The sequence below is a fragment of the Dactylosporangium sp. NPDC000521 genome (assembly GCF_042898305.1).
Taxonomy (GTDB): Bacteria; Actinomycetota; Actinomycetes; order Mycobacteriales; family Micromonosporaceae; genus Dactylosporangium.
Genome location: NZ_JBIAYW010000008.1, coordinates 145987 through 203081, shown reverse-complemented (window position 1 = coordinate 203081; position 57095 = coordinate 145987). Strand labels below are relative to the sequence as shown.

General features: G+C 72.2%; 48 protein-coding genes (1 of these 48 running past the window's edge). 21 read left to right on the top strand and 27 right to left on the bottom strand.

Annotated features, from left to right (window positions below; all coding sequences use genetic code 11):
- Together ACFY3L_RS26515 and ACFY3L_RS26510 are read left to right on the top strand one after the other, a co-directional pair.
- Positions 1-593, top strand: the 3' portion of a protein-coding gene (locus ACFY3L_RS26515) for a sulfotransferase (RefSeq protein ID WP_389329305.1). It extends 331 nt beyond the left edge of the window; only the last 593 of its 924 coding nucleotides appear in the window; its start codon lies beyond the left edge, outside the window; its stop codon occupies positions 591-593.
- The gene (locus ACFY3L_RS26510) at positions 590-1516 is read left to right on the top strand and encodes a glycosyltransferase (RefSeq protein WP_389329302.1); all 927 of its coding nucleotides are present in this window, start codon (positions 590-592) and stop codon (positions 1514-1516) included. The genes ACFY3L_RS26515 and ACFY3L_RS26510 overlap by 4 nt, the downstream gene beginning before the upstream one ends.
- Before the next feature lie 942 nt (positions 1517-2458).
- Here the strand turns inward: ACFY3L_RS26510 and ACFY3L_RS26505 are convergent.
- On the bottom strand, positions 2459-3676 hold the full coding sequence (locus ACFY3L_RS26505; protein WP_389329299.1) for an NADP-dependent isocitrate dehydrogenase: 1218 nt from the start codon (positions 3674-3676) through the stop codon (positions 2459-2461).
- 64 nt (positions 3677-3740) lie between these two features.
- On the bottom strand, positions 3741-4154 hold the full coding sequence (locus ACFY3L_RS26500) for a hypothetical protein (protein WP_389329296.1): 414 nt from the start codon (positions 4152-4154) through the stop codon (positions 3741-3743).
- Between the two features lie 89 nt (positions 4155-4243).
- Between ACFY3L_RS26500 and ACFY3L_RS26495 the strand changes: the two genes are divergently transcribed.
- The 3 genes from ACFY3L_RS26495 to ACFY3L_RS26485 all read left to right on the top strand — a co-directional run bounded on the left by ACFY3L_RS26495 (position 4244) and on the right by ACFY3L_RS26485 (position 8239).
- A complete protein-coding gene (locus ACFY3L_RS26495; protein ID WP_389329293.1) occupies positions 4244-4789 on the top strand; it encodes a CGNR zinc finger domain-containing protein in 546 nt (181 codons plus the stop codon).
- A 20-nt stretch (positions 4790-4809) separates the two neighbouring features.
- Positions 4810-6375 carry a PQQ-binding-like beta-propeller repeat protein gene (locus ACFY3L_RS26490; protein ID WP_389329290.1) on the top strand — a complete coding sequence of 522 codons (1566 nt, stop codon included), beginning with the start codon at positions 4810-4812 and terminating at the stop codon, positions 6373-6375.
- Between the two features lie 1051 nt (positions 6376-7426).
- Positions 7427-8239, top strand: a complete 813-nt coding sequence (locus ACFY3L_RS26485) for a tat pathway signal sequence (protein WP_389329287.1) — start codon at positions 7427-7429, stop codon at positions 8237-8239.
- 39 nt (positions 8240-8278) lie between these two features.
- Here the strand turns inward: ACFY3L_RS26485 and purH are convergent, their stop codons facing one another.
- Both purH and purN read right to left on the bottom strand, forming a co-directional pair.
- Positions 8279-9811 carry a bifunctional phosphoribosylaminoimidazolecarboxamide formyltransferase/IMP cyclohydrolase gene (gene purH / locus ACFY3L_RS26480; RefSeq protein WP_389329284.1) on the bottom strand — a complete coding sequence of 511 codons (1533 nt, stop codon included), beginning with the start codon at positions 9809-9811 and terminating at the stop codon, positions 8279-8281.
- Entirely contained in the window at positions 9804-10415 is a 612-nt protein-coding gene (purN, locus tag ACFY3L_RS26475) for a phosphoribosylglycinamide formyltransferase (RefSeq protein ID WP_389329281.1), read from the bottom strand. Before purN ends, purH begins: the two co-directional genes overlap by 8 nt.
- 209 nt (positions 10416-10624) lie before the next feature.
- On the opposite strand from purN, the gene ACFY3L_RS26470 reads away from it, so the two are divergent.
- Positions 10625-11206, top strand: coding sequence for a DUF4190 domain-containing protein (locus ACFY3L_RS26470; RefSeq protein ID WP_389329278.1), 582 nt, complete (start codon positions 10625-10627; stop codon positions 11204-11206).
- Between the two features lie 281 nt (positions 11207-11487).
- Here the strand turns inward: ACFY3L_RS26470 and ACFY3L_RS26465 are convergent, their stop codons facing one another.
- The 4 genes from ACFY3L_RS26465 to ACFY3L_RS26450 form a co-directional block, all read right to left on the bottom strand.
- Positions 11488-12789 (bottom strand): DUF6350 family protein, encoded by a 1302-nt coding sequence (locus ACFY3L_RS26465; protein ID WP_389329275.1) that lies wholly within the window; start codon positions 12787-12789, stop codon positions 11488-11490.
- Between the two features lie 63 nt (positions 12790-12852).
- Positions 12853-13740, bottom strand: a complete 888-nt coding sequence (gene sucD / locus ACFY3L_RS26460; RefSeq protein ID WP_389329272.1) for a succinate--CoA ligase subunit alpha — start codon at positions 13738-13740, stop codon at positions 12853-12855.
- Positions 13741-13745: 5 nt separating this feature from the next.
- Positions 13746-14921 (bottom strand): ADP-forming succinate--CoA ligase subunit beta, encoded by a 1176-nt coding sequence (sucC, locus tag ACFY3L_RS26455; protein WP_389329269.1) that lies wholly within the window; start codon positions 14919-14921, stop codon positions 13746-13748.
- Positions 14922-15268: 347 nt separating this feature from the next.
- A complete protein-coding gene (locus ACFY3L_RS26450) occupies positions 15269-15673 on the bottom strand; it encodes a cobalamin B12-binding domain-containing protein (protein WP_389329266.1) in 405 nt (134 codons plus the stop codon).
- 260 nt (positions 15674-15933) lie between these two features.
- On the opposite strand from ACFY3L_RS26450, the gene ACFY3L_RS26445 reads away from it, so the two are divergent.
- Positions 15934-16620: a M23 family metallopeptidase gene (locus tag ACFY3L_RS26445; protein WP_389329263.1), complete on the top strand. Its 687-nt coding sequence runs from the start codon at positions 15934-15936 to the stop codon at positions 16618-16620.
- A gap of 935 nt (positions 16621-17555) precedes the next feature.
- Here ACFY3L_RS26445 and pcrA read toward each other — a convergent pair.
- Positions 17556-19967 (bottom strand): DNA helicase PcrA, encoded by a 2412-nt coding sequence (gene pcrA, locus ACFY3L_RS26440; RefSeq protein WP_389329260.1) that lies wholly within the window; start codon positions 19965-19967, stop codon positions 17556-17558.
- A gap of 208 nt (positions 19968-20175) precedes the next feature.
- Between pcrA and ACFY3L_RS26435 the strand changes: the two genes are divergently transcribed.
- Positions 20176-20532: a chorismate mutase gene (locus ACFY3L_RS26435; RefSeq protein ID WP_389330099.1), complete on the top strand. Its 357-nt coding sequence runs from the start codon at positions 20176-20178 to the stop codon at positions 20530-20532.
- A 203-nt stretch (positions 20533-20735) separates the two neighbouring features.
- Positions 20736-21452 carry a PIG-L deacetylase family protein gene (locus ACFY3L_RS26430; RefSeq protein WP_389329257.1) on the top strand — a complete coding sequence of 239 codons (717 nt, stop codon included), beginning with the start codon at positions 20736-20738 and terminating at the stop codon, positions 21450-21452.
- 96 nt (positions 21453-21548) lie between these two features.
- On the opposite strand, the gene ACFY3L_RS26425 is transcribed toward ACFY3L_RS26430, so the two are convergent.
- The 3 genes from ACFY3L_RS26425 to ACFY3L_RS26415 form a co-directional block, all read right to left on the bottom strand.
- Positions 21549-22652 carry a thioester domain-containing protein gene (locus ACFY3L_RS26425; RefSeq protein ID WP_389329254.1) on the bottom strand — a complete coding sequence of 368 codons (1104 nt, stop codon included), beginning with the start codon at positions 22650-22652 and terminating at the stop codon, positions 21549-21551.
- A gap of 132 nt (positions 22653-22784) precedes the next feature.
- Positions 22785-23438 (bottom strand): response regulator transcription factor, encoded by a 654-nt coding sequence (locus ACFY3L_RS26420; RefSeq protein WP_360557964.1) that lies wholly within the window; start codon positions 23436-23438, stop codon positions 22785-22787.
- Positions 23438-24664, bottom strand: a complete 1227-nt coding sequence (locus ACFY3L_RS26415; protein WP_389329250.1) for a PspC domain-containing protein — start codon at positions 24662-24664, stop codon at positions 23438-23440. The genes ACFY3L_RS26420 and ACFY3L_RS26415 overlap by 1 nt, the downstream gene beginning before the upstream one ends.
- Positions 24665-24903: 239 nt before the next feature.
- Here ACFY3L_RS26415 and ACFY3L_RS26410 point away from each other — a divergent pair, with 239 nt between their 5' ends.
- From ACFY3L_RS26410 to ACFY3L_RS26400, 3 genes are all read left to right on the top strand, one after another.
- A complete protein-coding gene (locus ACFY3L_RS26410; RefSeq protein WP_389329247.1) occupies positions 24904-27048 on the top strand; it encodes a PspC domain-containing protein in 2145 nt (714 codons plus the stop codon).
- Positions 27045-27314 (top strand): hypothetical protein, encoded by a 270-nt coding sequence (locus ACFY3L_RS26405; protein ID WP_389329244.1) that lies wholly within the window; start codon positions 27045-27047, stop codon positions 27312-27314. The genes ACFY3L_RS26410 and ACFY3L_RS26405 overlap by 4 nt, the downstream gene beginning before the upstream one ends.
- Positions 27315-27396: 82 nt before the next feature.
- Entirely contained in the window at positions 27397-28665 is a 1269-nt protein-coding gene (locus ACFY3L_RS26400; RefSeq protein ID WP_389329241.1) for a phosphatidylserine decarboxylase, read from the top strand.
- 323 nt (positions 28666-28988) lie between these two features.
- Here ACFY3L_RS26400 and ACFY3L_RS26395 read toward each other — a convergent pair whose 3' ends face one another.
- From ACFY3L_RS26395 to ACFY3L_RS26375, 5 genes are all read right to left on the bottom strand, one after another.
- A complete protein-coding gene (locus ACFY3L_RS26395) occupies positions 28989-29948 on the bottom strand; it encodes a CDP-alcohol phosphatidyltransferase family protein (RefSeq protein WP_389330096.1) in 960 nt (319 codons plus the stop codon).
- A gap of 291 nt (positions 29949-30239) precedes the next feature.
- Positions 30240-30968, bottom strand: a complete 729-nt coding sequence (locus tag ACFY3L_RS26390; RefSeq protein WP_389329238.1) for an NUDIX hydrolase — start codon at positions 30966-30968, stop codon at positions 30240-30242.
- Positions 30969-31098: 130 nt separating this feature from the next.
- On the bottom strand, positions 31099-32034 hold the full coding sequence (locus ACFY3L_RS26385) for an NUDIX domain-containing protein (RefSeq protein WP_389329235.1): 936 nt from the start codon (positions 32032-32034) through the stop codon (positions 31099-31101).
- Positions 32035-32128: 94 nt separating this feature from the next.
- Positions 32129-33682 (bottom strand): glutamine-hydrolyzing GMP synthase, encoded by a 1554-nt coding sequence (gene guaA / locus ACFY3L_RS26380; protein WP_389329232.1) that lies wholly within the window; start codon positions 33680-33682, stop codon positions 32129-32131.
- A 94-nt stretch (positions 33683-33776) separates the two neighbouring features.
- A complete protein-coding gene (locus ACFY3L_RS26375) occupies positions 33777-35462 on the bottom strand; it encodes an FAD-dependent oxidoreductase (protein WP_389329229.1) in 1686 nt (561 codons plus the stop codon).
- A gap of 117 nt (positions 35463-35579) precedes the next feature.
- On the opposite strand from ACFY3L_RS26375, the gene ACFY3L_RS26370 reads away from it, so the two are divergent.
- Positions 35580-36800 (top strand): hypothetical protein, encoded by a 1221-nt coding sequence (locus ACFY3L_RS26370; protein ID WP_389329227.1) that lies wholly within the window; start codon positions 35580-35582, stop codon positions 36798-36800.
- Here ACFY3L_RS26370 and ACFY3L_RS26365 read toward each other — a convergent pair.
- Positions 36778-38037, bottom strand: a complete 1260-nt coding sequence (locus ACFY3L_RS26365; protein WP_389329224.1) for an ABC transporter substrate-binding protein — start codon at positions 38035-38037, stop codon at positions 36778-36780. The two genes, ACFY3L_RS26370 and ACFY3L_RS26365, sit on opposite strands and share 23 nt — an antisense overlap.
- A 201-nt stretch (positions 38038-38238) precedes the next feature.
- On the opposite strand from ACFY3L_RS26365, the gene ACFY3L_RS26360 reads away from it, so the two are divergent.
- Entirely contained in the window at positions 38239-41451 is a 3213-nt protein-coding gene (locus ACFY3L_RS26360; protein ID WP_389329221.1) for a nitrate- and nitrite sensing domain-containing protein, read from the top strand.
- A 2-nt stretch (positions 41452-41453) separates the two neighbouring features.
- The gene (locus ACFY3L_RS26355) at positions 41454-41867 is read left to right on the top strand and encodes a roadblock/LC7 domain-containing protein (protein WP_344501915.1); all 414 of its coding nucleotides are present in this window, start codon (positions 41454-41456) and stop codon (positions 41865-41867) included.
- Positions 41868-42022: 155 nt separating this feature from the next.
- Here the strand turns inward: ACFY3L_RS26355 and ACFY3L_RS26350 are convergent, their stop codons facing one another.
- Positions 42023-43141, bottom strand: coding sequence for a GuaB3 family IMP dehydrogenase-related protein (locus tag ACFY3L_RS26350; RefSeq protein WP_389329218.1), 1119 nt, complete (start codon positions 43139-43141; stop codon positions 42023-42025).
- A gap of 38 nt (positions 43142-43179) precedes the next feature.
- Positions 43180-44673, bottom strand: coding sequence for an IMP dehydrogenase (gene guaB / locus ACFY3L_RS26345; protein ID WP_389329215.1), 1494 nt, complete (start codon positions 44671-44673; stop codon positions 43180-43182).
- Between the two features lie 181 nt (positions 44674-44854).
- On the opposite strand from guaB, the gene ACFY3L_RS26340 reads away from it, so the two are divergent.
- On the top strand, positions 44855-45247 hold the full coding sequence (locus ACFY3L_RS26340; RefSeq protein ID WP_327008183.1) for a DUF5319 domain-containing protein: 393 nt from the start codon (positions 44855-44857) through the stop codon (positions 45245-45247).
- Between the two features lie 76 nt (positions 45248-45323).
- On the opposite strand, the gene ACFY3L_RS26335 is transcribed toward ACFY3L_RS26340, so the two are convergent.
- Positions 45324-46082 carry a LuxR C-terminal-related transcriptional regulator gene (locus tag ACFY3L_RS26335; protein ID WP_389329212.1) on the bottom strand — a complete coding sequence of 253 codons (759 nt, stop codon included), beginning with the start codon at positions 46080-46082 and terminating at the stop codon, positions 45324-45326.
- A 180-nt stretch (positions 46083-46262) separates the two neighbouring features.
- On the opposite strand from ACFY3L_RS26335, the gene ACFY3L_RS26330 reads away from it, so the two are divergent.
- Positions 46263-46718 carry a WhiB family transcriptional regulator gene (locus ACFY3L_RS26330; protein ID WP_389329209.1) on the top strand — a complete coding sequence of 152 codons (456 nt, stop codon included), beginning with the start codon at positions 46263-46265 and terminating at the stop codon, positions 46716-46718.
- 136 nt (positions 46719-46854) lie between these two features.
- On the opposite strand, the gene ACFY3L_RS26325 is transcribed toward ACFY3L_RS26330, so the two are convergent.
- The 3 genes from ACFY3L_RS26325 to groES form a co-directional block, all read right to left on the bottom strand.
- On the bottom strand, positions 46855-48321 hold the full coding sequence (locus tag ACFY3L_RS26325; protein ID WP_389330093.1) for a molybdopterin-dependent oxidoreductase: 1467 nt from the start codon (positions 48319-48321) through the stop codon (positions 46855-46857).
- 126 nt (positions 48322-48447) lie between these two features.
- On the bottom strand, positions 48448-50097 hold the full coding sequence (gene groL, locus ACFY3L_RS26320) for a chaperonin GroEL (RefSeq protein ID WP_389329206.1): 1650 nt from the start codon (positions 50095-50097) through the stop codon (positions 48448-48450).
- 92 nt (positions 50098-50189) lie between these two features.
- Positions 50190-50504: a co-chaperone GroES gene (gene groES / locus ACFY3L_RS26315; RefSeq protein ID WP_203845131.1), complete on the bottom strand. Its 315-nt coding sequence runs from the start codon at positions 50502-50504 to the stop codon at positions 50190-50192.
- Positions 50505-50735: 231 nt separating this feature from the next.
- On the opposite strand from groES, the gene ACFY3L_RS26310 reads away from it, so the two are divergent.
- On the top strand, positions 50736-51509 hold the full coding sequence (locus ACFY3L_RS26310; protein ID WP_389329203.1) for a hypothetical protein: 774 nt from the start codon (positions 50736-50738) through the stop codon (positions 51507-51509).
- A 4-nt stretch (positions 51510-51513) separates the two neighbouring features.
- Positions 51514-52692 (top strand): methyltransferase domain-containing protein, encoded by a 1179-nt coding sequence (locus tag ACFY3L_RS26305; protein ID WP_389329200.1) that lies wholly within the window; start codon positions 51514-51516, stop codon positions 52690-52692.
- 67 nt (positions 52693-52759) lie between these two features.
- On the opposite strand, the gene ACFY3L_RS26300 is transcribed toward ACFY3L_RS26305, so the two are convergent.
- Positions 52760-53506, bottom strand: coding sequence for a hypothetical protein (locus tag ACFY3L_RS26300; protein WP_389329197.1), 747 nt, complete (start codon positions 53504-53506; stop codon positions 52760-52762).
- A 17-nt stretch (positions 53507-53523) separates the two neighbouring features.
- On the opposite strand from ACFY3L_RS26300, the gene ybaK reads away from it, so the two are divergent.
- Positions 53524-54003 (top strand): Cys-tRNA(Pro) deacylase, encoded by a 480-nt coding sequence (gene ybaK, locus ACFY3L_RS26295; protein ID WP_389329194.1) that lies wholly within the window; start codon positions 53524-53526, stop codon positions 54001-54003.
- 2 nt (positions 54004-54005) lie between these two features.
- Entirely contained in the window at positions 54006-54329 is a 324-nt protein-coding gene (locus ACFY3L_RS26290) for a DUF1707 domain-containing protein (RefSeq protein ID WP_389329192.1), read from the top strand.
- On the opposite strand, the gene ACFY3L_RS26285 is transcribed toward ACFY3L_RS26290, so the two are convergent.
- Complete coding sequence (locus tag ACFY3L_RS26285; RefSeq protein ID WP_389329189.1) at positions 54311-56062, bottom strand: ABC transporter ATP-binding protein; 1752 nt, start codon at positions 56060-56062, stop codon at positions 54311-54313. The two genes, ACFY3L_RS26290 and ACFY3L_RS26285, sit on opposite strands and share 19 nt — an antisense overlap.
- Positions 56062-57095 (bottom strand): ATP-binding cassette domain-containing protein (locus ACFY3L_RS26280; RefSeq protein ID WP_389329186.1); only part of this gene is annotated, 1034 nt, incomplete at its 5' end. The genes ACFY3L_RS26280 and ACFY3L_RS26285, both read right to left, overlap by 1 nt.

Genomic DNA, 57095 nt, shown 5'->3' with positions numbered 1-57095 from the left:
ACGCGGACTGGTACGCGCGGCTGTACGAGGCGGCGGCGGTCGTCTCCGGGGCCGAGGTGCTCGTCGATTCCTCGAAGCACGCGGCGCTGGCGTACTGCCTGCGGTTCGCGCCGAGCATCGACCTGCGGGTCGTGCACGTGGTGCGGGACAGCCGCGGCGTGGCGTACTCCTGGACGAAGAAGGTGCGGCGGCCCGAGACCGACGGCGCCGAGGAGATGACCCGCTACTCGCCCAGCCGGTCGGCCCTGCTGTGGAACGCGCACAACACCGCGCTGTCGGTCCTGCACCGCTGCGGGGTACCGGTGATGCGCGTCCGCTACGAGTCGCTGCTGGACTCCCCTTCAACCGTCCTGTCCGAGATTTCGGAATTCTCCGGCCTGGCGGACAGTGGGATGGAGTTCCTGCACGGCGGCACCGCCGAGCTGGGGCCGTGCCACAGCGCGGCCGGCAACCCGATGCGCTTCACCGTCGGCCCTGTCCCTCTGCGCCGCGACGACGCCTGGCGCACCGCGCTGCCGGGGCGGCAGCGACGGGTCGTCAGCGCGCTCACCGCGCCGTTGCTCGGCATGTACGGCTACCGAGGTGCCCGATGAACACCGCCGCTCACTGGCCCAGCGTGGGCGTGGTCGTACCGACGCGAAACCGCCCTCAACTGCTCGCCCGCGCTGTCGAGGGCATCGTCGCCCAGGACTACCCGGGACCCGTGCGCACCATCGTCGTGTTCGACCAGCACGACCCCGACGCCAGCCTGTGCCGCGGCGGCGACCGCCCGCTCGACGTGCTGCCCAACCTGCGCAAGCCCGGCCTCGCCGGCGCCCGCAACACCGGCATCGTCGCCCTGGACACGGACCTCGTCGCGTTCTGCGACGACGACGACGCCTGGAGCCCGACGAAGCTGCGCCGGCAGGTGTACGCGCTGCAGCAGCGCCCGCAGGCGGAGTTCTGCACGGCGGCGATCGAGGTCGAGTTCGGCGACCGGCTCACCCCCCGCCTGGCGGGGGCGTCCCTCGTCGGCCTCGACGACCTGATCCGGTCGCGGATGTCGATGCTGCACTCCTCGACGTTCCTGGTGCGCCGCTTCGTCTTCGCCGACGACGAGATGGGCCTCGTCGCCGAGGACGCCCCCGGCAGCCAGAACGAGGACTGGGACCTGCTCCTGCGGGCGGCCAAGCGCGGCGAGATCGTCCACGTCGACGAGCCCCTCGTCCGCGTCCTGTGGGGCCGCACGTCGATGTTCGCCTACGAGTACGCCACCAAGATGGCCTCCCTGCGCTGGATGATGACCCGCCACCCGGAGATCGCCGGGTCCGGCACCGGCGCCGGCCGCGTCTACGGTCAGCTCGCCTGCTGGTCCGCCGCCTCGGGCAACCGCCGCGACGCCTGGCTCTGGACCAAGGCCGCCATGCGCTCCAACTGGCGCGAACCCCGCGCCGCCATCGCCCTCGCCGCCGTCACCGGCGTGGTCAAGGTCGAAAGCGTCCTCGGCGCCCTCCACCGCCGCGGCCACGGCATCTGACACCACAGGCCACCCCGACCGGCAACGGCTCGCCCGCGACCCGTGAACGTCACGGGCCCGGGCGAGCCGCCCGCCCATGATCCCCGCGTACGAATCTCTCCAGGCCGGCCTGAATCCACATCGGGCGCCCCCTGGCCGGACGCGCTCCACCGGACAACAGCCCTGCGCACTTCGCACGCCGCCCCGACATCGACAGGTCCGTGACTGCGGCGAGGCCGCGGACAGCGGCCCGCCGCGGTGCTCACCTCGACAGGCGCCGCAAGGGCTGGATCGCCGACTCCGAAGAACCCGCGGGCGGGCGACCGGACTCGATGCGCTCTCACACTCACGCCGCTGGTCACCACATCGCCGCGGCGACGATCCTCAACGCGCAGACACCGCATACGGCGGGCGGCTGGCCCAGCTCAGCACGCTCCCACGGCCCACGCCGCTGGTCACCGCATCAGCCGCGGCGACGATCCTCAACGCGCAGACACCGCATACGGCGGGCGACTGGCCCACCTCAGCACGCTCCCACGGCCCACGCCGCTGGTCACCGCATCAGCCGCGGCGACGATCCTCAACGCGCAGACACCGCCACACGGCCGGCTGGCTCGGCTCAGCGCGCTCCCACAGCTCCAGACCCTGCGCGGTGTCGGCTACTCACTCCGGTAAGCCCCGGACATGAACGCCTGGCCGCTCCGCGTCAAGCTCACACCGCTGGTCGCCGCAGTTGCCGCGGCGACGATCCTCAACGCGCACACACGGCCGGCTGGCCGGGCCCGGCGCGCTCTCGCGGCTCACGCCGCCGGTCACCGCATTGCCGCGGTGGTGTTCCTCAATCCACGCCGCGGGCGGCCGGAACCGCCGGCGACGTGGATCCGTGACATGCTGCGGCCTGCCGGAGTGCCCTTGCGGTGCACCCCGGCCGGTCCGTCGTGGTCCTGCCGATCAGACAGCTGATCAGCCGGCGAGGCGCTTCGCGAGGTTCTGGTCGAGGGCGTTCATGAACTCGTCGGTGGTGAGCCACGGGGCGTCGCGGGCGATGAGCAGCGCGAGGTCCTTGGTCATCTGGCCGGCCTCGACGGTGTCGACGCAGACCTGCTCCAGGGTGTTCGCGAACGCGGTGACCTCGGGGGTGCCGTCGACCTTGCCACGGTGGGCGAGGCCGCGCGTCCAGGCGAAGATGGACGCGATCGGGTTGGTCGAGGTCTTCTCGCCCTTCTGCCACTGGCGGTAGTGCCGGGTCACGGTGCCGTGGGCAGCCTCGGCCTCGACGGTCTTGCCGTCGGGGGTCATGAGGACGCTGGTCATGAGGCCGAGCGACCCGAAGCCCTGCGCGACGGTGTCGGACTGGACGTCACCGTCGTAGTTCTTGCAGGCCCAGACGAAACCACCCTCCCACTTCAGGGCGGCGGCGACCATGTCGTCGATGAGGCGGTGCTCGTACGTGATGCCGGCCGCCGCGAACTCGTCCTTGAACTCGGTCTCGAAGACCTCGGCGAAGAGGTCCTTGAACCGGCCGTCGTAGGCCTTGAGGATCGTGTTCTTGGTCGAGAGATAGACCGGGTAACCGCGGTCGAGGCCGTAGCGCAGGGAGGCGCGGGCGAAGTCGCGGATGGAGTCGTCGAAGTTGTACATGCCCATGGCGACACCGCCGCCGGGGAACTTGGCGACCTCGAACTCGATCGGCGCGCCGCCGTCCTCGGGGGTGTAGGTCACGGTGACCTTGCCGGGGCCGGGCACGACGAAGTCGGTCGCCTTGTACTGGTCGCCGTGGGCGTGGCGGCCGATGATGATCGGCTTGGTCCAGCCCGGGACGAGCCGCGGGACGTTGGACATGATGATCGGCTCACGGAAGACGACGCCGCCGAGGATGTTGCGGATGGTGCCGTTCGGCGACCGCCACATCTTCTTGAGCTTGAACTCCTCGACCCGGGCCTCGTCGGGGGTGATCGTCGCGCACTTGACGCCGACGCCGTGCTCCTTGATGGCGTTGGCCGCGTCGATCGTGACCTGGTCGTCGGTCTGGTCGCGGTACTCGATCGAGAGGTCGTAGTACTTCAGGTCGACGTCGAGGTACGGCAGGATCAGCTGCTCGCGGATCTGCTTCCAGATGATGCGGGTCATCTCGTCGCCGTCGAGCTCGACGACAGGGTTGTTTACCTTGATCTTCGCCATCGGCCGGGCGCTCCTCTCGCGGGCTGACTTCGCTAAGCAGTACGAGCGTACTGCATCGAGCGGATCACGAGCCGAGGACCCCGACCCCCAGGCTGAGCACTCCTGCCGCGAGAGACAACGCGCCGATCCAGACCATCACCATGGCCTTGTTGGGCGTGGTGCGGCCCTTGCCCGCCGACGCCGCGAAGAACCCGCCCGACATGAGGATGGCGGCGGCCAGTACACCACCCCGTGAAAGCCAACCGAGGACTCCTTGGATCTGGGCGAGGTCGGCATAGAGGATGCCCACGAGCCCGAGGGTGACCAGGACGCCGGCATGGGCGTGCCCCGCGCGGGCGAAGGCCTGCTGGAACGGCGTCATCGGCACATCACCCCGGACGATCTTGGTCAGGAACCAGCCGCCGACCTCGATCGTCACGATCGACAGCAGGGCGATGCCGGCCAGGATGCGGCCGGCGTCGGTGAACTCGAACTGCATCGCGCCTCTCCCCGTCACTGCCAAGTTAAGCTATGCCAGTGACGTTAGCTGGAATGGGCATCACTGGTCAAGGCGAGATAGACAGTTACGTGCTGAAGCACGTCGAACTGTGCCTGGACCTGGTCAACGACCTGGTGGTGACGCCGCGACAGGGCCGCCAACTCGGCGTGGACCAGCGGATCGGCGACGCGTTCACCGATCTTGCCGAGAGCGAGCGGTGGCAGAAGTTTCCGCTGGCCGGCGCCGACGTCGACGTCCTGACCGAGGCCGCCGTCCGGCTGCGGGTCGCGGTGGACGCGTGCATCGCCGGCGACCTGCACAGCGCCGCCAGCGCGCTCAACGAGGTGCTCGCCGATCACGGCGCGGTGCCCAACCTGCACGGGGCCGCCGTCCTCGCGTTCCACGCCGTCGACGCCAACGTCGTCGATGCGTGGGCCGCGGAGTCGGCCACCAGCCTGGCGTTTCTCGTCGGCACCCGGCAGACGCACCGGCTGGGCACGTGCGAGGCCGAGGCGTGCGACGCGTACTTCCTCGACGTCACCAAGAACACGTCGCGACGGTTCTGCTCGCTCGCGTGCCAGAACCGGGCGAAGTCCGCCGCGTACCGGCAGAAGCGCCGCGTGAAATTGTCGTAGGTACCCGGCATCCTGTTCCCGTGAACCCCGTGATTCGCGGCGCAGGCCTCCTGGCGATCGCCCTCGGCACCGCCGCCGTCGTCGCCGGCCTCGCGCTGCCCTGGACGCTCGCCGGCAGCCGCCACCCCGACCTGGTGACGGTCGCCGGCATCGTGTTCCTCGGGCCGCTGCTCAGCGGGCTGTGCGTCGCCTATGCGCGGGCCGAGCCGCGCCGCTTCCGCCTCACCGCGGCCGTCGCGGCCGTCGCCGGGCTCGCCGCGACCCTGATCGCTGTGGGCCTCGCCAGGCTGGTCGAGCCGAGCGCGGGCGTCGGGCTCGGCGGCCCTGTCACCGTCGCGGGCGCGGCCGCGGTCACCCTCGGCTGGGTGTTGCTCGCGGCCTGCGGGCCTGGTGCGCTGCCGTCTGCCACCCGGCCGTGGCTCGCGATCGCCGCTGCGGGTGTCGTACTGGTGATCGTGGCCGGATTCGGGGTCGACTACGCCCGGGAGGGCCGCTTCGTCGACTCGACCACGGCCGGCGACCCGCCCCCGGCCGGCGGCGACCAGGCCTGGCCGCTGCCGTATGTCGGGGTGCAGCTCGTCGGCGTCCACGACCAGCTGGCGATCGTGCGGGCGGAGGACGGCGTGCGGGCCGTGTGGCTGTCCAGCGGCGCCATCGCGTGGCGCTACCTGCGCTCCGACCTGCCGACCCAGACCGCCGGCTTAGTGGACGGCACCGTCGTCGTGGTCTTCGGCACCGACGACGGCGTCCTCGTCACGGCCTTGGACGCCGGCAGCGGTCAGGTGCGCTTCTCCGGGCGGTACACCTCCGGAAAAATGGCATCCGTCCATGGTGCGGGCAAGACCGTCGTGCTCGCCGGCTCCGGCATCGGCGCGGGTGACCTGCTCGCCATCGACGCCACAGCGGGCACGCTCCTGTGGCGGTGGACCCCTGCGCGCAACGGCGGCCCCTGTGACGTCACCGATCTCGCCACCACTGCCGAGACGATCGCGGTCGCCCTCCGCTGCCGCGCCCAGGGCGTCGACGACGTCGCCGTCGGCCTCACCGCCACCACGGGCGCGGAGCGCTGGTCCTGGCACACGGTCCAGCGCAGCTCCACCGAGCTGCGCGTGCACGCCACCGGCGACGGCTTCGTCACCATCACCGGCACCTCCCCGCGCCGCGCCGTCTTCATGGACGCCGTCACCGGCACCGTCGGCACCCGCCACGACCCCGCCGGCGCTCTGGCCGTCGCCACGCCCTCCGGCTTGCTCCTGTACGCCGAGCCCAGCGGCGAACGCGCCCACCTCACCGCCGTCGACCCCCACACCGGCACCGTCAAGTGGGACGTCGGCCTGCCGGGCCTCGGCTCTCACCAGCCCCTGACCGCCACCACCACCGCCGACAAGGCGTACGTCATCTGGCGCGCCCCGGACGGCCGCCTCCGCCTGATCGGCGCCCGCACCACCGACGGCAGCGCCACCGAGGACAGCACCATCACCTGCCCCACCCGCTGCCCCGAGGTCTCCGTCGCCGCCACTTCCACCCACGCCGTCGTCACCACCAGGGAGGACAAGGCCACCGAGCTGTTCTTGAGCGTCACCTGACCCGCCAGACCCCGCGCGACGTGCAGCGACCTGCCTGATCGAGGTGAGGCTGCCCGCCCCGCTCGGCATGCGGCGGCCCGCCCTATCCGGCTGCCCGTTCGAGGTGCGGCGGCCTGTCCCGCTCGGCGTACAGCGGGCCGCCCCGCGCGACGTGTGGCGGGCCGACCCGGGTGGGCGAGCGGCTGCCCGCCCACCCGGCTGCCCGTTCGAGGTGCAGGTCGATCGGCATCATGTCCGGCACGTCGTTGCGGCCTGCCCAGCTCGGCGTACAGCGACCTGCCCCGGCGAGGTGTGTAGCGACCTGCCCTGGCGAGGCGCGTAGCGACCTGCCCCGCACGGCATGCGGCGGCGGCCCGCGCCCCCATCCAGCTGCCCATTCGAGGTGCAGCGACCCGGCCCGTGCGACGCGCAGCGGCCCGCCCCACCCGACGCGCAGCGACCCACCCCGCTCGGCGTACAGCGACCTGCCCCGGCGAGGTGTGTAGAGCGACCTGCCTGTCGAGGCGCGTAGCGACCTGCCCCGCACGGCATGCGGCGGCGGCCCGCGCCCCCATCCAGCTGCCCATTCGAGGTGCAGCGACCCGCCCCACCCGGCCGCCCAATCGAGGTACAGCGACCCGGCCCGTGCGACGCGCAGCGGCCCGCCCCACCCGACGCGCAGCGACCCACCCCGCGCGGCGTGCAGCGACCTGCCCGCTCGGCATGCGGCTCGCCGCCCCATCCGGCCGCCCGTTCGAGGTGCAGCGATCCGGCCCCGTGCGACGCGCAGCGGTCCGCTCCATTCGGCGGCCCGCCCCATCCGACTGCCCGTTCGAGGTGCAGCGCTCCACCTCAAGTCGGCGCGTAGCGATCCGCCGACTTGAGGTGGAGCGGTCCGTCGCGCTCGGCGCGACCTGACTGTGGGGTTGATGTGGCCGCTAGAGTTCCGGGGGTGTCCGTCCGGCGGTGGCTCGTCCTAGTCCTCACCATCTTCGCCCTCGCGGGGTGCGGAAGCGACAAAGCCCCACAGAACGCCAGCAACGAGCAAGCGAGCAGCAGTGAAAGCGCGAGCGTGAGCACGAGCGCGGCGGAGGCCGGCGTCGGGGCGCGGCAGGGCAGCGCCAGCCCCACGGTGAAGGCGAGCGCCGCCACGAGCAGGGAAGCCAGCGCCGCCGCGTTCGTGAAGCAGCAGGCCGGCACGTTCGGCGTCGTGATCCGCGATCGGCAGACCGGCACGGTGTGGAAGGCGGGCAACACGACCGCGACCACCTGGACCGCGTCGACGATCAAGCTGGCGATCGCCGCCGACCTGCTCGAACGGCACCGGCAGGGCGCGATCACCCTCGACGGCACCGACCGGGCGAACCTCGACAAGGCGCTGATCAGCTCCGACAACGACGCCGCGACCGCGTTGTGGAGTCGCTACGACGGGCCGGGGATGCTCGGTCGCTTCCAGCAGCGGTTCGGCATGCGCACGCTGAGTGTGGTCCCGGGGTACGACACGTTCTGGCGGAACCTGCGGTGCAGCGCCGACGACCTGCAGGCGCTCATGGGGTACGTGCTGGAGAAGCTCGACCCGGCGGACCGCACCTACCTGACCAGGACGCTGCGCAACGTCGCGAGCAACCAGCGCTGGGGCGTGTGGGCGGCCGGCAGCACCCTCAACCCCGGCAACAAGGACGGCTGGGCGCAGAAGCCGGTCAACGGCAAGACCGTCTGGGTGACGCACACCGTCGGGTTCGCGGGTGCCGGGGAGCGTTACGTCGTGGCCGCCATGTACGAGCAGGGCGCCGGCGGCACCCTCGGCAAGGGCGCCCATGCGGTGAGCGACGCGGTGGCGACGTACTTCGGCGCACCCGTACCGGCGAAGATCACGACACCGTAAGGGCCCGGCAACGAGCGCCGGGCCCCGAGCAAAGCGAACTCAGTGGAAGAAGTGCCGCGTCCCGGTCAGGTACATCGTGACGCCGGCGGCGCGGGCAGCCTCGATGACCTCCTCGTCGCGGATCGAACCGCCCGGCTGCACGATGGCGATGATGCCGGCCTCGATCAGCCCCTGCGGCCCGTCGGCGAACGGGAAGAACGCGTCGGACGCGGCGACGGAGCCGGCGGCCCGGTCACCGGCGCGGGAGACGGCGAGGCGCACGGAGTCGACCCGGTTGACCTGGCCCATGCCAACGCCGACGGTCGCGCCGCCGGAGGCGAGCAGGATCGCGTTGGACTTGACGGCCCGCACGGCCCGCCAGGCGAACTCGAGGTCCCGCTTGACCTCGGGCGCGGCCTCGGAGCCCGTGACCAGCGTCCAGTTGGCGGGGTCGTCGCCGGCCGCGTCGATGCGGTCGGCGGCCTGCACGAGGACGCCGCCGGAGATCTGGCGGGACTCGACGGGGGCGGGCGTCCAGGCGGGGGCGCGCAGGACCCGCAGGTTCTTCTTGGCGGTGAGGACCTCGACGGCGCCCTCCTCGTACGCCGGCGCCACCACGACCTCGGTGAAGATCTCGCTGATCTGCTTCGCCAGGTCGATGGTGACGGGCGCGTTGACGGCGATCACCCCGCCGAACGCGCTGACCGGGTCGCACGCGTGCGCCTTGCGGTGGGCCTCGGCGACGTCGGCGCCGATCGCGATGCCGCACGGGTTGGCGTGCTTGATGATCGCGACGCACGGCTCGGTGAAGTCGTGCGCGGCGCGCCAGGCGGCGTCGGCGTCGACGTAGTTGTTGTACGACATCTCCTTGCCGCCGAGCTGCTCGGCCTGCGCGAGCCCGGGCGCGGCGGCCGGGTCCACGTACAGCGCGGCGCTCTGGTGCGGGTTCTCGCCGTACCGCAGCGACGCCGACTTCCGCAGCGCCGTGCCCGAGAAGTCCAGGCTGTCCCGCGCGAACCACTCAGCCACGGCGACGTCGTACTCGGCGATGTGCGCGAAGGCGACACCGGCCAGAGAGCGCCGCTCCTCAAGCGTGAAGCCGCCCTCGGCCAGAGCTGACACGACAGCGCCATACGACGAGGGTGACGTCACCACGGCGACGGAGGGGAAGTTCTTCGCCGCCGCCCGCACCATCGCCGGCCCGCCGATGTCGATCTGCTCCACGCACTCGTCGTCCGACGCGCCCGACGCGACGGTGTCGGTGAACGGGTACAGGTTGGAGACGAGCAGCTCGAACGGCTCGATCGACAGCTCGGCGAGCTGCGCGGCGTGCGACTCGAGCCGCAGGTCGGCGAGCAGCCCGGCGTGCACCCGCGGGTGGAGGGTCTTGACCCTGCCGTCGAGCGTCTCCGGGAACCCGGTGAGCTGCTCGACCTTGGTGACCGGCAGGCCGGCCGCCTCGATGCGGGCCGCTGTCGAGCCGGTGGAGACGAGCTCGACGCCAGCGCCGGCGAGGGCGCGCGCGAGGTCCTCCAGCCCGGTCTTGTCGTAGACGCTGATGAGCGCGCGCCTGATGGGACGGCGGTTAGCCACGACCCAACCTGACCTTTCGTTCGTTGACGGTCCAGCCTTCGCGGGCCATCCGGCCGACGGTGTCGACCAGCTGGCGGCGCTCGGCCACCTTGATCCGCTCGAGGAGGGTCTCCTCGGTGTCGTCGTCGAGGACGGGCACCGCGACCTGCGCGATGATCGCCCCGGTGTCGACGCCGCTGTCGACGAAGTGCAGCGTGGCGCCGGCGAGCTTCACCCCGTAAGCGAGGGCGTCGCGCGGCCCGTGCATGCCCGGAAACGCCGGGAGCAGCGCATTGTGCGTATTCACGTACCTGCCCTCGAACGCGGCGAGGAACCGCGGCCCGACCAGCTTCATGAAGCCGGCCGAGACGATCAGGTCAGGGGCGAACTCGGCGCACGAGGCCGTCAGGAACGCATCCCACTCGTCACGGGTGGGAAACGACGGCACGGCCGCCACGAAGGTCGGCACGTTGTGCTTGGCTGCCCTGGCCAGCCCCTCGATGTCAGGCCGGTCCGCCCCGACGGCCACGACCGTGGCACCGTAGGAAGGGTCCGCGGAAGCATCGAGCAGCGCCTGCAGATTGGAGCCGGAGCCGGACACGAGCACGACAAGCCGAACGGTCACCGTGAAACTCTACCGACCGGGTCGGCCCTGCTCAGCGTCGGGCCGGGTGACATATGGCGATGAAAGCCGCAAGTTGCTGATGTTCCACCGTTCTGGCACTGCGAAGTTTTGATCCTGGCCAGTACGCTGCCGAAGTTCCGTATCCCCCTCGGGACTAACCTGATGCGAACACGAAGCAACAGACGTCCCCAGCCTTAGGAGCCACCGCAATGGGCTACCCACCACAGGGCCAGGATCCGTACGGGCAGCAGCAGCCGTACCAGGACCCCTACGGTCAGCAGCCGCAGTACGGCCAGCCGCAATACGGGCAGCCGCAGCCGGACCCCTACGCCCAGCCGCAGCAGCCCGCGTACCAGGACCCGTACGCGCAGCCGCAGCAGCCGGCCTACCAGGACCCGTACGCGCAGCAGCCGCCGGTCTCCGGCACCCCGTACCCGACGTCGGGCGGTGGCTACCCCACCTCCGGCGGCGCGTACCCGCCGGCCGGCTACGGCACCCCCGGCTACCAGCAGCCCGGCTACGGCGGCCAGCAGCCGCAGAACACGCTCGGCCTGCTCGCCCTGATCTTCGGCATCCTGTCGGTCGTCCTGTTCTGCTGCATCGGCGTCCTCGCCGGACCCGCCGCGATCGTGTGCGGCTACCTCGGTCAGCAGAAGGTCAAGCAGGGCCTGGCGAACAACGGCGGCATGGCGCTCGCTGGCATGATCACCGGCGCCGTCGGCACGGTGCTCAGCATCGGCTACATCATCCTGACGCTCGTGAGCTCGAACGGCTTCTGGTACACGTACTGATCCGCCCCGAGCACGACGCAATCGCCCGGCCTGCTGTCCGCAGCAGCCGGGCCGTTTGCGTTTTTCATCCTGTACCGGTAGCGCGACGCCGGACCCACGGGGCATTCGCCCAATTGGCGGCCGGGACCTGTAGGCCGGTGCTACCGATCCGCGTGCCGTCCGCCCCGCGGACCCGGCACCCGGTGCACCTCGCGCGCCGCGCGCTCCGCGTGCCGTGGGCGGGTTCGCGGGCCGCTGGTGGGGGCGGCAGCAGCTCGTACCGGCGACGCGAAGGCGAAACGTCAGGGGCTGCCCTGCCGGACCCGCAGCGCGATCTTCGTGGCGGCCGTCGCCAGGACTGTGCCGATCGTCACCATGAGCATCGCGACGAACGCCACCTCCCCCGCCCGTGGCCCGACCAGCTCCAGCCCGCCGCCGCCGACCGACCCGCTCGCCGCGACGGACGTCAGCCCGAGCAGCACCCCCGCGACCGGTCCGGCGAGCGCCGCCGCGCCGAGCAGCGGCAGCCAGCCCCGCCCGGCGTCGCTGCGCAGCGACCGGCGGGCCAGCAGCCAGCCCGCCACCAGCGCCGCGGCGAGGGGCAGGCCGAGCAGCAGCGGCGCCCAGCCGGTCGCGGGCGTGGACGGCAGTCCGGCGAGCAGCGGCACCGCGGGCAGCCGGCCCATCGACACCTCGGCGGCGCTGATCGTCGTCTCCGCGCCGATGCTGAACCCGGGCCCGACGAGATAGCTGGCGCTCCACGCCGCGACGTCCGGGATGTAGAAGCCGCACAGGACGACGAGCCCGACCTGCCCCGCCACGCCGGTGTGGTAGTCGTCGATGATCTGGCCGGCGTCGCTCGCACTGACCGCGATCGCCATGCCCGCGACCGCCGCGCCCGCACCGAGGATGAGCAGCGCGGCGACGGCGCCGGTGCGGGTCGCGTCGCGCAGCACGCCCGGCAGCCGGCCGGCGAGCCGGGCGATCGCGCGGGCCTCGACGAACGCCCCGAGCCCGCCCGCCACCAGCCCGAACCCGGCGAACGTGAAGCCGGCGCCGGCGATGGAGACCTCCACGCCCTTGTGGCCCGCGACGATCGCGACGAGGGCGCCGAGCAGCCCGTACACGACGGCGATGCACCCGGCGGCGCGCGAGGCGGGCCAGGGCGTCCACCCCCCGCCGGACTGGCGGGCCCGGGCACCGACGGCGCGGGCGGTGTGCACGCCGGCACGGTAGACGCGCCAGGCGGCGACGGCGGTCAGTCCGAGCGGCGCCAGGGAGAGCGGGCCGATCCCGGTGTCCAGCGCGACCCAGTGGGCGAGCAGCCAGCCGGCCGCGCCGACGCGCAGGATCTGCATCAGGGGCGCGCCGGAGCTGTCGACGGCGTGCAGGAGCCACACCACGACGAGGGTCGGCACGAGCGTCACCACCGCCGCCCACAGCGTGGTGACGGTGGCGGCGAGGATCAGTGGGGCACGCCGGGCAGGACGCCGCCCCGGGGGCCGGCCCCGGGTGGAGCGCCGCTGGATCGGCAGGCGGACGGTCTCCCGCTCGGCCAGCCGGGTCTGCGCCCCCTCGTCTGGTTCCTCTGGGGTGGTGGGCATCGCTCTTACTCTGTCAAAGACGGGACGGCCGGTCACTCACCCCGGCCGTCCCGAAATTGCTTTTTACAGCGCCTTGACGAGGTCCCGCATCAGGTTGGCGGTCTCGGTGGGGGTCTTGCCGACGCGGACGCCGGCGGCCTCCAGGGCGAGCTTCTTGGCGTCGGCGGTGCCCGCCGAGCCCGAGATGATCGCGCCGGCGTGGCCCATGGTCTTGCCGGGCGGCGCGGTGAAGCCCGCGATGTAGCCGACGACCGGCTTGCGCACGTTGGCCTTGATGAAGTCGGCCGCGCGCTCCTCGGCGTCGCCGCCGATCTCGCCGATCATGACGATCGCCGCGGTCTCCGGGTCGGCCTCGAACGCGGCGAGCGCGTCGATGTGCGTGGTGCCGATGACCGGGTCGCCGCCGATGCCGATGCACGTCGAGAAGCCGATGTCGCGCAGCTCGTACATCATCTGGTAGGTCAGCGTGCCCGACTTGCTCACCAGGCCGATCTTGCCGGGGCCGGTGATGTCGGCGGGGATGATGCCCGCGTTGGACTTGCCGGGGCTGGCGATGCCGGGGCAGTTCGGCCCGATGACGCGGGTCTTGCTGCCGCTGGACTGCAGGTGCGCCCAGAAGTTCGCGGTGTCGTGCACCGGCACGCCCTCGGTGATCACCACGGCGAGCGGGATCTGCGCGTCGATCGCCTCGAGCGCCGCGGACCTGGTGCCCGCCGGCGGGACGAAGATGACGCTGGTGTCGGCGCCCGTCTGCTCGATCGCCTCGGCGACGCTGGCGAAGACCGGCAGCTTCGTGCCGTCGAAGTCGACCTGCGTGCCGGCCTTGCGCGGGTTGACGCCGCCGACCACGTTCGTGCCCGCGGCGAGCATCCGCCGGGTGTGCTTGGAGCCCTCGGCACCGGTCATGCCCTGGACGATGACCTTGCTGGACTCGGTCAGCCATACCGCCATGGTCGTTACACCCCACTCGCTGCGAGCTCGGCGGCGCGGCGGGCCGCCCCGTCCATCGTGTCGACCCGCTCGATCAGCGGGTTGGCGGCGTCGTCGAGGATCCGGCGACCCTCTTCGGCGTTGTTGCCGTCGAGGCGGACCACGAGCGGCTTCGAGACCGTCTCGCCGCGGTCCTTGAGCAGCTGCAGGGCCTGCACGATGCCGTTGGCGACCGCGTCGCAGGCGGTGATGCCGCCGAAGACGTTGACGAACACGCTCTTCACGTCCTGGTCGCCGAGCACGATCTCGAGACCGTCGGCCATGACCTGGGCGCTGGCGCCGCCGCCGATGTCGAGGAAGTTGGCGGGCTTGCTGCCGAGGCCCTCGCCGGCGTACGCGACGACGTCGAGCGTCGACATGACCAGGCCCGCGCCGTTGCCGATGATGCCGACGTTGCCGTCGAGCTTCACGTAGTTGAGGTTCTTGGCCTTCGCGGCCTGCTCGAGCGGGTCGGCGGCGGCCTTGTCCTCGAGCGCCTCGTGGTCCGCGTGGCGGAAGCCCGCGTTCTCGTCGAGGGTCACCTTCGCGTCGAGGCACAGCACCGTGCCGTCGGTGGTCTTCGCGAGCGGGTTGACCTCGACCAGCGTGGCGTCCTCGGCGATGAACGCCTGCCACAGCTTGACCGCGATCGCCACGACCTGGTCGGCGACGTCGGCGGGGAACTTCGCCTGCTCGACGATCGCGCGGGCCGTGGCCTCGTCGACGCCCTTGGACGCGTCGATGGCCACCTTGGCGACCTTCTCCGGCGCGTCGTGCGCGACGGTCTCGATCTCCATGCCGCCGGCGACGCTGGCGATGCACAGGAACGTGCGGTTCGCGCGGTCCAGCAGGTACGAGAAGTAGTACTCCTCGGCGATGTCGGCAGTGGTCGTGACCATCACCTTGTGGACCGTGTGGCCCTTGATGTCCATGCCGAGGATGTTGGTGGCGTGACTGGTCGCCTCGTCGGCGCCCTCGGCGAGCTTCACGCCGCCGGCCTTGCCCCGACCGCCGACCTTCACCTGGGCTTTGATGACAACCCGGCCGCCGAGTTCCTCGGCGATCGCACGGGCCTCTTCAGGGGTCTCGGCGACGCCGCCGCCCAGCACAGGCAACCCGTGCTTGGCGAAGAGGGCGCGCCCCTGGTACTCGTACAGGTCCACAGTGGTCCCGTTCCGTCAACCGTGCCGCCTGCCCCATCGCGAGGACGGCTCAACGCTCGCAGCCTAACCAGGTCTGAACAGGCTGCGACTTGGCGGGTGCGGGGTGTGCCCGATTCCACAGCCGCTACCTCTTTAGAGGGACACCCCCGGGCGCGCGTAACCGGGCCGGACGGCCGTCGTTGAGTGCAGTGTCGGCCCGCCCGCAGGGGTAGGGCCGGCACCAAAACGGCCGATGCCCTGTCGGTCGAGGGGTGGCGGCGGGGCATCGTGCGATAGAGAGGCCGGACGTGTGAGGGGTGCGTCCGGCCTCTCCCTTTTCCGTACAATTTCTGATTGAATGCCGTCAATCAGGCATGCGCTGGCACGATGTGCTCGCGGGCCCATTCCACGATCGACTGCGTGGTCGCCCCCGGCGTGAAGATCTTCCTGACGCCGAGCCGCTCGAGCTCCGGCAGGTCGTCGTCGGGAATGATGCCGCCGCCGAACACGAGGATGTCGTCGGCGCCGCGCTCGGCGAGCAGCTCGATGACCTTCCGGAACAGGGTCATGTGCGCACCCGACAGGACCGACAGGCCGACCGCGTCGGCGTCCTCCTGGATGGCGGTCTCCACGATCTGCTCCGGCGTCTGGTGCAGGCCCGTGTAGATGACCTCCATCCCGGCGTCCCGGAGTGCCCGGGCGACGATCTTGACGCCTCGGTCGTGCCCGTCCAGGCCGGGCTTGGCGATGACGACGCGGGTCCGCGCGCTCATCCTCACGGTCCTTCCCGTTGGAGGCACCGCTCCGTTGCGGCGCACGCCTGGCCCGAAGGTACCGCATGGAGCGCCCGCAACGACCTTGCGGACCCCGGGTTACGCACAACCAACCACCCGGGCACTCATTGACCCACAGGGCCTGTCGTGGCTTGTGGCACGCATTCCGCATTGGCTACGGTGGCCTGCGGTTCAGCATTGCACTCGAATGACGTCTCCGTCATTTCCGTCTTTTTCCAGAATTGCTGGGGTGTGCGCATATGGATGATGCCCAGGCTCACCATGCGTACCGCGGTCACCATCGCGCCCAGTCGGCGCACACCCGCTACGCGGCCGTGCTGACCACCGCCGTCGTGGGCGCCGGCATCGTCGCCCTCGGCGTGTCCGCCGCCCTTCCCGAGCCGCCCAACGGACTCGCCCTGGAGGCGAGCGGCAACTTCGACGACGTCAGCGTGCGGGCGGCCGTTCCCGACGACCGCGCCAGCCGCTCCCGCTCCGGCAACCCCCTGTCGACCGTGAACATGCCGGCCCCCGACGTGTGGATCCTTCCCATCCAGCGCTACACGCTGACCTCGTTCTACGGCGAGCGCTGGGGCCGCCTCCACCCCGGCGTCGACCTGGGCGCCCCGCAAGGCACCCCCTTCAACGCCGTCGCCGCCGGCAAGGTCATCCTCTGCCGCTGGAACGGCGGCTACGGCTACAACGTCATGATCGACCACGGCGACGGCATCGTCACCGTGTACGGCCACGCCTCCAAGCTCCTGTGCAAGGAGGGCCAGCTCGTGAGGGCCGGCGACAGGATCGCCCTCACCGGCAACACCGGCCACTCGTTCGGCGCCCACCTGCACTTCGAGGTCCGCGACCACGACAAGCCGGTCGAGCCCCTCGCCTTCATGCGCAAACACGGCGTCGACATCCAGAAGCACACCGAAGACATCTACGGCTGAGGCTGCTGCAATCCCCCACCGCCGCCGCGGCAGGTCCCGGCGGGAATCCTCACCCGCTGCACTCCCGCCCCACCGCTGCCGCGGCGGGTCCCAGCAGGGATTCTCACCCCCGCTGTGCTCCCGCCCCACCGCTGCCGCGGCGGGTCCCGGCGGGGCGCACCCCAATGCGCCGCTTCGCGGTGCACTGCCCGCGCCGAGGCGCGAGGCAGAGCCAGCGGCTCGCGCCGCATCCGGTGACCGACCCCCACAGACAACCCGCCCGCAACGCCGATCACGACGTCGTTGATCCACAGACAGGATCGGCTGCCCAGACGACCAGCATCGTCCTTCGATCACGACGACACGGTAAAGATCAGCACCCGGAACGGAAACCCACTGCCACCCGACTCCGCCGGCAACTCCCGCCCATCAGGCAACCGATGACCGACCCCCACAGACAACCAGCCGCAACATCGATCACCACGTCGTTGATCCACGGACAAGATTGGCCGCCCAGACGACCAGCATCGTCCTTCGATCACGGCGACGGGGTAAAGATCAGCGCTGGAACGGAAACCCACTGCCACCCGGCGCCGCTGGCAGCAACATCGATCACCACGTCGTTGATCCACGGACGGGATTGGCTGTCCAGACGGCCAGCATCGTCCTTCGATCACGGCGGCGGGGTAAAGATCAGCGCCCGGAACGGAGATCCAGTGCGACCCGGCGCCGATGGCGGCTTCCGCCGGTCAGGCAAACCCGGATCAGCATGAGCCGCGTTCCCCGAGCAACCACCGAACCGCACGACCCCGGACGGCCCGCGAGCAGCGGCGGCAACCGCGGGCCGGACGGACCGTCACGCAGTTCGCCGACGGCCGGGCCGCCGGGGAGCACGCCACCCGAAGGGACGGTCCGCCGGCGGGCGGGCCGCGCGCCCAGCGGGCGGGGTGGGGAGGTCAGAGTTTGTCGATGGGGGCGTGGCGCAGGACGATCCACATGACCTGGTCGCCGAAGTCGACCTGGGCCTGGGTGCGGGGGCCGGTGCCTTCGACGGCGAGGACGCGGCCCAGGCCATAGCGCTGGTGGTTGACGCGGTCGCCGACGGTGAGCGACGGGATGTCGCGGGCGAGCTCGCTGGCGGTGGAGAGCTTGGAGGCGTCCAGGCCGAGCTTCGCGGCGAGCTGGGCGGCCTTCGGAGTGCCGCCGACGAAGGAGGACGTGCGGGACTGGGCGGGGCCGGTGTTGCGGCCGCCGTGGCCGCCGCCGCCGGACCAGCTGGTGTACGCGGCGTCGGTGCGCTCCCAGCGGACCAGCTCGGGCGGGAGCTCCTCCAGGAAGCGGGACGGCGGGTTGTAGGCGGGCTGACCCCAGGCGGAGCGGGTGACGGCGCGGGAGATGTAGAGGCGCTGGCGGGCCCGGGTGATGCCGACATACGCCAGGCGGCGCTCCTCCTCCAGCTCCTTGCGGTCGCTCATGGAGCGCTGGTGCGGGAAGACACTGTCCTCGAGGCCGGTGAGGAAGACCACGGGGAACTCGAGGCCCTTGGCGGTGTGCAGGGTCATGAGGGTGACGACGCCGGTGTGGTCGGGGTCGTCGTCGGGGATCTGGTCGGCGTCGGCGACGAGGGAGACCTGCTCCAGGAAGCCGGCGACGGTGGCGGGCGGGGCGGCGGTGGCGTCGCCCTGCTCGGCGGCGACGGCGATGGTGGCCTCGGCGCGCTCGGTGTATTCGCGGGCGACGCTGACGAGCTCCTGCAGGTTCTCAACGCGGCCGGCCTCCTGCGGGTCGGTGCTCTCCTCCAGCTCGCCGAGGTAGCCGGAGCGCTCGATGGCGGCCTCGAGGACCTCTTCGGGCAGCGCGGTCTCGGCGAGGGTGCGCAGCTCGTCCAGCAACGCGACGAAGTCGCCGATGGCGTTGACGGCGCGGGTGGAGATGCCGGGGGCCTCCGCGGCGCGGCGCAGGGCGGCGCCGAAGGAGATGCGCTCGCGGGACGCGAGGGCCTCGACGCAGGCCTCGGCCCGGTCGCCGATGCCGCGGCGGGGGGTGTTGAGGACGCGGCGGATGCTGACGGTGTCGTCCTCGTTGACCACGGCGCGCAGGTACGCGAGGGCGTCGCGGACCTCCTTGCGCTCGTAGAACCGGACGCCGCCGACGACCTTGTACGGCAGGCCGAAGCGGATGAACATCTCCTCGAACACGCGGGACTGCGCGTTGGTGCGGTAGAAGACGGCGACGTCGGCGGGGCGGACGCCGGCGTTGTCGGAGAGCCGGTCGATCTCGCGGGCGACCCAGTCGGCCTCGGCGTGCTCGGTGTCGGCGACATAGCCGACGATCTGCTCGCCGGCGCCCTGGTCGCTCCACAGGCGCTTGGGCTTGCGCTCCGTGTTGCGCCCGATGACCGCGTTGGCGGCGGACAGGATCGTCTGGGTGGAGCGGTAGTTCTGCTCCAGGAGGATGGTGCGGGCGTCGGGGTAGTCGCGCTCGAACTCGAGGATGTTGCGGATCGTGGCGCCGCGGAACGCGTAGATCGACTGGTCGGCGTCGCCGACGACGCACAGCTCGCCGGTGCTGCCGACGAGCTCCTTCACCAGCATGTACTGCGCGTGGTTGGTGTCCTGGTACTCGTCGACGAGCACGTGGCGGAAGCGGCGGCGATAGGTCTCGGCGACCTCGGGGTGGCTCTGCAGCAGGTGCACCACCCGCATGATCAGGTCATCGAAGTCGAGGGCGTGGGCCTCGGTGAGCCGCTGCTGATAGAGCGTGTACGCCTCGGCGAGGGCGCGCTCGGCCGGCCCGACCGCCCTGGCCGCGAACGTCTCTGGGTCGACCAGCTCGTTCTTGAGGTTGGAGACCTGGGCGGCGAGGCCGCGGGCCGGATAGCGCTTCGGGTCGAGGTCGAGCTCGCGGATGACGAGCTGCATGAGCCGGCGCGAGTCGTCGGCGTCGTAGATCGAGAACGTCGACTTGAGGCCGGCGTGACCGTGCTCGGCGCGCAGGATGCGCACGCAGGCGGAGTGGAACGTGGACACCCACATCAGCCGGGCGCGCCCGCCGACGAGGTTGGCGACGCGCTCCTTCATCTCGCCGGCGGCCTTGTTGGTGAACGTGATCGCGATGATCTCGCCGGGGTGCACGTGCCGCGCCGCGAGCAGATAGGCGATCCTGCTGGTCAGCACCTTGGTCTTGCCGGAGCCGGCGCCGGCCACGATGAGCAGCGGGGAGCCCTCGTGGATCACGGCGTCGCGCTGCGGGCCGTTGAGCCCCTCGAGCAGCGACTCCGCGTCACGGCGGCGGGACGGCTGGGCCGGGGCGGCGGGAGCGGTCACGCCGGCCGGCTCTGACTGAGGAAGATCGAAGAGAGCATGCATCGCACCGGCGAGTCTATGCCGACCCACCGACACTTCCACCCGGCTCACCCGGCCCGCACGTGGCGTGTGACAGAAAAGCGGCGGAGCCCTTCACGTCGCGGAGAAGGCCGTGCCATACTCGGTGACGTGATCGAGCAGGCGCGTGTGTACTTTTTTTACGGCTCCGGGAGTCCGGCAGCCGTAGGTCGCGCCTGAACGCTGAAACCTACTGACGCCCCGGGCTCCCGAGCCCGGGGCGTTCGCGTTCCCGGGGCGGGGCACCAGAGCCAGAGCTGACAAGGACGAGAGAATGGCCGCCATCACCATGGAACAGCAGCCCGCCGCCGACGAGCACATCGCCGGCCTGCGCAACCGGATCGACGAGATCGACGCGGCGCTGGTCGCGCTCTGGAAGGAGCGGGCCGCGATCTCCCGCGAGGTCGGCGCGACCCGCGTCGCCGCCGGTGGCACGCGGCTGGTGCTGTCCCGCGAGCGGGAGATCCTGGAGCGCTTCTCCGCGGAGCTCGGCGCCGACGGCACCCAGCTGGCCCTGCTCATCCTCCGCGCCGGCCGCGGCCCGCTGTAGCCCTCGCCCGGACCGCCGAGGCGCGCGTTCCGGCGTTTGCGGCGTCTGTACCGCCGGAGCCCGCCGGACCTGCGGCGATGCGTGGGGTGGCAGAGGCAGTGCGGCCTCGAAGGCCCCGCTACGGGCAGACCCGCCCGCGGTGCCGACCGCGGACCTGGCGGGACGCTCGCCGGTACAGGCGATGAAACGGTAAACAGGAAGCCATGAGCTTCCCGAGATCAGCAGCCCCGCTCCAGGACGTCCGGCGGGTGCTGTGCGTGTTCGCCCACCCCGACGACGTCGACTTCGGCAGCGCCGGCACCGTCGCCGGCTGGGTCGACGCCGGGCTCGAGGTGGGGTATCTGCTGGTGACGCGCGGCGACGCCGGCGGCTTCGACGACACCCCGCGCGCCATGATGCCGGCGCTGCGGGAGGCGGAGCAGCGCGCGGCGGCCGCGGTCGTCGGGGTGGATCATGTCGAGTTCCTCGACGGCTACCGCGACGGGCTGCTCACGGCGTCGATCGAGCTGCGGCGCGACATCACCGCGGCGATCCGCCGGTTCCGCCCCGACCGGGTCCTGACCAACTCGCCGCTGCGGCGCTGGGACCGGATCGCCGGGCCGAGCCACCCCGATCATCTGGCGGCCGGGGAGGCAACGACGTGCGCGGTCTACCCGGACGCGCGCAACCCGTTCACGTTCACGGAGCTCGACCTGCCCGCGTGGACCGTCCGCGAGATCTGGTACTCCGGCGGACCGGACCCGGATCATCTGGTCGACGTCACCGACACGTACGAGCGGAAGCTCAAAGCGCTCAAGGCACACGTGTCGCAGACGTCGCACATCGAGGACCTGGACGGCATGCTGCGGGCCCGCCTGTCGGCCACGTCGCAGACGCCGGGCCGCCTCGCCGAGGCCTTCTCGGTGTTCCACACGGCCTGAAGAACACGGCCCTGAAAACGCCCTGAAAACGCGGCCCTGAAAACGCGGCGTGCCCGGCCTTCCGAGGAAGACCGGGCACGCGACGAAACCGGGGAACTAGGCGGTGAAGCGGACCTGCCGGCGGCGGCGGACCACCAGCAGCAGGGCGATGCCACCCGCGACGAGCAGGACGCCCGCGGTGATCGCGCCGGTGAGCTTCACACCGGTGACCGGCAGCTCCGGCGGGGCGGCGTTCACGGTGACCGTGGCCTTCGCCTCGAGCTCGGTGCCGGCGACGCCTGCCAGGATCAGCTTCTGCGTCTTGTTCGGCTCCTTGGCGGTGACGAACATGCGGCCGATCGGCACGGAGCCGCTGCCCTTGGCGTCGATCGTCACGGTGCCCACGGCGTCGGCGACGACGTAGAACTTGCCGCCATTCGGCAGGGACGTGACGGCCTTGCCGGCCTCGTCGACGAGCTTGCCGCCGGTGGCCGTGAGGGCGGCGTCGCCACCACCGGAGACGACGGTGAACGGGCCGATCTTCTTGCCGACCACACCGGACAGGGTGGCCGGGTTGATCTCGAGCTTCGGCTGCGGGTCGGCGCCCGCGTCCTGCGACGCCTTCACGAGGTACTCGCTGACGGCGACGATGACGGCGTACTGATCCGTCGTGTTGCCCGTGTTGAAGCCCTCGTTGTTGTCACGGAGGGCGAACAGCTCGGAGTCCGTGATCGTCCAGATGGCGCTCTGGGTGCCGGCGTAGACCAGCTTCTTGAGCAGCTCGGCATCGATACCGGCCGCCTTGCCCTTCGCGGCCTCGACCAGCGCGGCAGCGCCCACGGTCGGGTAGCCGTGGGTCAGGACCCACTTGACCCGGCCGAGCTCGGCGGCGGTCGGCGTGGGGTTGCCGTTGTTCGACCACGCGGACTCGACGTAGTTGGGGTCGCTGATGTTGCGCTTGAAGTCGATGCAGTACGCGAGGACAGGCTCGGACGCACCAGCGACCTTCAGGCCGAGACGCGGCGCGGCGGTCTCGTTGCCGTTGGCGTTGTTCTCGGTGTTCTTCGAGTTGATGACCTTGATCGCGTGTGCAGCGTCATCGATCGAGACCTGCTTGCCGGTGACGGTCTCGGCGTAGGCGGCGCCGGCTCCACTGAGCGCGACGGCACCCCCGACGAGCACCGCTGCGGCCAGACCGGCCATACGGGAAATGCGTGACACGGTGACTGGACCACCTTTGACGAGAATCAGGGGGACGCTCGTTTCTAGCGGTCGGAGCCCCCTCCTGTCACCTCCTGGGCAACACCAGTCACACCAGTCACACCAGTTTGTCCGGAAATCCCGCGAAAAAAATCAAACCAGGCGGCGATCTGCAGCCCAGCGGGACAGCTCATACCGGTTCGACATCTGCAGCTTGCGCAGCACGTTGGACACGTGTGTCTCGACCGTCTTGATCGAGATATAGAGCTCCTTGGCGATCTCCTTGTACGCGTAACCGCGCGCCAGCAGCCGCAGCACCTCGCGCTCGCGGTTGGTCAGCTGGTCGAGCTCCGGGTCGGCGACCGGTGCGTCGGGGCGCGCGGCGAACGCGTCGAGCACGAAGCCGGCCAGGCGCGGGCTGAAGACGGCGTCGCCGTCGGCGACCCGGCGGATCGCGTCGGCGAGCTCGTCCGGCGAGATGGTCTTGGTGACGTACCCCCGCGCGCCGGCCCGGATCAGCCCGATGACGTCCTCGGCGGCGTCGGAGACCGACAGCGCCAGGAACTTGACCTGCGGCCGCGCGCGGCGCATCGCGTCGAGGACGGCCCGGCCGCCGCCGTCGGGCATGTGCACGTCCAGCAGCACCACGTCGGGCTCCAGTGCGCTGATCTTCTGCACCGCCTCCGCGACCCCGCTGGCCTCACCGATCACGTCGACGTGCACGCCGAGCTCGGCGCGGACCCCCGCCCGGAACATGGCGTGGTCGTCGACCAGGAACACCCGCAGGCGCTGGGTCTCGTCAGTCATCACTTCTCCGTATCGATGGGCAGGCTCAACCGCACCTCGGTGCCGTCGCCCGGTGTGCTGCGGATCTCCGCCTTGCCCCCGTGGCGCCGCATGCGGGCCAGGATCGAGCCCCGCACGCCGTGCCGGTCGGACTCGACGGCGGTGAGCTCGAAGCCGACGCCCCGGTCGCGGACGAACACGCTCACACAGTCGGGCTCGACCTCCGCGTAGAGCGAGACGGTCTCGACCTTGGCATGCTTGGCCGCGTTGACCAAAGCCTCGCGGGCGGCGGCGACGATCGCCGCGACCCGCTCGTCGACGTCGACGTCACCGACGACGACGGTCTCGACCGCGATCGCGAACGTGTCCTCGACCTCGGCCGACGCCTCCTCCAGGGCGGCGCTGAACTTCTCCGTCGGCGACGCGGTCGGCTTGTACAGCCAGTTGCGCAGGGTCCGCTCCTGCCCGCGGGCGAGGCGCTGGACCTCCTTCAGGTCGCCGGCGTTGCGCTGGATCAGGGCCAGGGTGTGCAGCACCTGATCGTGGATCATGGCGGCCAGCTCGGCCCGCTCCTGCTCGCGCACCCGCGCCTCGCGCTCCGTGCTGAGCTGCGTGAACATGCGGTAGAGCAGCGGGGCCAGGGCGAGGCCGACGCCGGCGAGGGCGACCGCGGCGAAGCCGAGGCCGTAGCCGATCGAGGCGAGCGTGGCGCCGGAGATCGGCACCCCCACGACGAACGCGCCGATGATGCCGACGACGACGAGCAGGCCACCGCCGATGAACCGGACCAGGTAGGACTTGCGGTTGTTGTCCATCACGGCGCCGAGCCAGGGCATCCCGGGCACGGTCGCCGTCCAGCGCTCGCGCCGCTTCGGGTCGGCCTGGTGCCAGATGATGCCGGCGCCGAGCGCGATGACGGCGGCCAGCCAGCCGATCACGGCCTGGATGCCGTCGCCGGGCCCGGCCATCATCACCAGCAGCACCATGCCGACGCCGAGCGCGAGGAACGAGAAGAGCTGGTTGACGTTGCGCCGGCCCGACCGCACGTGCGGCGGCATCGGCAGCACCGCCCAGAACGCCGCGTAGAGCAGCGCGCCGAGCCCGCTGAAGGCCGCGAGCAGCACGAACGCCACCCGCACCAGCACCACGGAGGCGCCCAGGTGCGCGGCGATGCCGGCGGCGACCCCCGCGACGACCCGGTCCGCGGGCTCGCGGTAGAGGCGGCGGACGGGCACTGGGCTGGTCATCGGACTCGTTTCGGTTCGCGGTCGTGACTGGGTTCCACCAGATCGTCACATGCCGACCGACGCCCGGACCACTCCGAGCCACCCCGGAACCGGCAAATCAGGGTGGTGTCAGGGTCGATGCCTGAGGCGCGGAGGGCTCCCGGTCGGCGACGATCGGTGGCATGACGAACCCGCCTGCCGCCGACGAGCCGGCGGCCGCAAACGCACGTGCGGAAGATCAAGAGCCGGATGGTGTACGGATGGAGCCCAGCTACGAGGCGGACTACCTGCCCGGCGGGTCCGACGACGACGCCACGGCCACCGACGCCGCCACGTCGCAGAACACCCCCGCCGCGTCCGCCGGCGCCGCGCCCGCCAGCGTGTCGCCTGCCGGCCTGTCGTCCTCCAGCTTGTCGTCCCCCAGCTTGTCGTTTCCCAGCACATCGTTCCCCAGCTCGCCGTTCCCCAGCTTGTCGCCTGCGGGCTCGTCGCCCGCCGGCACGGAGCCTGTCAGCGGCGCACCGGTGAGTGGGGCGCCGGCGAGTGGGGCGCCGGTCAGCGCGCCGCCCGCGGAGACGCTCGTGCACGACGCGACCCCGGATCCGGACGACGACCCCGCGGGGGAGGCGGCGACCGTCCCCGCGGAGCCGAAGCTGGATCTGACCAAGGTGGAGCAGGAGGAGCGCGCGTCGGAGGACTTCGAGCCGCCGGCCGGTGGCTTCGCGCCGGGTGCGCCCGCGGGCGCCGGACCGGCCGGCCCGCCGCCCGGTGGGGACGGGCCGTTCGCGCCGCCGCCCGGCCCCCCTCCGCCCGGTGGTCCTGGTGGTCCTGGGGCGTTCGGAACGGCGGCCGGAGGGGTGCCGCCGTTCGGATTCAGCCGCAGCAACCTCGTACGGCCGCAGCAGGGCCGGTACGTCGCCGGGGTGTGCGCCGCGATCGGCCGGGCCACGAACACCGACCCGACGCTGTGGCGGGTCATCTTCGCCGTGCTCACGCTCGCCGGCGGGGTCAGCATCGTCGCGTACCTGCTGGGCTGGCTCGTGCTGCCCGCCGAGGGGGACACCGGCTCCCCGCTGGAGGCGCTGCTCGGCCGGGGCAGGTCGACGACGTCCGCCCCGGTCGCGATCGTGATCGGCGTCGGCGCGGTGCTGGCGTTCGTGCTGGTCATGTCCCGCAACGTCGGCGCGGCCGCGGTCGGCCTGGCCGTGGTCATCGGCGTGGTCGCGCTGCTCGTCCGCGGGCAGGGCAACCTGCCGCCCTGGCCGCAGCCGGACCAGCCGGGCGACCCGCAGGGCGGCCGGCCCTGGATGCCGCCGGCACCGCAGATGCCGCCGGCACCGCAGATGCCGCCGACATCGCAGATGCCGCAGACGCCACCCGGGCCGTTCGTGCCGCGGACGGGCCCAGCTGCTGCCGCACCGTTCCCGCCGTCGGTGCCGCCGTTCCAGTCCGCCGGACCGTCGTTCACCGGGCGTGGCGGCGGATCGGCGGACAAGACGCCCGGCGTACACCCGGCGTGGCTGCGACACCAGACCGCCGTGACCCAGCCCGTCCCGGCCGCCGCTCCGGCGACACCGGCGACCGCCCGGCCGTCCGCGCCGCTGGTGCCGCCCGTGCCGCCGCTGCCGCCGCTGGCACCGCCCGTGCCGCCGACCGGTTACCGGCCGCCGTTCGCGCCGCACGGGCCGTTCAGCGGGAACAGCCCGTACGCGGCGTCGCTCGGCTACCCGCCGGGCATGCCCGCGTCGCCGTACCCGGGGCTCGCCCCGCAGCCGCCGAAGCCCCCGAAGCCGCCGAAGGTGCGCTCCCGCCTCGGCCGGGTGATCTTCTCGCTGATCTGCCTGTCGCTCGGCGTGCTCGCCGCGCTCGAGGTGACCACCTTCGACTTCCTGGTCAGCACGTACTTCGCGGTGCCGCTCGCGATCGTCGCGGTCGGCCTGATCGTCGGCGCGTGGTTCGGCCGGGCCCGGCTCATGATCCTGCTCGGCGTCGTGCTGAGCCTCGCCCTCGCCATCTCGACCGCGTCGACGACGGCCGGCCCGAGCACGAAGGACGTCGAGAACATCAACATCAGCCCGGTGTCCGTCACCGAGCTCGGCAACGACTACCGCACCGACTTCGGCAACATCCGCGCCGACCTCAGCCAGGTGGACTTCACCGGCCAGGACCTCGACATCAGCTTCCGCGTCGGGTACGGCGGCGACATGGAGATCATCCTGCCGAAGAACGTGGACGTGTCCGTCGACGTCCGGGTCCAGGGCGGCGCCTGCAACGTCCTGGGGCGCGAGTGCGGCGGGTTCAACCAGACCAACCAGTTCACCGACCTCGGAGCCGACGGCGCCGGTGGCGGCAAGCTGCACCTCGACCTCGACCTTCGCTACGGCAACCTGGAGGTGACCCGGTGAAGCCGCACCGCACCGATGGCCTCTCCCTCACGTTCGGCCTGATCTTCCTCGGCATCGTCATCGTCTGGCTCTTCAACCAGGCGGTCTCGGTCGAACTCAACGCCGGCTGGATCGTCGCCGTCGGCCTGATCGTCTTCGGCCTGCTGGGGCTGCTCGGGGCGCTGCGCTCCGACAAGTCCGACAAGCCGTCCAGTTCGGTCCCCGCCTCGTCGGCGCCGCCGGCTTCCTCGGCACCTCCCGCGTACGACCCGGACGAGACGGACTAGGCACGGAATATGCTGGGCCGGCGGGGCGCGTCTCCCCCGCCGGCCTTTCGCTTGCTTTCGTTTCTTGAGGAGCCCTTCAGACATGACCCAGTTTCCCGTTGGCGGCGCGTCCGGCGTCTCCCGCCGCCCGATCCAGATCGGTGACCGCGCCGCCCGGGTCCTCGCCTCCGAGCTCGCCCGCCACGGCGGGCCCAAGACAGGCCTCCTGGTCGGCCCCGCGGCCGGCTCCGCCACGCTCGCGGCGGCGATCGACGCGCTGCTGCCCGACGACCGCCTGACCATCGTCGCCACGTCCGGCGCCTCGGCGGCCGCAGGGGCCGTCGCCGCGCTCCGCGAGCACGTCGAGCGGCAGGGGCGCTGGGTGTCCGACCGGACCCGCGTCGTCGAGTCGCTCGCCGAGGCGGAGCCCGCCGACGTGGTGATCCTGGCCGAGCCCCTCACGGGCAGCGCCGACGAGGCCCGCACGGTCCTCGCCGGCCTGACCAAGCTCGTCACCGCCGGCGGCGTCCTCACGGTCGTCGTCCCGGCGACCCGCCTGCCGAGCGGCGCCGCCGACGAGGTGGAGCGCCAGGCCGCGCTGTACGGCGTGGGCAGCGACCTCGTCCTGCGCAACGTGCCGCCGGTCCGCGTGCACCGCCTCCGGCACACCCCGGCCCACCACGCCGCGGCGCACAACCTGCTGCCGGCGCTGCGCCCCTCCAGCGTCCCCCTCACCCGGGGCATGCACATCGACTCCAACGGCGTCGCCGCCGCCGGCATCGCGCTCGGCCTCGCCGCCCTCGCCAAGGCCGCCCGGCCGAAGTCGAAGCTGTGGCTGGTCCCGGCCCTGGCCGCGGCGCCCGTCGCCGCGTTCTTCCGCGACCCGCAGCGCGACGTGCCCGAGGACGCGAGCGCCGTGGTCGCCGCCAGCGACGGCAAGGTCCTCGGCGTCGAGCGCCTGCACGACAAGCGCTTCGGCGACATCGAGTTCCTCCGCATCGCGGTCTTCCTGTCCGTCCTCGACGTCCACGTCAACCGCGCCCCGGTCGCGGGCAAGGTCGTCGACTACTTCGTCGAGGACGGCGGCTACGCGGCCGCGATGAAGCCGGAGGCCGAGCACAACGTCGCGGCGTACACGCTGCTGGAGACCGCCCACGGCCCCGTCGCCGTCGTCCAGCGCACAGGGCTGATCGCCCGCCGCATCGTGCAGCGCGCCCCGGTCGGCTCCCTGCTCGCCAAGGGTGAGCGCTTCGGCCTGATCCGCTTCGGCTCCCGCACCGACGTCTACCTGCCCGCCGACAAGGCCGCCCCCGCGGTGGCCCCCGGCGACCGGGTCGTCGGCGGCTCGACGGTCATCGCCACCTGGCTCTGACCCCCGCTCCCACGGTCCGGTGGAGATCCCGCTCCACCGGACCACGGCGACGGCCACGCGTCCGCCTGCGGTCCGCCAGGTCCCGCACCCCGCACTCCGCGACGACGGCAGCCCCGCACCCTGCGCCGTCTTGACAGACGTTGGCGAATGCGCGGATTTGCGGCTTTTCGCCGGAAACGCGGCGCGGTCCGCACGCAAAGCCGTTCTCCGAAACGGGGGGCGGATCGCGCGACGCCTATCCGTGCGGCCGGGCGTCGAGCCGGAGACAGCGCAGCGCCCCGCGTCCGGAAGCCGGAGGCGGGGCGCTGCGAGGTGCGGAAACGTCAGGCGGCGGCGTGGCGGCGCTGGCGGAGCCAGAGGACCGGGCCGCTCACCAGGTACGCCAGGACCACCGCGACGAACGTCAGGCGGAAGTCGACCAGGGCGCCGAGCACCGGCAGGACGAAGAGCCACGGCGGGAGCTTCGCCAGGCGGGCGAGCTTCGCATACGGGAAGCTGGACACCATGGCCAGGCCGAGGAGCGCGACGCCGGCCACGCGCAGCGCCGCGGGCATCTCCGGGGAGATGAGCGTGGCGAGGGCGAGCACCGCCGCGCACATGGTGGTCGGCACGCCGCAGAAGAAGCGGCCGTCCTTCGGGGAGACGTTGAAGCGGGCCAGGCGGATCGCGGCGCAGGCGGCCACGAGGGCGCAGGCGGGCATGAGGGCGGCGGCCGGGGCCGAGTCGCTGAGCCAGGCGTAGACGACGACGGGCGCGGCCAGGCCGAAGGAGCACATGTCGGCGAGGGAGTCCATCTGCGCGCCGAACGGGCTGGCGACGCCCAGGCGGCGGGCCAGGAAGCCGTCCAGGCCGTCGAAGACGACGCACGCGATCAGCAGGGTGGCGGCGATGCGGACGTCGCCGTGGTTCACGGCGACGAAGATCGCGCACAGGCCCAGCAGGAGGCTGCTGATGGTGCAGGCGTTGGCGAGGGCGAAGCGGATGCGCCGGCCGACGGTGCGCTCGCCCGGCAGCAGCGGGATGCTGAAGCTCGAAGCCTCTTCGGCATCCAGCGAGACCGGCGGGACGGCGGGGCTGACCGGCGCGACAGACACCACTTCTCGTGACAGTCCGTCACGGCGGCGCATACGCAGGCGCGGGAGCCGGACCCTGCCCTCGCGGGTCTCGGTCTCGGCGGGCGGCGGTATGAGCAGCGAGGTGGCGCCGGCGACGTTGCCGTCACCGCGGCGACCGACCCGCCCGGCGAAGAGCACCTGGCGGGCGAGCGAACCGCTGCGTCGCAGCCGCCCCGCCCACTGTCTGCTGCCACCGGGGCGCGGACTGTCCGTGGTGCGTCGTCGCTGCCAAGGTGCTCTCGGCACTGATCCTCCATGCAGGAACGGGGTTCCTACGGTCGCATTCCGGGGGCGTTTGCCCCACTGTGTCCGTCTTCGCGAGACTGCCTCGCGATCTACACCATCGCATATCGTGTCGCGCTTGGCGATGGCTCAGATAGGAACCAGCCTAGAAAACATGCTCGTTCGTGCCTGACGCCGGACTACTCAGCGTAGTCCCAAATTCACCTGTAATTTATCTTAACGACCACGATCACTGTCCCGTCGCGGGAGTGAGGCGGCCCACTGGACCACCTCCGAGAGCTGGAGCCCGGGCAGCTCGGCGCGGTCGAACCAGGCCGCCGCCGCGGTCGACCCACCGGCGGCCTCGGTCACTCTGGGTGTGGTCGGCGAGGGCACCAGCACGCGGTAGAGCGCCCGGACGGCGTGCCAGTTGATCGGGTAACCCTCGGGGCCGATCGCGCCCGGGTTGCGCCGGTGGGTGACCCCGAGCAGCTCGGTGATCTCCCCGTGCTGAGCCGTCTCCTCGATGATCTCGCGCAGCAGCGCCTCGGCGGGCTGCTCGCCGAAGTCGGTCCCGCCGCCCGGCAGGTGCCACTTGCCGGCGCCCGGGTAGCCGGGGGCGATCTGGGCGAGCAGCACCCGGCCGGCGGGGTCGGTGACGAAGCCGTACGCGGAGAAGCGCTGCCCGGTCGGCAGCCCGTTGGGGTCGGGCCGCTCGGTGAAGTCGCCGACGGCCGCGCCGGGGGCCGGGGCGACCTCGAAGACGACCCGGTCCTCGTGCAGGTCGGGCGTGACGACGGCGTGCACGTCGAGCACCGAGAGCACCACGACGGACAGGTCGGCCTGCTCGACGAAGTGCCGGACCATCGCGGTCGAGGGGCTCTCACCGTGCCGGACCGGCCCTCCGACGTCGTCGGTCCCTCCGGGGCGGCGGCCGTAGACGGTGATCACCCGAGCTGCGCACATGGCGCCAAGCGTAGAACCGCCCCGCGAGCACCCGACGCACGCCCGCCCCGCGCGGCACCTGCGAAAGCCCGCGCGGCACCTGTAAGCAAAGGCCTAGCGGAGGCCCGCGCGGCACCTGCAAGCAAAGGGCCTAGCGGAGGCCCGCCCCGCGCAGCGCCTCCTCGGTGACCTCCGTCAGCTGCAGCTCGTCGAGGTCCTCGGGGTCGAACCAGCGGGCCTCGGCGGTCGAGCCGCCGACGTCGTGGATCACGGGGCGGCTGGAGCGCGGCACGTGGACGCGGTAGAACGCGCGGACGCCGTGCCAGTCGATCGGGTACCCCTCGGGGCCGAGCTGGGCCGCGTCCCGGTGCGACGCCACGCCGAGCAGCTCGATGATGTGGCCCTCCTGCCCCGTCTCCTCGACCAGCTCGCGGATGAGCGCCTTGCCGGGCTGCTCGCCGAAGTCGGTCCCGCCGCCGGGGAGGTGCCAGCAGCCGCCGCCCGGGTACCCGGCGGAGATCCGGGTCAGCAGGACCCGGTTGCGCCGGTCGGTGCAGACGGCGTAGGCCGCGAAGCGCTGGGCCCGGTGCAGGCCGTCGGGGCCGGGCACGGCGTAGAAGGACGGCACCTCGGGCACGCCGTCGGGGCGCAGGTCGACCGCGGCCTCGCGCAGGCCGAGCGCGTCGGCGGTGAAGCGCCGCAGCGGCAGCTGCTCGGCCTCCTCGCGGGTGACCCAGCGGGCCAGGTCGGTCGGCTGGCCGACGCGGTCGCGCAGCGCGCCGCCGCGCACCGTGACCTCGTAGATGAGGCGGTCGGTGTGGATCGTCAGGCCCCGGTCCGGCAGCGCCCGCATGTCGGCGAGGACGTCGCGCAGCCGGGTGACGGCGACGGAGAGGCCGGTCTCCGCGGCGGTCTCCCGCACGACGGTGTCGACCGGCTGCTCACCGTGGTCGACGGCGCCGCCGGGCAGCGACCAGACTCCGGGCGTGCCGGCCTTCGCCGACCCCCGGACCAGCAGAAACTCGTCGGAGTCGGCGATGACGCAATAGGCCGCGATGCGGCGCAGCGGCTGTAACGCAGGAGTCACGTCGATAAATTGTCCGGCTTTTCAGGCCAGTCGCAAGGGCGACGCTCACCGAAAGGCTGAATGAACGTGCCCGACAACACCCGAAAAGCCCCGTTCACTCCCACTCGATGGTGCCCGGCGGCTTGGACGTCACGTCCACCACCACGCGGTTGACCTCGCTGACCTCGTTGGTGATCCGGGTCGAGATCTTCGCGATCAGCTCGTGCGGCAGCCGGGACCAGTCGGCGGTCATGGCGTCGTCGCTGGAGACGGGGCGCAACACGATCGGGTGACCGTAGGTGCGGCCGTCGCCCTGGACGCCGACGCTGCGGACGTCGGCGAGCAGCACGACCGGGAACTGCCACACCGACCGGTCCAGGCCCGCGGCGGTGAGCTCCTCGCGGGCGATCAGGTCGGCGGCCCGCAGGATCGCGAGCCGCTCCTCGTCGACGGCGCCGATGATCCGGATCGACAGGCCGGGCCCGGGGAACGGGTGCCGCATGACGATCTCCTCGGGCAGGCCTAGCGCGGCGCCGATCGCGCGCACCTCGTCCTTGAAGAGCGTCCGCAGCGGCTCGACCAGCGAGAACTGCAGGTCGTCAGGGAGGCCGCCGACGTTGTGGTGCGACTTGATGTTGGCGGTGCCGGTGCCGCCGCCGGACTCGACCACGTCGGGGTAGAGGGTCCCCTGGACGAGGAACTCGACGTGCTCCTCCGCCTCCAGGTCGCGGGCGGCCTGCTCGAAGACCCGGATGAACTCCCGGCCGACGATCTTGCGCTTCTGCTCCGGGTCGGTCACACCGGCGAGGGCGCCGAGAAAACGCGCAGAGGCGTCGACGACCTTCAGGTTGATGCCGGTGGCGGCGACGTAGTCCTTCTCGACCTGCTCGGCCTCGCCGGCGCGCAGCAGGCCGTGGTCGACGAAGACGCAGGTCAGCTGGTCGCCGACGGCCTTGTGCACGAGCGCCGCGGCGACGGCGGAGTCGACGCCGCCGGACAGCGCGCACAGCACGCGCTTGCTGCCGACGCGGGCGCGGATCGCCTCGACCTGCTCCTCGATGATGTTGTTGGACGTCCAGGTGGGCTCGATGCCGGCGATGTCGTAGAGGAACCGGCGCAGCACCTCCTGGCCGTGCGGGGTGTGCGCGACCTCCGGGTGGAACTGCACGCCGGCGAGCCGCCGCGACACGTCCTCGAAGGCGGCGACCGGCGCGGCCGGCGAGCCCGCGGTGACCGTGAAGCCGGCCGGCGCGGTGGTGACGCAGTCGCCGTGGCTCATCCACACCGACTGCGCGTCGGGCAGGCCGCGCAGCAGCACGCCGCCGCCCTCGGCGATGCTCAGCGGGGTGCCGCCGAACTCGCGCAGCCCCGTGTGGCTCGCCTCGCCGCGCAGCGCGACCGCCATCGCCTGGAAGCCGTAGCAGATGCCGAAGACCGGCACGCCGGCGTCGAACAGGCCGGCGTCGACCTGCGGGGCGCCCTCCTCGTAGACCGAGGACGGGCCGCCGGACAGGATGATCGCGGCGGGGCGCTTGGCGAGCATGTCCGCGACCGGCATCGAGTGCGGGACGATCTCGGAATACACGTGCGCCTCGCGCACCCTGCGGGCGATCAGCTGCGCGTATTGGGCACCGAAGTCGACGACGAGAACCGGCGGCGGCGTGGTCATGCGTCGAGCCTAGTCGGCGCCCCGGGGTGACCTGCGCCTCACTGCCGCTCTTTCAGCCTTCGCCGCGTCGGTACGACCATGCGGCGCCCTCGGGTCACGTGAGGTGCTCCCTTCGCCGCCGCGGCGCCGGCAGGGCGGTGACGCGCAACGCCGCCGGCGCGCCGGCCGGGACGGCGGGGTTGGCGGGCGGGACGGGCGGCACCGGGCGGTACGCCTCACCCAGCGGCGGCCGCGGGTCGGGCTCGCCGAGGTTGGGCCACATGGACATGGCCCGCTCCGCCTGGGCGGTGATCGTCAGGGACGGGTTGACGCCCAGGTTGGCGCTCACCGCGGCGCCGTCGACCACGTGCAGGCCGGGGTGGCCGTAGACGCGGTGGTAGGCGTCCACGACGCCGCGCTCCGGCGAGTCGCCGATCGGCGCGCCGCCGAGGATGTGCGCGGTGACGGGGATGTTGAAGACCTCGGTCCAGCTGCCGCCGGGCATACCGCCGATCTCCTCGGCGAGCAGCCGGACGGCGTGGTTGCCGGCCGGGATCCAGGCCGGGTTGGGCTCGCCGTGGCCCTGCGACGTGGTGAGCTTGCGCCGGCCGGTCCAGCCGCGGCGGAGCTGGACGTTGAGCGAGTTGTCCAGCGACTGCATGACCAGCGCGATCACCGTCTTGTGCGACCAGCGCCGCACGGAGAGCACCCGGGCGTGCCGGATCGGGTGCCGGAAGAACGCCCCGAACCAGCGCAGCGGCCGCAACGGCCCGCCGTCGGTGAGGACGGTCTGCAGCAGACCCATGGCGTTGGAGCCGGGGCCGTACCGGACGGGCTCGATGTGCGTGTGCGCGTCGGGGTGGAACGAGCTGGTGATCGCCACGCCGTCGGTGAAGTCGACGTCCTTGCGCAGCGAACGGGCGCCGAGGATGGACTCGGAGTTGGTGCGGGTGAGCGTGCCGACCCTCGCCGACAGCTCGGGCAGGTGCCCGTCGGCGCGCATCCGCAGCAGCAGCTCCTGGGTGCCCAGGGCGCCGGCGGCGAACACGACCTGCGCCGCGTGGAACGCCCGGCGGTCCCGCCGCCGCCCGGTCCCGCGGGTGTCGACGCGATAGCCGCCCTCCTCAGGTCGTACCGACGCCACCGTCGTCAACTGGTGGACCTCTGCGCCGAGCCGCTCGGCCAGGTGCAGATAGTTCTTCACCAGGGTGTTCTTCGCGCCGACCCGGCAGCCGGTCATGCACGACCCGCAGTGCTCGCAGCCGTGGCGCAGCGGTCCGACCCCACCGAAGTACGGGTCGACGCCCGACTTGCCGAAGTACACCCCGACGGGGGTCTGGTGGAAGGTGTCGCCGACGCCCATCCGCTCGGCGACGGCCTTGATCGCGACGTCGGCCCGGGTCATGCGGTGGTAGACGCTGACGCCCAGCATGCGCTCGGCCTGGTCGTAGAAGGGTGCGAGCTCGGCGCGCCAGTCGGCGATGCCGCGCCACTGCGGGTCGTCGTAGAACTGCTCGAGCGGCCGGTAGAGGGTGTTGGCGTAGATCAGCGACCCGCCGCCGACGCCGGAGCCGGACAGCACCAGCACGTTGCGCAGCAGCTTGATCCGCTGGACGCCGAAGCAGCGCAGGGCCGGCGCCCACAGGAAGCGCTTGGCGTCCCACGACGTCTTGGGGAACTCGTCGTCGGCGAAGCGCCGACCGGCCTCCAGGACCGCGACCGAGTAGCCCTTCTCGGCCAGGCGGAGCGCGGTCACGCTGCCGCCGAAGCCCGAACCGATGACCACCACGTCATATCGCACGCCTCATGGTGACTCACCAGTAAGTTACTGGGAAGTACCCAGTTTCGCATCGGCCGGTGTCAGTCCCGCCGGAGCGCCTCCGCCAGCTACCGGGCCGGGTGCGGCACACTGAGGCACATGGCGAGACTTCCCGGCGGGCTGGCCGCCTGGCGTGGCCGCCGGCTGCTGCGCGGTGCCGGCCCGGCGCCCACGAAGGAGCACTGCGGCCCTGACACCGCCAAGGTGACCGCCGCCCGCCACACGGCCCTGCACTCGCTCGTGACCGAGGCGGCGAAGTACGCGGACACGACCCCGCCGGTCGCGGTCGCTCTCACCGGGTCGGGCACCGTCCGGTTCACCGGCGGCGTGCTGCGCGTCGGGCTGCCCCTGGTGTGGGGGCTGCCCGCCGACCACCTGCGCATCGTCCTGGCGCACGAGCTGGCGCTGCCGGACACGAAGCACCCCGACCTGGTCCGCGGCCTGCTCGCCGCGGCGGCGGACGCCAAGGTCCTCGCCGCGACGGGACCGCTGCGGGCCGCGGTGGAGCAGGTCCGCGACGCCGCGGCGATCGCCGCGGGCGGTGGCGGGCTGTCCGGCGTCGAGGACGCCGCCGCGGCGCTGCTGCGGGCCGCGACGGTCGAGGCGGCGTTCGCCGCGTTCGCCGCGGCCGAGGGCCGCCACCTGCTCACCCGTGACGGCGCCGCCGAGCCGGTGCCGGTGCGGATCTCGGACCTGCACGCCGGCTGGCGGCTGCGCCTGTCGCGGTGGGGCGCGCCGGCGGTCGACGGCGGCGCGCTGCTCGACGAGGTGCCGCTGCGGCACCCCGGCCTCGCCGCCGAGCTGCGCGCCCTCGACGAGGTGCCCCGGCCCGGGCTGGCCGGCGACGCCGTCGACCTGGACGTCCTGACCGCCGAGGAGGAGCTCGGCCTCGCCGCCGGCGTGATCGCGGGCGACGGGGAGTGGACGCGCTTCGAGCGGCTGCCGGTCGAGGTGTACGGCGCGGAGGTCGAGCGCCAGGCCCGCGAGTACGTGCGGGCGGTGCGGGCGGTGCTCGGCCGCGACCCGGACGACCGTGACGAGCTCGCCGGCACGCTGCTGCGCCGGCCGGTCGACGTGGAGCGGGCCCGGCGCGGCGAGACCGCCGCCGACGACCAGCCGGCACCGCCGTGGATGGGTGTCGTGCTGCTGTCGGTGCTGGTCGAGCACGCGCTGCTGCAGCAGGGGTGGCGGCGGGAGCACCCCCTGGTGGCCCGGCGCCTGGTCTCGTCCGGCGGCGAGGTGCTCGACCTGAACGAGCTGTACCAGAAGCCCGACGAGCTGCGGCGGCTGCTCGCGGCTACAAGTTCAGTGTCGGGGTAGCCGCCAGCTCGACGGGGTGGATCACCAGGTAGCCGTTGGGGGCGTGCTGCTCGACGACGCAGGCGCCGAGCACGTTGTAGCCGGCGCCGTCGAACCGGATCCCGTTCCACGGCATGACGATCTGGGTCGCCGGCAGCGAGAACTGCTGCACCGCGTTGCGGATCGTCGGCGGGCTCAGGTCGCTGGTGACGGTGTTCATCGCCAGCGCGAGCAGCATCGTCGCGGTGAACGCGGCCGCCGCGACGTCGGTCAGCTTGGCGTTGAACGCCTGCTCGTACATGCCGCCGACGATCCTCGCGACAGGGTTGCGCCCCGCGAAGTCCCCGGACCAGCCCGAGACGCGGAGCACCTGGTTGTTGCCCTTGACCGCGTCGAGCGCCCCGACGCCGGGGCCGAGCGCGACGACCGGCGCCTTGCCCTTGAGCCGGCCGGCCAGCTCCACCGCGGCCGCCGCGTCCTGCGCGTTGAGCACGAACGCGAAGACGGCGTCGCCCTTCTCGATGAAGCTGCTGTCGCCGGCACTGCCGGACTCCAGGGCGATCTGCTGCCGGCCGCCGACCTCGTATCCGGCGGCGAGGCTGAGGTCCTCGATCGAGGCGCGCACGCTGGCGAGCTGCTCGCCGACGGTGCCGGTGGCCTTGCCCGTCGCGGTGATGATCCGCTTGAACTGGTCGCCGGTGTCGCGCTCCCGGTACAGCAGCGCCAGTCCGGCCGAGATCGCCTGCCGGTCGCTGGGCTGGATGCGGAAGTGCGCCGCCCGGTTGAGGTCGGCGAACGTGTCCGCGGTGCTCAGGGCGTCGACGAGCGCGACGCCGATGGTGTCGGTCTCGCGGCCGGCGGGCGCGGCGACGTCCAGGGTGTCGGCCAGGACGAGCCCGACGGCACCGTCGTGCACGAGCCGCGAGGCCTCCTTCTGGACCTTCTCCGGCGCGCTGTCGTTGTTGCCGACGACGAGGGTGAGCTTCGTGCCGTTGCTCAGGCCGGCGCCGGGGGCCAGCGGCAGGGGGATCTTGAGGTCCGTGAGGTCGTTGTTGATCAGCTCGATCGCGAGCTTCGCGCCGAGCTGCGCCTGCTGGCCGATCGCGGCGTTCGGCCCGGTCGTGGAGACCAGCAGGCCGATCGCGATCGACCCCGGCGGCTTCGGCGCGGGATTGCCCTTGCTCGTGCAGGCGGTCAGGAGCAGCGCGGTGACCACGGCGATCGCGGCCACGGCGGGCCGGCGGCCGAGGGTGTGCACGACAGGAAGCTCCTTGGGACACGCGGCAGGTCGGACGGTGCGTATCCTTCCCGTCTGGTCGATGCGTTTCAACCCCGAAGTCGAATGCCAAGTAATGTGACCTGGACCACAATGCCGTGGTTGGACAGATGTCGCAACCCTGGTTTGATAAGGCTCGCACGCTGCCAGGCAGCGCGATGACGCATGCGAAAGGTGTGAGGGGTGCAGACCTTCGCTTCGCCACCTTCATCGAGGGCTCCCGCCGTCGTCATGAAGGTGAACAGCCACCGGCGCCGCAGGCCAGGAGAGCCGCAGCGACGGAGCGCGTCGCTGTTCCGGGTCCGCGACTGGCGCGTGCCGACCAAGCTCGCCGCCGTCCTCGTGCTGCCCGCCGTGGCCTTCCTCGTCATCGCCGGCGTCCAGATCAACGCGTCCGTGCAGGACGCCTCCAAGCTCGACCAGTTCGCCCAAGGGGTCAAGGTCGGCCGCCAGTTGACCAATCTCATCCACTATCTGCAGCTGGAAAGGGACCGAACGGCCGGAGTTCTCGCCAAATCGACCACCGTCCAAGCGCCGAGTGGGTCTACTTCGAGCAACCAGGAGCTGGCCGCGAACTACGCCGCCACCGACGCGGCCCTCGCCGCCTTCTCCCAGGCGGCCCGCCCGCTGCTGGCCAACCCGATCTTCAACCAGTCGCAGAACCGGGTCAGCGCCGACTTCGCCGACCTGCAGATGGTCCGCGAGGGTGTCAAGCAGCGGTGGCTGCGCCAGGACGCGGTCTTCGACCAGTACTCCTCCACCATCCAGCACCTGTTCGGGCTCGTCCCCGACCGCCCCGACATCGGCGGCGACTCCCAGTCGGTCGCCGAGGTCTCGTCCCTCATGGACCTCGCCCAGGCCAAGGAGCTCAAGGACCAGTTGCGCGGGCGGATCTTCGCGGCCGCCAGCGCCGGCAAGTTCGCCCCCGACGACTTCGAGACGTTCTCCGAGATCCAGGCGCGGCAGGTGGCCGCCGTCGAGCGCTTCCGCGCCTCCGCCAGCCCGCGGCACCTGGCCCTCTACGACCGCAACCTGCGCCAGACCGCCGTCGGCACCGTCGCCCGCCTCCAGCAGCAGGTCATCTCCCGCGCCCGGGGCGCCGCCGTCGGCGTGACCGCCGAGGACTGGTGGCTCGCCAGCACCAGCGAGCTGGACTACATCCGCACCATCGAGCAGGAGCTGCTCGAGGACGCGATCGAGGGCGCCGGCAACCGCAGCGCCTCGCAGCGCACCGACGCCATCGTCGCCGTCTCCGTGATCGTCCTGGTCATGCTCGTCGCGCTACTGCTGTCATGGCTCATCGGCCGGTCGATGGCGCGCTCGCTGCGGCAGCTGCGGGCCCAGGCGCTCGACGTGGCGCAGCACCGCCTCCCCGAGGCCATCCAACGCCTGCGGACCCTGCCACGCGGTGAGACCGTCACCGTCGACACCACCACCAGGGTCCGCTCCACCGACGAGATCGGTGAGGTCGCCGACGCGTTCACCGCCGTGCACCGCAGCGCCGTCAGCCTCGCCGTCGAGCAGGCCGTCATGCGGCGCAACGTCAACTCGATGTTCGTCAACCTGGCCCGCCGCTCGCAGACCCTCGTCGAGCGCCAGCTGCAGCTGCTCGACCAGCTGGAGTCCGCCGAGACCGACCCCGACCAGCTGGCGAACCTCTTCCGCCTGGACCACCTGGCCACCCGCATGCGCCGCAACGACGAGAACCTCCTCGTCCTCGCCGGCAGCGAGGCCACCCGGCGCTGGGCGCAGCCCGTGTCCCTGTCCGCGGTGACGCTCGCGGCGATGGCGGAGATCGAGCAGTACGCGCGGATCCGGCACGACGTCGCCACCGACATCTTCGTCGTCGGGCACGCCGTCTCCGACATCGTCCACCTGCTCGCCGAGCTGCTCGAGAACGCGACCACGTTCTCGCCGCCCGACACGGTCGTCACCGTCTCCGGCTGGCCCGCGAAGCAGACCCGCGAGGCCACGATCGTCATCGAGGACCGCGGGCTCGGGATGACCGAGTCCGGGCTCATCGACGCCAACGACCGCGTGTCGGCGCCGATCGCCATCGACGTGGCCGCGTCCGAGCGGATGGGTCTCGTCGTCGTCGGCCACCTGGCGGCGCGGCACGGCGTGCAGGTCCGGCTCGACGCCACCGACGAGGGCGTCACGGCCTACGTGACCCTGCCCGCCCGCCTCCTGGCCGCTCCGCCGGAGGGCGCCGGGCTGTACCACGGCAGCGGCAACCGCATCGCCGGCATGTCGCGGCTGCCGATCTCCGCCGACGGTGAGGCGCGGCCCGCTCCCGCGGCGATCTCCGCCGAGGACGCGCCGACGGCCGTGCTGCCGGCGCTGCCCGGGCGTCCGAGCGGGGCCGTCGGCGCCGGGCCGGCCGCCGAAGGGGACGTGCCGGCGGTCGCGGCGCCACCGCTGCCGGCGGTGCCGGTCGCCCTGCCGACCTGGCCGGTCGCCGCCCCCGTGACCGCTTCCGCTTCAGGCGCTCCGGGTGCTTCGGGTGCTTCGGGCGCTTCGGGCGTTTCCGCCGCTTCGGACGCTTCGGGTGCCGAGCCGGTGCCGGCGTCGGTTTCGGGGGCGCCCGTGTCCGGTGTGCCCGTGTCCGGTGTGCCGGTGTCCGGCATGCCGGTGTCCGGGGTGCCGCTGCGCGCCGCGCCCGTGTCGGGGGTGCCGGTTTCGAGCGTGCCCGTGTCGGGTGCGTCGGTCTCCGGTGTCCCGGCCTCGGGCGTCCCGGCGTCGAGCTTCGGTCCTCACGGCCCCGGTTCGGGTGCACCTGTCTCCGGGGTGCCCGCTCCGGGTGGTCCGGCTGGTCCTGTCTCCGGCGGGCCCGGGCCGCAGGTGCCGGCGCAGCGGGTGCCGGGCAGTGGCAACGGCGCGGCTCCCGGTGCGCCTGTCTCCGGGGTGCCCGGGGCCGGCGGTGGCCCGGCGGGGCCCGCCTCCGGGCCGCCCGCGCAGCGGACCGCGAACGGTGGGCCCGCAGCGGGCGCGCAGCGGCGCGGGCCGAGCCGGGCCGAGGACATCATCGGCGCGGCCGCGCGGGGCAACGCCACGCCGCCCGCCAAGGGCACCCGCTGGTGGTCGCGGGGCGGCGCGGGTGACGCGCCGGCGACGCCGGCCCCGGCGGTCCCGGCGCAGCGGGGCCCGGTGACCGCGGGCACGAGCGCCAGCGGCCTGCCGATCCGGGTGCCTCTGGCACAGTTGCCTGGTGACACCGGGCAGGCGGCGACCAGACCTGACGTGACCCAGCCGATCCAGGTGTCGTCGCACACCGAGCCGGACCCCGCGAGCGTCAGCAGCATGCTCACCCGGTTCTACAGTGGCGTGCACCGGGCCGCGAACGAGGACGAGGTACCCACGGTGCCGATCAACGATCATCGAGGGAGCACGGCGTGACCCTGAGCCAACAAGCACGGGACCTGAGCTGGTTGATCAACGCCTTCACCGAGCGGGTGCCGGGCATCGCGCACGCGGTGGTGGTGTCCTCCGACGGCCTGCTGGTCGCCGTGTCAGATCATCTGCCGCGCGACAGCGCGGACCAGCTGGCGGCCGTCACGTCGGGTCTGGTGAGCGTCACCAGCGGCGCCGCCCGCATCTTCGACGGTGACGAGGTCAAGCAGACCGTGGTCGAGATGGGCCAGGGCTTCTTCCTGGTCATGACGATCCGCGACGGCTCGATCCTGGCCGTCCTCGCCGGCCGCGAGGCGGACATCGGCGTCGTCGGGTACGAGATGGCCCGCCTGGCCAAGCAGGCCGGCGAGATGCTCACCCCGGCGCTGCGCGCCGAGCTCCAGCAGGCCCTCCCCCGCTGACCCCTCCCCGCTGACCCCTTCCCCGCGGGAGCCGGAAGACCGCGTGCGGTCTCTTACGGATCACGCGGGAGCCGGACGCTCCGGGGTGGATGCGAAACGGCCCGGACCCCGAGGCGGGGGCCGGGCCGTCAGGCGTTGCGGGACGGTCAGCGGTCTCAGCGGTCGAGGACCAGGCCGACCTTCTGGAACTCCTTCAGGTCGCGGTAGCCGCACTTGGCCATCGCGCGCCGGAGGCCGCCGAACAGGTTGAGGACGCCGTCGGGGTCCTCGGACGGGCCGTACAGGAGCTTCTCGAGGTCGCCGAGGGACTCCTCCGCGGACCCGAACGAGCCGCGGGGCAGCTTCGGGTGGCTGGCGGCGGAGTGCCACCAGGCGCCGCCGGCCGGGGCCGATCCGCTGCGGGACAGGGGCTCGCCGACCATGACGGCGTCGGCACCGCAGCCGAGGGCCTTGGCGATGTCCCCGGACGTCTGCAGGTTGCCGTCGGCGATGATGTGGACATACCGGCCGCCGGTCTCGTCGAGGTAGTCGCGGCGGGCGTCGGCGGCGTCGGCGATGGCGGTGGCCATCGGGACGCGGATGCCGAGGACCCGGTCGGTCGTCGACCACTCGTCGGCGCCGATGCCGACGATCACGCCGGCCGCGCCGGTGCGCATGAGATGCAGCGCGGTCTGGTAGTTGGTGCAGCCGCCGACGATGACCGGCAGGTCCAGGTCGGCGATGAACTCCTTGAGGTTCAGCGGCTCGTCGGTCGTCGACACGTGCTCGGCGGAGACGAGGGTGCCCTGGATGACCAGCAGGTCGACGCCGGCGTCGAGGATGACGGGCGCGAGGGCGAGGGTGTGCTGCGGGGAGACGCGGACGGCGACCGTGACGCCGCCGTCGCGGATCTCCTTGACCCGCTCGCCGATGAGCTCGGGCTTGATGGGCTCCGCGTACACCTCCTGGAGGCGCCGGGTGGCCCGGGAGTCGTCGTCCAGTCCGGACAGCTCCTCCAGGATCTTGCTCGGGTCGGTGTAGCGGGTCCAGAGGCCCTCGACGTTGAGCACGCCGAGCCCGCCGAGGCGGCCGAGCTCGACGGCGGTCGCCGGGCTCATGATGGCGTCGGAGGGGTGCGCCACGCACGGGATCTTGAACGGGTACGCGTCGAGCTGCCAGTTGGTCGACACGTCGTCGACGTCACGGGTGCGCCGTGTCGGGACGATCGCGATGTCGTCCAGGTGGTAGCCACGCCGGGCACTCTTGCTCAGCCCGATCTCGACCACGTCACGCATTTGCCGCTCCTGCCATTGTTAAGCCCTGCTAGGGGTGTCTACCGCGAGTGGTAGTTGGGTGCCTCGACGGTCATCTGGATGTCGTGCGGGTGGCTCTCCTTGAGCCCGGCCGCGGTGATCCGGATGAGCTGGCCCCGCTCGTGCATGTCGGGGACGGTGGCGGCGCCGACGAAGCCCATGCCGGAGCGCAGCCCGCCGACGAGCTGGTGGGCGACCGCGGCGAGGGGACCGCGGAAGGGGACCTGGCCCTCGATGCCCTCGGGGACGAGCTTGTCGTCGGACAGGACGTCGTCCTGGAAGTAGCGGTCCTTGGAGTAGGACCGGGCCTGCCCGCGGGACTGCATCGCGCCGAGCGAGCCCATGCCCCGGTAGGACTTGAACTGCTTGCCGTTGATGAAGATCAGGTCGCCGGGGCTCTCCTCGCAGCCGGCCAGGAGGCTGCCGAGCATGACGGTGCTGGCGCCGGCCACGATCGCCTTGGCGATGTCGCCGGAATACTGCATGCCGCCGTCGCCGATGACCGGCACGCCGAGCGGCGCGCAGGCCCGGGCGGCCTCCATGATCGCGGTGATCTGCGGCACGCCGACGCCCGCGACGACCCGGGTGGTGCAGATGGAGCCGGGGCCGACGCCCACCTTGACCGCGTCGGCACCGGCCTCGGCGAGGGCCTTCGCGCCGGCATACGTGGCGACGTTGCCGCCGACGACGTCGACGGTGGTCTCCTTCTTCAGCCGGACGACCATCTCGACGACCTGCCGGTTGTGCCCGTGCGCGGTGTCGACCATGACGATGTCGAGGCCGGCGTCGATGAGGGTGCGGGCCCGCTTGTAGGCGTCGTCACCGACCCCGACGGCGGCGGCGACCCGGAGCCGTCCGGCGTCGTCCTTCGTGGCGTGCGGGAACTTCTCGCTCTTGGAGAAGTCCTTGACCGTGATCAGGCCGCGGAGCTTGCCGGAGCTGTCGACGATGGGCAGCTTCTCGACCTTGTGCTTGCGCAGCAGCGCGAGGGCCTCGTCCTTGCTGACCCCGACCGGCGCGGTGTAGAGCGGGGCGACGGTCATGATCTCGCGAACGGGCGTGGCCGGGTCGGACACGAAGCGCATGTCCCGGTTGGTGACGATGCCGACGAGCTGGCCGGCGGCGTCGACGACCGGGACACCGGAGATCCGGTACCGCCCGCAGAGCTTGTCGACCTCGCCGAGGGTGTCGTCGGGCGAGCAGGTCACCGGGTTGGTGACCATCCCGGCCTCGGACCGCTTCACCAGGTCGACCTGCTGTGCCTGGTCGTCGATCGACAGGTTGCGGTGCAGGGTGCCGATGCCGCCCTGACGCGCCATGGCGATCGCCATCCTGGCCTCTGTCACCGTGTCCATCGCGCTGGAGACCAGCGGGATGCGCAGGGTGATGTTGCGGGTGACGTGGCTGGACGTGTCGACGGCGCTCGGCACGACGTCGGATTCGCCCGGCAGCAGCAGCACGTCGTCGAAGGTCAGGCCCAAAGGCAGCTCGGAGCTGCTGGTAGGGCGTGACATCACGTCAGGTCGCGGCGAGAAATCCATGAAGCGCATCCCAGCTCTCGGTCTCCGGCGGGTGCGTCTCATCGTACTTCCGCCCCGACGGCGCACCCCTCCGCCATAGCCGGACGTGCCGTGGCTTACTACCGCTCCGCACACCGAGCCCCACACACGCCGGTATTAGGGCTACCGTTGAGGCGTGCACGAAGAGCCCATCGACCCGTTCGCCGGTGACCCGGCCGATCCTTCGGCCGAGCTCGACGACAGCGGTGCCGACGACCCGTTGACCGCCGCCGAGCGCCAGGACGTTCTCGAGGACCTTGCGGACCTCGAGATCTACCAGGCGCTGCTCACGGCGATCGGCGTCCGTGGGCTCGTCATCGAGTGTGAGGACTGCCACGAGCCGCACTATTTCGACTGGGACCTGCTGCGGGGAAACCTGAAGCACCTGCTCACGTCGGGCCGGCCACGGGTGCACGAGCCGGCTTTCGACCCGGACCCGGACCATTACGTCACATGGGAGTACGCGCGGGGTTACGCTGACGGGGTCCACGACGCACTGGCGAGTGCGACGGACGACAACGAAGGCTGAGTCCCTGGGGCAAGCTCTGGGCACCTTCGTTTAGGTTTGCCGCGCGCGGGGTACCGACGCGGCATGGCACGCGACGCTAGCTCACCAACCCGGCACGGAAGGCCGCCGCGACGGCGTGTGCCCGGTCGCGTGCGCCCAGTTTCCGGAACAGCCGGCGAGCGTGCGTCTTGACCGTGTCCTCGGAGACGAAGAGCTCCCGGCCGATCTCGGCGTTGCTCTTGCCGTCCGCCATTCCGCGCAACACCTGCAGCTCGCGTTCGGTGAGCTCGACGCGCCGCCGCGGCGGTTCGCCGGGCACGTCGCCGCGCTGCTGCGGCACGCCGGCGCCGACGATGCGCGCGTTGGGCACCCCGACCGCGGTCCTCGCCGCACCGGGCAGCCCCCGGCCCACCGGCAGCACGCCACCGGCCGACTGGGCCGGCGTGCCGACCCGCGCGGGCAGGACCGGCTCACCGTTGCCGCGGCCGACCTGGCTCAGCACGAGCAGCACCGCCTTGGCGAGCGTCGTGACCGGGTCCGCCGTGTCGACCCGGATGACCGCCCTGGCGCCCGCCGCGATCGCCGCCGCCGCCGCGCGGGGCTCCTCCGTGCCGAAGAAGACCACCGTCGAGCCCGGCGACACCGCCAGGACGCGGCGGGAGAACTCCGCACTGTCGGGCCGGGCGAGGGTCGGGTCAGCCAGCACCAGGTCCGCGGGCAGCTCACTCAGGCGGGCCAGGGCCTCGACCATCGTGACGGCGGTCCGCACCGCGTGTGCCACTCCGAGCCTGGCCGCCGCTGCGGCGACCGTCTGTGCCGCGACCTGTGTTCGCACACACACCAAAATCGTACGCACCGTCGTGCTCCTCTCTCTCAAAGAGAGAAACACGAAATGGCGAGATCTAGACGTGGTTTCGCCGCGATTGGCCTACGAGAAATTGACCGACGACATCCCGTTACCTGCGGCGTGCTCGCGCGTTGTACAGGGTCTGTGCCCCGCGCGAATTCAAGTCCGCAAGCTTGGAAGGAGGGGCGAATGACGAATGTGACTCGGCTGCCCGGCCCGATCGCGGACATGTGGGACTGGCAGCGTCTCGGCCTGTGCCGCGGACGGGACAGCGCGCAGTTCTTCCACCCGGACGGCGAGCGCGGCGCGTCGCGCGGCCGGCGGGAGGCGGCGGCGAAGAACGTGTGCCGGGCGTGCCCGGTCCGGGCGCAGTGCGCCGCGCAGGCCCTGGCGACCCGCGAGCCGTACGGCGTGTGGGGCGGCTTCAGCGAGGGCGAGCGCCTGCGGCTGCTGGCCGTCGGCTGGGAGGACTGCGCCGTGCGGGGGCAGGAGAAGGTCGACGTGTCGCGACTGGAGGCGAAGCTCGGGCTGCGCCCCTCGCCGCCGCCCATCCAGCTGCGCACGATCCGCACCCACCCGGCGCCCAACGTGCCGGCCCAGCGTCGCCGCGCCGGCACCGACCGCGCCCGCCCCGCCGCCCGGTAACGGCGGAGAGCCGGCCGCGGGAACGGCCGCCGCCGGGCATACCCCCCGACGCGGCGGCCGCGGAGCGGAGCCAGGCGTGGAGGAACGGCCGCCGCCGGGGCGTACCCCCGACGCGGCGGCCGCCAACATGTGCGGGTCAGCGCACCTCGACCTGCACCGAGTGCCATCCTGTGGCGCCGTCGGGGTCCGGCGGCGCCACCGCGTCTGTCTGGGTGTCGCCGCCGTTGTCGGTGGCGCGGACGGTCAGCCGGTGCTTGCCGGGCGTCGCGGTCCACTGCAGCGTCCACTGCCGCCACGTGTCGATCGACGGCACGGCGGCGAGCTTCGCCTGCTGCCAGGGGCCGTCATCGACGCGGACCTCGACCTTGGCGATGCCGCGGTGCTGCGCCCAGGCGACGCCGGCGATGACGACCTGGCCGGCCGGGGGCCGGCCGCCGGCGCGGGGCGTGTCGATCCGCGACTGCGTCTTGATCGGTCCTTGCTGCGCCCAGCCGCGATTGATCCAGTACGCGTCGAAGTCGGCGAACGACGTCAGTTCCAGTTCGGCGAGCCATTTCGTGGCCGATACATATCCGTACAGGCCGGGCACGACCATTCGAACGGGAAATCCGTGCTCGATCGGGAGCGGTTCGCCGTTCATCGCGATCGCGAGCATCGCGTCCCGCCCGTCGCGCAGCAGCGCGGTCGGGGTGCCGGCGGTCCATCCGTCGACGGACCTGCTGACCACCTGGTCGGCGCCGGCTTTCGGCCGGACCTCGTCGAGGAGGTCGGCGATCCGCACGCCCTGCCACTTCGCGTTGCCGATCAGGTCGCCACCGACGTCGTTGGAGACGCAGGCGAGCGTCACGTACCGCTCGATCATCGGCCGCTTGAGCAGCTCGTCGAAGGTGAGGGTGAGCGGCCTCTCGACCCGGCCGTGGATGCGCAGCGTCCAGTCGCCGGGCGACACCTGCGGCACGACGAGGGTGGTGTCGATGAGGTAGAAGTCCTTGTTCGGCGTCACGAACGGGGCCAGGTCCGGCAGGTTCGCGTCGGCCTCCGCCGGCAGCGGCGTGGCGGCGTCGGGCGCGGCCGGGACGCGCACGGCCGCGCGGTCGGCCTCGACGTCGCGGCGGGTCGCCCACCAGCGGGCGGTGAGGCCGGCGACGAACGCGGCGGCGAGCGTCCCGCCGGCGGCGCGCAGGAAGAAGCGGCGCTGCTCGTAGGTCTCGATCGGCGGCCGCACCAGCAGCCACCGCAGCACGCCCGCGCCGGCGAGCGCCCCGGCGACCGTCGGCACGAACGCATACCAGGGCGCGTCGTGCCGGGTCACCGCCGCCAGGACGCCGATCACGGCGAACAGGGCGATACCGGCATACCCGTACATCATCCGGCGCAGCGACAGGATCCCGACGACCGCCGCGAAGACCGCGAGGATCAGCAGGGTCCCGACCTGCAGCGCGATCTTGTCGTACGTGGAGAAGACCGCGACCGCGAAGTCCTTCACGGGCGCCGGCACCGCGTCGATCACGGCCCCGCCGACGGACACGAGCGGGGAGGTGGTCGCGCCGGTCAGGATCGCGACGACCTCGGCGACGCCGAGCGCCACCCCTGCGGCGGCCATGCCGGCGAGCGCGGCGTTGCGTTTGCTGAGCACGGCTCCAGTCTGCGCCGTGCGCCACCGCCCACCAAGGGCGGTAATCGATCCATAAGGAAGAAGGGCCCGGCCGGAGCCGGGCCCTTCCGACACTCAGAAACCCGGGCCGTGCGAGTGGCCGTGGCCGTGCCCGTGGCCGTGTCCGCCACCGGCGGCGGCGGGCTCCGGGGCGACCGGCTTGTCCACGACCAGGCTCTCGGTCGTGAGCAGCAGGCCGGCGATCGACGCGGCGTTGGAGACCGCGCTGTGCGTCACCTTCACCGGGTCGACGATGCCGGACTTGACCAGGTCGACGTAGTCGCCGGTGGCGGCGTCGAGGCCGTGGCCGAAGTCGAGCGCGGAGACCTTGCCGACGACGACGTAACCGTCGAAGCCCGCGTTCTGCGCGATCCAGCGCAGCGGCTCGACGAGCGCCTTGCGCACGATCGAGACGCCGACCTTCTCGTCGCCGGTCAGGCCGAGGTCACCGTCGAGGACCGGGAGCACCTGGGCCAGGGCGGCGCCGCCGCCGGGGACGATGCCCTCCTGGACCGCCGCCTTGGTCGCGGAGATCGCGTCCTCGATGCGGTGCTTGCGCTCCTTCATCTCGACCTCGGTGGCGGCGCCGGCCTTGATGACCGCGACCCCACCGGCGAGCTTGGCGACCCGCTCGTTGAGCTTCTCCTTGTCCCAGTCGGAGTCGGAGGCCTCGATCTCCTTGCGGAGCTGCTCGACCCGCGCGGTGACCTCGCTCTGCTCGCCGGCACCGTCGACGATCGTGGTGAGCTCCTTGCCCACGACGACGCGCCGGGCCTTGCCGAGGACCTCGGTGCCGACCGACTCGAGCTTGTAGCCCAGCTCGGGGGCGACGAGCTCGGCACCGGTGAGGATCGAGATGTCCTGGAGCATCGCCTTGCGGCGGTCGCCGAAGCCGGGCGCCTTGACCGCGACGACCTTGAAGGTCTTGCGGATGGCGTTGACCACCAGGGTCGACAGGGCCTGGCCCTCGACGTCCTCGGCGATGATCAGCAGCGGCTTGTTGTCCTTGACGATCTGCTCCAGCAGCGGCAGCAGCTCCTCGATGGCGGCGATCTTCTGGGTGGTGACGAGGACGTAGGTGTCCTCGAGCACCGCCTCCTGCGACTCCGCGTCGGTCACGAAGTGCGGGGAGATGTAGCCCTTGTCGAACTGCATGCCCTCGGTGACCTCGAGCTCGGTCGTGAGGGTCGAGCCCTCCTCGACCGTGATGACGCCGTCGCGGCCGACGCGCTCCATCGCGGAGGCGATCAGGTCGCCGATGGTGGCATCCTGCGCGGAGATGGTGGCGACCTGGGCGATCTCGGTGTGGCTGGCGACCGGGGTCGCCTTCTCCTTGAGCGCCTTGACGACGGCGGCCGCCGCCTGGTCGATGCCGCGCTTGATGCCCGCCGGGTTGGTGCCGGCGGTCACGTTGCGCAGACCCTCGCGGACCAGCGCCTGGGCGAGCACGGTGGCGGTGGTGGTGCCGTCACCCGCGACGTCGTTGGTCTTGGTGGCGACCTCTTTGACCAGCTGGGCGCCGAGGTTCTCATAGGGGTTGGCGAGCTCGATCTCTTTCGCGATCGTCACGCCGTCGTTGGTGATGGTCGGGGCACCGAACTTCTTGTCCAGGACGACGTTGCGACCGCGCGGGCCGAGCGTGACCTTGACCGTGTCGGCCAGGTGGTTGACGCCGTGCTCCAGCAGGTGCCGCGCATCGTCGGAGAAGCTCAGGATCTTCGCCATGCGTGTGATGTCCCTTCAAAGCGACACCGCCCCGGCCGCAGCGCTCCTGCGCACGGGTCCGGGGCGGTGGCCACTGATCTACTTGGTCTGGGTCACTTCTCGATGACCGCGAGGACGTCACGGGCGGAGAGCACGAGGTACTCCTGGCCGCCCCACTTGACCTCGGTGCCGCCGTACTTCGAGTAGATGACGGTGTCGCCGACCTTGACGTCGATCGGGACCCGGTTGCCCTTGTCGTCGATGCGACCGGGGCCCACAGCCTGGACGGTGCCCTCCTGGGGCTTCTCCTTGGCGGTGTCCGGGATGACGATGCCCGAGGCGGTGGTCGTCTCAGCCTCGTTGGCCTGGACCAGGATGCGGTCCTCGAGCGGCTTGATCGCAACCTTCGTCGCGGTAGTCACGGGCATACCCTCCTGGGGTATCGATTTCTTACGCTATCGAGTGCCCGGTGAAGCCGTCGTCGCGGGTGCCGGCTCCAGCCGGTTGGCTGGCACTCTCATGTCGAGGGTGCTAATCGGAGGTTATGTCGCTGGCTAGCACTCCGTCAAGGAGAGTGCCAAACACGCCACGAAATCACCCGTCGTCGGCTACGCGACGGACAGCGGCCGGACATCGCCCACCGATCTACGCTCGCCTGTATGAAGAGGCTGCTGGGCATGTTGATCGTCGCCACCCTGACCACGGGGTCCCTCGCCGCCTGCGGCAAGAAGGACGGCGGCGACGTTGCCGCGGAAGCCAGCAACGGCCCGTCGAACTCGGCCGGGTTCGGCGAGGGCCCCGGCGGAGCCTCGGCATCGCCCGGCGGTGGCGGCACCGGGGGCACCGGCGGCACCCAGGATCCGTCCGCGGACAAGAGCGCCGCCGGCCCCACCTACCCCGGTGACGCCAAGGGCTACTGCCAGGCCGCCGTGTCCGCCTGGACCAAGAACGACATGAACCGGATCAAGCAGCTCGCGAGCAGCGGCGCCGTGTCCAACTTCCAGTACATCGAGAAGGGCGCCGACCACAACTGGAAGTACGTGAAGAAGGACGGCTCCGAGTGCGTCCTCCGCAACGACCACGGCGACCAGCTCCAGGTCACGATCGACGAGCACAACCTGGGCAAGCCGCAGGCCGTCACCGACGTCGTCATCGAGAAGACCGAGTACCCGTCGGACGCCTCCAGCTACGTGCAGAGCTTCATCAACGCCTGGTACAACGGCAACACCGCCCGCATGGCCAGCTACTCCAGCCAGTCGATCGCCGGCAGCTACGGCGGCAAGAAGGCGCCGCCGAACTGGACCGAGAGCCAGCCCAAGGAGGACAAGGGCGACTATTGGCTCGTGCACGGCTCGTCGAACGCCGGCGACAGCTATACCTTCAAGGTTCGCAAGAGCCTCGGCAAGGCCGGGGGCATCCTAGGGATTTCATAGACGCATGCTCGAACAGGCGATCCAGGCCGCGGCCGCACTCCCTGACGGCGACCCGCTCGCCGCCGCGTCGGCGCTGCGGGCGGCCGGCTTCCCGCCCGACCTCGCCGCCGCCGCGCTCACCCAGGTGGCGCTGCGGCGGAAGGCGGTCGCGAAGTTCGGCGCCGACGCGGCGGTGATGCACTTCACCCGCGCCGGCCTCGAGCAGGCGACCCGGGCTCCCGTCGCGGCCCGGCGGGCGGCCCGGCTCGCCGCCGCGGGCGCCATCCGGGTCGCGGACCTCGGCTGCGGCATCGGCGCCGACACGATCGCCTTCGCCCGCGCGGGCCTGCGCGTGCACGCGGTCGACGCCTCGCCGGAGACGGCCTCGACCGCGTCGGCGAACGTCCACGCGTTGGGGTTGGCGGCCGGTGTACTGGTGGAGACCCGCGACGCGACCGAGGTGCCCCTCGACGAGGTGGACGCCGTGTTCTGCGACCCCGCCCGGCGCACGTCCGGCGGGCGGCGGGTGTTCGACCCCCGCGCCTACTCGCCGCCGTGGGACTTCGTGGTGGGACTGGCGGCGCGGGTACCGATGACGGTGCTGAAACTCGCGCCCGGCATCGACCACGCGCTGCTGCCGCCCGGCGCGGAGGGAGAATGGGTGTCGGTCGACGGTGACGTGGTCGAGGCGGCCGCTTGGTGCGGTCCGCTGGCGGCCGCTCCCCGCCGCGCGACGCTCTTCCAGGACGCCCAGGTCTTCTCGCTGACGGGCTCCGGCACGACCGCCGCACCTGTCGGACAGGTCGGAAATTTCGTGTATGACCCCGACGGGGCGGTGGTGCGGTCGCATCTCGTCGCCGAGTTCGCCGCCACGGTCGGCGGCGCCCTCGCCGACCCCACCATCGCCTACGTCCACACCCGGTCCTACGTGCCGACCCCGTTCGGACGCTGCTACGAGGTGCTCGACCAGCTGCCGGTGGCGTTGAAGCGCCTCCGGGCCGCGCTGCGCTCCCTCGACGTCGGCTCCCTGACGATCCTGAAGCGCGGCTCCGCCCTGGACGTGGAGGAGCTGCGCAGGTCGCTGCGCCTGTCGGGCACCCGGGCCGCGGTGATCGCGCTGACCCGGGTCGCCGGCGCCCCCGCGGTGCTCCTGCTGGACCGGGTCCCCAGCCCGGCCGCCCCCGCTCCCGCTCCCGCCGGATAGCCCCGCCTGGCTCGGAACCCTGCCCGACAGCACCGCCGCCCCGGTCCCACCGGAGAGCCGGGGCCGCTCAGTACAGCTGCTGCCCCAGGCGTCGTTGCAGGTCGATGAGCACGTCGTCGGCGAGTTCCTCCGGTGGGCGGCGGCCCAGCTGCTCCGTGAGCATGCGGCCCGACTCCCGGCACATGTCCCACGTCACGCGCTCGTGCAGCCAGCGCAGCCACTCGACGACGTCGTTGATGAAGAACGCGACGATCTGCTCCGACCCGCGGACCCGCCGCTCCTCCCCCATCACCGTCAGCGCCGCCGCCAGCCGCCGCCGCGGGAAGTCGTGCCCGGCGAGCGCGTCGGCGAACACGTCCGCCCGGTGCCGCGGCGCCGTCGGTGCGACCGTCAGCTTCGGGAACGGCGGATCGCCCGACGTCCACACCTGCGCGCTGCGCGGCACGAACTCGGGCTCCAGCACCACGTCGATCCGTGACGCGTGCCCCGGGTCGTCGACGGCGACGAGGACCCGCGGCTCCACCGAGCTGACCTTCGTCACGAAGCGCGACAGGCCGGTCGCCTCCTCCACGCAGAACCGCGCGTCGGGCAGGTCCAGCACCCCGTCGAACACCAGCCGCCCGACCCGCGGCCCCGCCCCCTGCCACAACCTGACCCTGACCAGCCCCACCTGCGGCCTGGCCGCCACCCGTACGTGCCGGTCCGTCGCCGTGATCGGCCCGTCCCCGTCGAACACGGACATGTCCCGGCCGCTGGTGGCGCCCAGGAAGATGTGCCCGTAGCCCAGGTACATCTGGACGGCACCGATCTGCATCTCGCTATTGTGGGCCAGTGGCGAGCAAGGGCACCCCGGCGACCGCACTGTTGGCGCGGCAGAAAATCGTGTTCACTCCACATACGTACGAGGTCGACCCCCGGGCCGCCTCCTACGGCGAGGCCGCCGCGGCCGCCCTCGGCGTCGCGCCCGACCGCCTCTTCAAGACCCTCGTCACCACCGTCGACGGGCAGCTCACGGTCGGTGTCGTGCCCGTCTCTGCGTCCCTGGACCTGAAGGCCCTGGCCGCCGCCGTCGGCGGCAAACGCGCCGCGATGGCCGAGCCCGCCGCCGCCGAACGCGCCACCGGCTACGTGACCGGCGGGATCTCCCCCGTCGGGCAGCGCTCGCGGCTCCCGATCGTCATCGACGCCTCGGCCTCCGCACTGTCCACGATGTACGTCTCGGGCGGCCGGCGCGGCCTGCAGATCGAGCTCGCCCCCGACGACCTCGTCCAGGTCACCGGCGCCGTCCTCGCCCCCATCGCGACCCACTGACCATGTCCGCGCCGGACGAGGCCCGCCGGCACGCACCGGCCATGCGCGCCTCCGACGAGGACCGGCGGCGCGTGATCGACGCGCTGCAGCAGCACACCCAGGCCGGCCGCCTGACCCTGGACGAGTTCGCCGACCGCTGCGACACGGTCCTCGCCGCGAAGACCCTCGCCGACCTGCGTGCCGCCACCCACGACCTGCCGGCGCTGCCACCGGTGCCGGCGCCGGCCCCCGCGGACACGTCGAACGACCGCCACGTGCTGTGGGTGTTCGCGATCGCGCTGATCGCGGCGGTCCTGCTGGGCGTCGTCTACGCCGCGTTCCACTGATTCACGGCGGTGCCGTGCCAGGAACGCCACAGGGCGGCGTAGGCACCGCCGGCGGCGACGAGGTCGTCGTGGGTGCCGAGCTCGGTGATCCGGCCGTCCTCGACGACGGCGACCCGGTCCGCGTCGTGGGCGGAGAAGAGCCGGTGCGCGATGGCGATGACGGTCCGGCCGTGGAGGGCACCCGCGAGTGAACGCTCCAGGTGGCGGGCGGCGCGCGGGTCGATGAGGGACGTCGCCTCGTCCAGGACCAGGGTGTGCGGGTCGGCGAGCACGAGCCGGGCCAGGGCGAGCTGCTGCGCCTGGGCCGGGGACAGCGGCGGCTCGCCGAGGACGGTGTCGAGGCCGGCGGGCAGGGCGTCGACCCAGTCGAGGGCATCGACGGTGGCGAGCGCGTGCCGGAGGTCCGCGGTCGTCGCGGACGGGCGGGCGAGGACGAGGTTGTCGCGGACGGTGCCGAGGAAGACGTGGTGCTCCTGGGTGACGAGGGCGACGTGCCGGCGCAGCGACGACAGCGGCAGGTCCGACAGCGGGACGCCACCGATGGTGACGGTGCCGGCGCCGGGCGTGTGGATGCCGGCGAGGAGTCGGCCGAGGGTGGACTTGCCGGCGCCGGAAGGGCCGACGATCGCGAGCCGTTCGCCGGGCCGGACCTCCAGGTCGATGCCGTGCAGGACGTCGCGGCCGTCGACGTACGCGTACCGCACCCCCTTCGCGACGATCCGCTCGTCGGCGGGGACGGCTTCGGCGTCCGGGGTGGCGACCGGCACCGACTGGACGCCGACGATCCGGGCGAACGAGGCGAACCCGACCTGCAGGTGGTCGAACCACGACAGGACCCGGTCCAGCGGGTCGATGAGCGCCAGGAAGTACAGGACGGCCGCGGTGACCTGACCGACCGTCGCCCACCCCTCCGCCACGAACCACCCGCCCGCGACGAGCGTGACCGCGCCCGGCAGCGCGTAGCCGAACTCCGTCAGCGGGAACCAGACGGTCCGCAGCTTCAGCGTGTACATGTTCCGGTCGTACAGGCCGCGCAGATGCTCCTGGGTGCGCTCGACCCGGCGCTGCCGCAGCCGCAGGACGTCGACGGTCCGGGCGCCCTCGACGGTCTCGGCGAGTCCGTCGGTCAGCTCGGCGAACGCGGCGCTGGCCGCGAGGTACCCGGCCGGCGCCCGCCGGAAGTACCAGCGCGAACCGCCCCACAGGATGGGCACGGCGACGAGGGCCGGCAACAGCAGCAGCGGCGACACGAGCGCGACGGCGCCGATCGTGAGGACGACCTGCAGGATGCCCACGACGACCTCCGGCACGGCGAACCGGACCGTGTCCGAGGTCCCCTCGACGTCGCGGGACGCGCGGGTGAGCAGGTCGCCGGTGCCGGCACGCTCCACCGTGGACGGTGGGACGGCGAGGACCCGGTCGACGAACTCCTCCCGCAGCGTCGCGAGGACCTGCTCGCCGAGGCGGGCGGAGGCGAGTCTGGCGTAGCGCACCAGTACCGACACGGCGACGACGAACCCGGTGATGGTGAGCGCGATCCGGTCGACGGTCCAGGTGGTGGTGCCGGCGGAGGTCTTCTCGACCAGGTCGCCCAGCAGGCGGGGGGTGACGAGACCGGCGACGGCGGCGCTGACGTGCAGGGTGACGACGAGTGCCAGCGTCCGCGGGTGCTCACGGACGAGCCGCCGCAGGTAGGAGCGGACCTCGGCGCCGGAGGCGACGGGCAGCAGCATCAGGCGTCCTCCTCCCTGGTGACGGTCGCGCTGTACGCGGGGCACGTGGCGAGCAGCTCACGGTGGGTGCCGGTGGCGGCGACCCGGCCGGTGGCGTCGACGAACGCGACCACGTCGGCCTGGTCGAGCAGCAGCGGGCTGGTGGTGCACACGACGGTGGTCCTGCCGGCGCGGGCGGCCGGCAGGCGCCGCGCGATGAGGGCCTCGGTGTGGGTGTCGACGGCGCTGGTGGGTTCGACGAGCACCAGGACCGGCGGGTCGAGGGCGAGCACGCGGGCGAGCCGCAGCCGCTGCTGCTGCCCGCCGGAGAAGTCGCGGCCCCGCTCGGCGATCTCCGTGTCGAGCCCGTCGGGGAGCGCGTCGACGATGTCCTGCGCCGCGGCCGCGGCGAGCGCGGACAGCACGGTGGCGTCGCTCCTGGCGGTGCCGCCCTCGGTGGTGTGGTGGCCGCCGCCGAGCTCCTCGCGGAGCCGCCCGCGGAAGAGCCGGTCGCCGTTGTCGGCGACGACCACGTGTGATCTGACGTCGTCGATCCGCATGTGCCGCAGGGGTACGCCCAGCAGCCGCGCCTCCGACGCCGGATCGAGCAGCCCGATCCGGTCCGCGATGGCGGCGGCGTGCTCGGGGCGGGCGGCGGCGATCGCGGTGAGGAGTCCATGGCCCGCTGCGAATCCGGACCCTGGATCGTCGAGGCCGGCCCTGCCGTCGGCGGGGGTCCTCACGACCGGGCCGGCTTCGGTGACGCTGTACTGGCCGGCTTCGGTGACGCCGAACGGGTCGACGGGCCCGGGAGTGCCGGCCTTGACGCTGACCGGGCCGGCGGGGTCGAGAACCCCGGCCATGACGCTGACCGGGCCGGCGGGGTCGAGGGTCACGGTCTTGATGCTGACCGGGCCGGCGGGGTCGAGGGTCACGGTCTTGATGCTGACCGGGTCGGTGGGGTCGAGGGTCACGGTCTTGATGCTGACCGGGCCGGCGGGGTCGAGGGTCACGGTCTTGATGCTGACCGGGTCGGTGGGGTCGAGGGTCACGG

What these genes read in the sequence shown, in the direction of transcription:
- ACFY3L_RS26465 (WP_389329275.1), bottom strand. Translation starts at nt 12,789, where the DNA reads ATGCCCACCACCCCAGAGGAACCAGACGAGGGGGCGCAGACCCGGCTG.
- ACFY3L_RS26430 (WP_389329257.1), top strand. Translation starts at nt 20,736, where the DNA reads ATGAGCTTCCCGAGATCAGCAGCCCCGCTCCAGGACGTCCGGCGGGTG.
- ACFY3L_RS26350 (WP_389329218.1), bottom strand. Translation starts at nt 43,141, where the DNA reads ATGCGTGACGTGGTCGAGATCGGGCTGAGCAAGAGTGCCCGGCGTGGC.
- ACFY3L_RS26325 (WP_389330093.1), bottom strand. Translation starts at nt 48,321, where the DNA reads ATGGCCGCCGCAGGGGTGGCGCTCGGCGTCGCCGAGGTCGTCGCGATC.
- ACFY3L_RS26420 (WP_360557964.1), bottom strand. Translation starts at nt 23,438, where the DNA reads ATGACTGACGAGACCCAGCGCCTGCGGGTGTTCCTGGTCGACGACCAC.
- ACFY3L_RS26445 (WP_389329263.1), top strand. Translation starts at nt 15,934, where the DNA reads ATGGATGATGCCCAGGCTCACCATGCGTACCGCGGTCACCATCGCGCC.
- groES (WP_203845131.1), bottom strand. Translation starts at nt 50,504, where the DNA reads ATGCCCGTGACTACCGCGACGAAGGTTGCGATCAAGCCGCTCGAGGAC.
- ACFY3L_RS26510 (WP_389329302.1), top strand. Translation starts at nt 590, where the DNA reads ATGAACACCGCCGCTCACTGGCCCAGCGTGGGCGTGGTCGTACCGACG.
- pcrA (WP_389329260.1), bottom strand. Translation starts at nt 19,967, where the DNA reads ATGCATGCTCTCTTCGATCTTCCTCAGTCAGAGCCGGCCGGCGTGACC.
- guaB (WP_389329215.1), bottom strand. Translation starts at nt 44,673, where the DNA reads ATGTCACGCCCTACCAGCAGCTCCGAGCTGCCTTTGGGCCTGACCTTC.
- ACFY3L_RS26400 (WP_389329241.1), top strand. Translation starts at nt 27,397, where the DNA reads ATGACCCAGTTTCCCGTTGGCGGCGCGTCCGGCGTCTCCCGCCGCCCG.
- groL (WP_389329206.1), bottom strand. Translation starts at nt 50,097, where the DNA reads ATGGCGAAGATCCTGAGCTTCTCCGACGATGCGCGGCACCTGCTGGAG.
- ACFY3L_RS26500 (WP_389329296.1), bottom strand. Translation starts at nt 4,154, where the DNA reads ATGCAGTTCGAGTTCACCGACGCCGGCCGCATCCTGGCCGGCATCGCC.
- ACFY3L_RS26390 (WP_389329238.1), bottom strand. Translation starts at nt 30,968, where the DNA reads ATGTGCGCAGCTCGGGTGATCACCGTCTACGGCCGCCGCCCCGGAGGG.
- ACFY3L_RS26415 (WP_389329250.1), bottom strand. Translation starts at nt 24,664, where the DNA reads ATGACCAGCCCAGTGCCCGTCCGCCGCCTCTACCGCGAGCCCGCGGAC.
- ACFY3L_RS26300 (WP_389329197.1), bottom strand. Translation starts at nt 53,506, where the DNA reads ATGCAGATCGGTGCCGTCCAGATGTACCTGGGCTACGGGCACATCTTC.
- guaA (WP_389329232.1), bottom strand. Translation starts at nt 33,682, where the DNA reads ATGACCACGCCGCCGCCGGTTCTCGTCGTCGACTTCGGTGCCCAATAC.
- sucD (WP_389329272.1), bottom strand. Translation starts at nt 13,740, where the DNA reads ATGGCGGTATGGCTGACCGAGTCCAGCAAGGTCATCGTCCAGGGCATG.
- ACFY3L_RS26470 (WP_389329278.1), top strand. Translation starts at nt 10,625, where the DNA reads ATGGGCTACCCACCACAGGGCCAGGATCCGTACGGGCAGCAGCAGCCG.
- ACFY3L_RS26410 (WP_389329247.1), top strand. Translation starts at nt 24,904, where the DNA reads ATGGAGCCCAGCTACGAGGCGGACTACCTGCCCGGCGGGTCCGACGAC.
- ACFY3L_RS26285 (WP_389329189.1), bottom strand. Translation starts at nt 56,062, where the DNA reads ATGCTGCTGCCCGTCGCCTCCGGCGCCGAGGTCCGCTCCTACCTGCGG.
- ACFY3L_RS26310 (WP_389329203.1), top strand. Translation starts at nt 50,736, where the DNA reads ATGAAGAGGCTGCTGGGCATGTTGATCGTCGCCACCCTGACCACGGGG.
- ACFY3L_RS26305 (WP_389329200.1), top strand. Translation starts at nt 51,514, where the DNA reads ATGCTCGAACAGGCGATCCAGGCCGCGGCCGCACTCCCTGACGGCGAC.
- ACFY3L_RS26290 (WP_389329192.1), top strand. Translation starts at nt 54,006, where the DNA reads ATGTCCGCGCCGGACGAGGCCCGCCGGCACGCACCGGCCATGCGCGCC.
- ACFY3L_RS26370 (WP_389329227.1), top strand. Translation starts at nt 35,580, where the DNA reads ATGGCGAGACTTCCCGGCGGGCTGGCCGCCTGGCGTGGCCGCCGGCTG.
- ACFY3L_RS26450 (WP_389329266.1), bottom strand. Translation starts at nt 15,673, where the DNA reads ATGAGCGCGCGGACCCGCGTCGTCATCGCCAAGCCCGGCCTGGACGGG.
- ACFY3L_RS26505 (WP_389329299.1), bottom strand. Translation starts at nt 3,676, where the DNA reads ATGGCGAAGATCAAGGTAAACAACCCTGTCGTCGAGCTCGACGGCGAC.
- ACFY3L_RS26330 (WP_389329209.1), top strand. Translation starts at nt 46,263, where the DNA reads ATGACGAATGTGACTCGGCTGCCCGGCCCGATCGCGGACATGTGGGAC.